We start from the raw sequence: 55,307 nt of genomic DNA on the forward strand, positions 1-55,307 counted from the left end.
AGGCCGTCGGTCCCTTCGCCCACTCCGCCACCGCGATGCATATCTCATCCACCCGACTACTACTTAGGAGACACGGCCCCCGCCGTGCAACCCGATCATCGTGTCAGTGACCTCCCCCGCGGGCGTGCGGTGAAACACCTGTTCCGCAAGACCGTGTGCGCCTCTGACACCATGGCTTGTGTGAGCTTCCCCCATCACGCCCCAGTCTCGCAGACGCGAGGGGGCTGAGCCCTTCCCCCACACGAGGAGAACACGTTCACACGAGGAGAACACGTTCCCCGCTCGCCGCGGTCAGGATTTCCGGCCCGGCCCACCGACCCTCGAATCGCAGATCAGGACCAAAGTGGCGTATTCATATCAAGCCCCCGTTTCCCAGACGCTCTTCGACCGCGCGTCCCTCGTGACGCCCGGTGGCGTGAACTCTCCCGTGCGGGCCTTCCGGGCCGTGGGCGGTACGCCCCGCTTCATGGTGTCCGGTACCGGTCCGTACCTCACCGATGCCGATGGCCGTGAGTACGTCGACCTCGTGTGCTCGTGGGGGCCGATGATTCTCGGCCATTCCCACCCCGAGGTGATCGCCGCGGTGCGGGAGGCCGTCGCGCGCGGCACCTCGTTCGGGACGCCCGGTGAGGGCGAGGTCGCGCTCGCCGAGGAGATCGTGGCCCGGGTCGACCCCGTGGAGCAGGTGCGGCTGGTGTCCTCCGGCACCGAGGCGACCATGTCCGCGATCCGTCTCGCCCGCGGCTTCACCGGGCGCGCCAAGGTGGTGAAGTTCGCGGGCTGCTACCACGGCCACGTCGACGCGCTGCTCGCCGCCGCCGGTTCCGGGGTCGCGACCTTCGGGCTTCCGGACACCCCGGGGGTCACCGGCGCGCAGGCGGGCGACACGATCGTGCTGCCGTACAACGACCTGGAGGCCGTGCGGGCCGCGTTCGCCGCGCACCCCGGCGAGATCGCCTGCGTGATCACCGAGGCGTCGCCGGGCAACATGGGCGTCGTGCCGCCGGTGGACGGTTTCAACGCCGGGCTCAAGGAGATCTGCGCCGCCGACGGCGCCCTCTACATCTCCGACGAGGTCATGACCGGGTTCCGTACCTCGAAGGCGGGCTGGTTCGGGGTCGACGGGGTGCGCCCCGACCTGATGACCTTCGGCAAGGTGATGGGCGGCGGCTTCCCGGCCGCGGCCTTCGGCGGCCGGGCGGACGTGATGGCGTACCTCGCCCCCGCCGGCCCCGTCTACCAGGCGGGCACCCTCTCCGGGAACCCGATCGCCACCGCCGCCGGGCTCGCCCAGCTGCGGCTGCTCGACGACGCGGCGTACGCGAAGGTGGACGCGGTCTCCGCGGAGATCCGCGGTCTGGTCGGCGACGCGCTGACCAAGGAGGGCGTGGCGCACACCGTGCAGTCCGCGAGCAACATGTTCTCCGTCTTCTTCACCGACCAGCCGGTGCGGAACTACGAGGACGCGAAGCGGCAGGAGGCTTTCCGCTTCACCGCCTTCTTCCACTCGCTGCTGTCGCAGGGCGTCTACCTGCCGCCGTCCGCCTTCGAGTCCTGGTTCGTCTCGACCGCCCACGACACGCGGGCCGTCGAGCGCATCGCCGCCGCCCTGCCCGCCGCCGCCCGCGCGGCATCGGAGGCCACGGCATGAGCGAGAACGCGAGCCGCGAGGGCGGCAAGGACATCACCGTCGTCCACCTGATGCGGCACGGCGAGGTGCACAACCCGGAGGGCGTGCTCTACGGGCGCCGCCCCGGCTACCACCTCTCCGAGCTGGGCCGGGAGATGGCCGACCGGGTCGCCGGGCAGCTGAAGGGCCGCGACATCACCCACGTCGTCGCCTCCCCGCTGGAGCGCGCCCAGGAGACGGCCGCGCCGATCGCCGCGTCGCACGGTCTGGAGATCGCCACCGACGAGCGGCTCATCGAGGCCGCCAACGTCTTCGAGGGCAAGACCTTCGGTGTCGGCGACGGGGCGCTGCGCAAGCCGGACAACTGGAAGCACCTGACGAACCCGTTCCGGCCGTCCTGGGGCGAGCCGTACATCGAGCAGGTCGTACGGATGATGCGCGCCCTGGACGCCGCCCGGGACGCGGCGCGCGGCCACGAGGCGGTGTGCGTCAGTCACCAGCTGCCGATCTGGATCGTGCGGAGCTTCGTGGAGCGGCGGCGGCTGTGGCACGACCCGCGCAAGCGTCAGTGCACGCTCGCGTCGCTGACCAGCTTCACCTACCAGGGCGACAAGATCGTGTCGGTCGGGTACAGCGAGCCGGCCCGGGACCTGGTGCCGCCGCATCTGCGGGCCGGTGCGAAGCCGGTGAAGGGGAGGCCGAAGGCGTTCGGCGCCTGAGAGCCGGCGTCCGGGCGCGGGCTCGGGACGGCGTGGACGGGGCGGGTTCCGGACCGGTGGGTCCGGTGCCCGCCCCGTCCCGTTCGACGATGCCCGCGCCGCGCCCCGGTGGTGCCCTGCCGCCTCCCGTACGTGCCCTGTCGCACGCGGTCGCTCCTCCGCCCTGCGACGCATCAGATCCGACGCCACGCCACGTGCTGATCCGTCACGGATGAAGGGACAGCTCTTGGGTTGTATGTTCGATCACCTTCGTGCTCTGGTGCCGCAAAGAACTTTGTGCTAGATCGCGGAACCCTCGTGTTGTTTCTGTCATCTAAGCCTTCGCCAGTTTGTATGGACTTGAGGCAAAACGACCGCAGACGGGGAATATATGCGCGAGATCAGCCGAAGGGGTTTGCTCGGAGCCGGACTTGGGGCCGCGGCCGCCATCGGTCTGGCGGGATGCGGTTCCTCCGGGACGGAACAGACCGGGGCCACGGAGGGGAAGGGCACCGACGGGCAGGGTCGGGGGACCGGTCCCGCGAAGAAGGACGTCCGGCTGATCGGGGACGGTTCCACCGCGGACACCGGCAAGCAGCCGCACCAGCCCCCGGCGCCGGTCCCGCTCGAACCCGGACAGACGCCGCCGCAGTTCGTGATCTTTTCCTGGGACGGGGCGGGCGAGGTCGGCAACGGTCTCTTCCCGCGTTTTCTGGAACTCGCCAAGAACCATGACGCGGCGATGACCTTCTTCCTCTCCGGTCTCTATCTGCTGCCCGAGTCGAAGAAGTCCAAGTACCGGCCGCCCAACAACCCGGTCGGCGCCTCCGACATCGGTTATCTCACCGATGACCACATCAAGGAGACGATGAAGTACGTCCGTCAGGCGTGGTTCGACGGACACGAGATCGGCACCCATTTCAACGGGCACTTCTGTGCCGGTTCCGGATCGGTCGCGAACTGGACCCCCGCCCAGTGGCAGAGCGAAATCGATCAGGCGATCTCCTTCGTCACCGAATGGCGCACCAATACCGGCTGGACCGATCTCGATCCGCTGCCCTTCGACTACCGGAAGGAACTGGTCGGCGCTCGCACCCCCTGCCTGCTCGGCCAGGACAACCTGCTGCCCACGGCCAAGAAGCTCGGATGGCGCTACGACGCCAGTTCCCCCGGCGGGACGCAGGTGTGGCCGCAGAAGCGGCAGGGCATCTGGGACCTGCCGCTCCAGGCCATGCCCTTCCCCGGGCACAGCTTCGAGGTCCTCTCGATGGACTACAACATCCTCGCCAACCAGTCGCAGAATTCGACCAAGGGAATGCCGTCCCGTTATCCCGGCTGGCGCAAGCAGGCAACCCGGTCGTATCTCTCCGGATTCGACCGTGCGTACACGACGAATCGCGCTCCGTTCTACATCGGAAACCACTTCGAGGAGTGGAACGGCGGCATCTACATGGACGCGGTCGAGGAAACGCTCAGGAAGATCGCCGACAAGCCGGATGTGCGGCTGGTCTCCTTCAAGCAGTTCGTCGACTGGCTCGACGTACAGACCCCGGCCGTGCTCGACAAGCTCCGCACACTGGGTGTCGGACAGGCGCCCGAAGGCGGCTGGAACGCCTTCTTTAAACAAGCCTGACAAGGGGCGTTACGGGCACCGAGGGGGGTGCCCGAGATCGCCGGAACCGCCATGCGAAACTTTTCACATGAGCTATGGCCGGGCATCTCGACGCCGCTTCACCCTGCTCGCCGCCCCCGCGGCGGCCGTCGCACTCGCGCTCACGCTGACCGCGTGCGGCGGGAACGACGAAAAGGTCGGTGGTGGGGGCAGCACGAACTTCGTCACGGGCAGCGGCGGGATCTCCACCGTCGACAAGGGGGACCGCAAGCCCGCCCCGAAGCTCGACGGGGAGACCCTCGACGGCAAGCAGCTCGACGTCGCCGACTTCAAGGGCAAGGTCGTCGTGCTGAACGTATGGGGCTCCTGGTGCGGTCCCTGCCGGCTGGAGGCCCAGTACTTCTCCCGGGTGGCGAAGGAGACGAAGGACAAGGGCGTCGAGTTCGTCGGGATCAACACGCGGGACGCGCAGAAGGGTCCCGCGGTGAGCTTCGAGAAGGACTACGGCGTCCCGTACCCGAGCTTCTTCGACCCGACCGGCAAGCTGATGCTCCGCTTCCCCAAGGGCACGCTGAACCCGCAGGCCATCCCCTCGACCGTGGTCCTGGACCGGGACGGGAGGATCGCCGCCCGTTCCCTGGTCGCGCTCGACGCCGAGAAGCTGCACGAGATGATCGACCCTCTGATCGCGGAGAAGTGACTCCGTGCTCACCCTCGCGGCGCTTCCGGCGCAGAACGAGACCGTGATGAGCGGGGCGCTGATCGTCGCCCTGCCCATCGCGGTGCTCGGCGGGCTCGTCTCGTTCTTCTCGCCGTGCGTCCTGCCCCTGGTCCCCGGCTACCTCTCGTACGTCACCGGCGTCAGCGGCACCGACCTGGCTCAGGCCAGGCGGGGCCGCATGGTCGCGGGCGCCTCGCTGTTCGTGCTCGGCTTCACCGCCGTGTTCGTCTCCGGCGGCGCGCTCTTCGGCTTCTTCGGCCAGACCCTCCAGGAGCACAGCGGGGTCCTCTCCAAGATCCTCGGCGTGCTGATGATCCTGATGGGGATCTTCTTCATGGGACTGATGCCCTGGATGACCCAGCGCGAGTTCCGTATCCACAGACGGCCGGTGAGCGGACTGGCCGGGGCGCCCCTGCTGGGCGCCCTCTTCGGGATCGGCTGGACGCCCTGTCTCGGGCCCACGCTCAGCTCGGTGAGCATCCTCGCGATGGACCAGGGCACCGCCGGACGCGGGGCGCTCCTGACCGTCGCGTACTGCCTGGGGCTGGGCGTGCCCTTCGTGCTCGCCGCGGTCGCCTTCCGCAAGGCGCTCGGTGCGTTCGGCTGGGTCAAGCGCCACTACGCATGGGTCATGCGGATCGGCGGCGCGATGATGATCGTGACCGGTCTGCTCCTGCTGACCGGTCTGTGGGCCGACCTGATGCAGGTGATGCAGGGCTGGTCCGACGGCTTCACGGTGGGGATCTGAGGTTCCATGAGCAAGACCGAGACCAACGCGAGCAACGAGCACGAGGAGAAGGGGCGCGACGAGAACGCCCCCGAACTCGGCGCGGCCGGCTCCCAGCTCTCCACCGCGCCCCGGGAGGAGAGCGCGGCCGCTCTGCCGGCCATGGGCGTCATCGGCTGGGTCCGCTGGTTCTGGCGCCAGCTCACCTCCATGCGGGTCGCGCTGATCCTGCTCTTCCTGCTGTCGCTCGGCGCCGTCCCCGGCTCGCTGATCCCGCAGAACAGCGTGGACGAACTGAAGGTGCAGGCCTTCAAGGAGGCCCACACCACCCTCACGCCGATCTACGAGAAGCTCCAGTTCTTCGACGTCTACAGCTCGGTGTGGTTCTCCGCGATCTACATCCTGCTGTTCATCTCGCTCATCGGCTGCATCGTGCCGCGCACCGGCCAGTTCATCGGCCAGCTGCGCAGCCGTCCGCCGGGCGCCCCCAAGCGCCTGACCCGGCTGCCCGCGTACACCACCTGGCGCACCGAGGCCGAGCCCGAGCAGGTGCGCGAGGCCGCGCTCGCCACGCTGCGCGGGCGCCGCTACCGGGCCCACACCGTGGGGGACGCGGTCGCCGCCGAGAAGGGGTACCTGCGCGAGGCCGGGAACCTGCTCTTCCACGTCTCCCTGATCGTGATGCTGGTGGCGTTCGGCTACGGCCAGCTCTTCAAGTCCGAGGGCGCCAAGCTGATCGTCGAGGGCGACGGCTTCTCCAACACGCTGACCCAGTACGACGACTTCAAGTCCGGCTCGCTGTTCGACTACGACGGGCTCGCCCCGTTCAGCTTCAAGCTCGACGACTTCGTCGGCACGTACGAGCGCAGCGGCCCGCAGAAGGGTACGGCGCGGACCTTCGAGGCCCGTGTGACGTACGAGAAGGGCGCCTACGGCAAGCCGCAGAAGAAGGTCATCAGGGTCAACGAGCCGCTCGTCGTCGACGGCACCAAGGTCTATCTGAACGCGCACGGCTACGCGCCGGTCGTCTCCGTCAAGGACGCCTCCGGCAAGGAGGTCTACCGCAACGCCGTGCCGCTGCTGCCGATCGACAACAACATCACCTCGACCGGCGCGATCAAGGTGCTGGACGGCTACCGGGACAAGAGCGGCAAGAAGACCCAGCTGGGCTTCCAGGCGTTCTTCGTGCCGACCTTCGCGGGTGACGGCAAGGGCACGATGTTCTCCCAGTTCCCGGCCGCGGACATGCCCGTGCTCGCGCTCAACGCCTACCACGGCTACCTCGGACCCGACTCCGGACTGGCGCAGAACGTGTACCAGCTGGACAAGAAGAAGATGAAGCCGTTCAAGGACGGCGAGAACGGCGACCTCAAGCAGCGCCTCGCGGTCGGCGACACGATGAAGCTGCCCGACGGCGCGGCCTCGATCACCTTCGTGGGCGTCGAGGAGTGGGCCAGCTTCCAGATCTCCGAGCAGCCCGCCAGCGGCTGGGCCCTCGGCGGTTCGGCCGCCGCGATCGCCGGTCTCGCCGCCTCGCTGTTCATCCAGCGGCGACGGGTCTGGGTGCGGGCCGTGCGCGGCGCCGACGGCGTCACCGTCGTCGAGATGGGCGGCCTCGGCCGCAGCGAGTCCGCCAGGCTCCCCGAGGAACTGGCCGATCTCGCCCTCACGCTCCACGACCGGGCGCCCACCGCGCCCGATCCGGCGCCCACCGGCTCCGACGGCGACGCGCCCGACCCGGACACGGACGAGGGGCGGCCCGGCGGGCCGGACCCCGACTCCGTCGAAGAATCCTCCGAAGAACCTGCCGAAGGGGCTGAGAAGTGAATCTCGCCGCCGCAACCAACGAGAGCCTGGCGAACACCAGCAATGTGCTGATCTATTCGTCGATGGCCGTCTACACCCTGGCCTTCTTCGCGCACATCGCGGAATGGGTGTTCGGCAGCCGCAGCAAGGTCGGCCGCACCGCCGCCGCCCTGACCGGGACGGAGGCCGGGGCCGGGGGCGCCGGTGCCGCGACCGGGGCGCGGGTCGCCCAGCAGGGCGGCGGCACCGCCGTGCTCGACCGCCCGAAGATCGTCACGCGCGCCGCCGCGGGCTCCCGGGACGTCCCGGACGGCCCCGGCGCGGCCGGCGGCACGTTCAAGGGCGACCTGTACGGGCGCATCGCGATCTCCCTGACCATCGTCGCCTTCCTCGTCCAGGCGGGCGGCGTCGTCGCCCGCGCGCTGTCCGTGCAGCGCGCCCCCTGGGGCAACATGTACGAGTTCTCCATCACCTTCTCCACGGTGGCGGTCGGCACGTACCTGGTCCTCCTCGCTCTGAAGAAGAACGTCCGCTGGATGGGGCTGCTCCTGGTCACCACCGTCCTGCTGGACCTCGGTGTGGCGACCACGTGGCTCTACACGGCCAGCGACCAGCTGGTGCCCGCGCTGCACTCGTACTGGCTGTGGATCCACGTCTCCACCGCCATCCTCTGCGGTGCCGTCTTCTACATCGGCGCGGTCGCCACCCTGCTCTACCTCTTCCGCGACAGCTACGAGGCCAAGCTGGCAGCCGGCGGGAAGCCGGGGGCCTTCGCCCGGTCCGTGCTCTCCCGGCTGCCGGCCGCCGGTTCGCTCGACAAGTTCTCGTACCGCATCAACGCCGCGGTGTTCCCGCTGTGGACGTTCACGATCATCGCGGGCGCCATCTGGGCCGGTGACGCGTGGGGCCGCTACTGGGGCTGGGACCCCAAGGAGGTCTGGTCCTTCATCACCTGGGTCGCGTACGCCAGCTACCTGCACGCCCGCGCCACGGCCGGGTGGAAGGGCCGCAAGGCCGCCTACCTGGCGCTCCTCGCCTTCGGCTGCTGGCTGTTCAACTACTACGGCGTGAACATCTTCGTCAACGGCAAGCACTCCTACGCGGGCGTCTGACGACCGCACCCGCGCGGGCGTCCGAGGACCGGCCCCCGTCGTTCCCCCGCACGGGGACGACGGGGGCCGGTCCTCGTTCGTGCACGGGTGCGGATCGCGCACCCTCGGGCCACGCTGGAACCATGACCGATGCGACCCCCGTCATCGAGCACGGCACCAGCGAGACCCACGGCGACCTGCACGTCCTGCGTTTCCTGCTGCGGCTGCCCCACCCCGTCCCCGAGGTGTGGACGGCCGTCGCCAGCGCCGGGGGGCTGCCCGGCTGGCTGGCCGCCGCCGACACGTTCGAACCACGCATCGGCGGGGCGATCACGCTGCGCTGGCTGAACACCGGCCCCGACGGGAACGCCACCGTCGCCTCGGGCACCGTCACCGCCTGGGACGTCGAGCGGGTCGCCGAATACACCCTCGAAGGACCGCACGGCCGCATCCGCTTCCACCTGGAACCGCCGCGCGGCGACCATGTGCTGCTGCGCTTCACCAACGAGATCCGGGGCGACGACGCGCTGCGCCTGGACTGCCTCGCCGGCTGGCACGACCACTTCCGCTACCTCGTGGACGCGCTGGACGGCTGCCCCGCCGACTGGTCGAGATGGACACCGGCGCGCTGGGCGGGACTGCGCGAGGAGTACGCGGCCGGGGCGTGAGGCGGGCGTGGGCGGCGGGGCCGCGTCGTGCGGGCCCGCCGCGGCGTACGCCCGTACGGGCTCACGGCCCCGAGGACGGAGGCAGGCAGCTCGGGCCCGGAGGCGTCCGCTCCGGCCAGGCGATCGCCACGAACCGCTGACGGGCGTCCTCCGGCGCCAGCTCCACCACCGGCACCGCCTTGTTGTACGGGTTCCCGTGGTTGTCCAGGCAGATCCAGCCGCTGGCCCCCGGCACCCGCAACGACCCCTTCACCCGCGGCCACTGCTCGCCCACGTCCGCGGGCCGGGGCAGCAGCTTGCCCTCCGGGGTCGCCTGCCGGATGCCGCGCACCGCCAGCGACAGCGCGTCGTAGGCGATGATGACCTGCCCGTCCGTCAGGTCCTGGTGCCTGGTCGGCCCGATCGGACCCACGGGCCTGCGCGCCACCGCGGCCAGCAGGTCCAGGAAGTTCCGGTAGTCCGCCGGGGAGCCGCCCGTCAGCGACTTCCCCTCTCCCTTTTGCTCCGTGGTCGTCCAGGTGTCCGGATGCGCCAGGGACGCGTAGCGCACCGTCACTCCGCGGCGCAGCGCGCCCCGGTCGAGCTTCTTGTCGCTGCCGAGGTACGAGCCCTCGTCGCCGGTCAGGATCGTGAACGGGCGCCTCTGGCAGCCCCGGGACCCGAGCGCGTTGATGAACTGCCGCAGCTGGGTGTGGCGCCCGGCGAAGAACACCGTGTCCGCGTCCGTGTCGCAGATCAGGTGCGTGATCTGCTGGAACGTGTTGGCCGTGGTGCCCTCGTCGTTCGGGTCGCTGCGCGAGGTGAACAGCTGCGGCTCGTAACGGGTGCCCTTCACCAGCGAGGTGAAGGCCGCCCGCAGCGTGTCCGTGTAGTGGTCCCCGGTCCGGGTGTCCTGCACCAGCAGCGCCTTGTCGGCCTTCACCTGCCCGAAGTGCGCCAGCGCCCGCGCCTCGTCGCGGTTGGTCGGCGAGACCCGCGCCAGGCCCGGGAACGGGTCGCCGTCCGGACCGTTGGCGATGTCGTCCGCGGTGATCGTGGTGCCGACGACCGCGATGTGCGCGGCGGTCAGCTCCTTGACCGCGTTCCTGACCTGGGTGCTGCTGGTCGCCACCCCCGACACCGCGCGCAGGTGGTCCGGCGCCCCGGTCATCGCCTTCAGCCGCTCCACCGTCGGCCGCCACAGCAGGTTGTTGTTCCCGGTGTTGGCGAGCACCAGCCGGATCCCGGGCACCTGGCCGTTCGACAGGTGGTTGGCCCGGTACTGCGCGGCGAAGGCGCCCTGCAGCTCGCGCTGCATCTTCGTCTGCATCGCCTCGTCCTTCGACGTGAGCGGCAGCAGCAGGGCGACCGTCGCGTACCGGCCGGGCTTCAGCGTGGCGTTCTCCCGGGCGATGGCCCTGGCGACCTCGGTGAGCTTCGGCCGCCCGAAGTCGTAGCCGTCACCGGAGACCCCCACGCACTCGTCACTGCCCGGCGGGCGCTCGACGCCCGGCACGCAGGCGCGGTTCTCGGGGGCGGTGAGCCGGCCGATGCCGTACCAGCCCGATGTGAAGACCAGGGCGCCCGCCACCACCGAGGTGACGACCTTCTGCCGCGCCGTGTACCAGAGGCGGTACCGCAGTGGATTACGCATCCGAGCCACCCTCCCCGCGTCGCGTGCCGCTCGTGCCCGTGCCCGTCGTGCCGCCCGCCCCGCCCGTCGCCCCCGGCGGCATGGACAACGGCCGCCAGGCCCTGATGTCCCGGGGCCAGTGCGTCGCCGCGTCCCACAGCACGCTGTTGCCCGACGGATGGATGCCGGACAGCTGCCGCAGTTCGTGCGCCATCTTCTCGACCACCTCGTCGTCCGGCAGGACCAGCGGATCGGACAGCAGCCACACCGCGTGCAGCAGCCTGCGCAGCCGCAACTGGAGCTCCACGGCCCGTTCGCCCAGCCCCCCGAGCCCCGTCTCGCCGTCCGGCAGCGCGTCGGTCGCCTCCCGGCCGAGGGCCACCGCCCGCCGCGGGTCGGGCCCCGGACGGCCGGGCGCCCGCGGGTACGGCGCCGAGGCGATGAACCGCAGCGAGTCGAGCCAGTCCGTCACCTCCGCGTCGGCGAACCGCTCCCGCAGATGCGTCACGCAGTCCCTGGTCCTGCCCAGCACCAGCTCCTGGTGCAGCCGGTGCCGGACGCTCGGCAGCCGGCCCCCGGGCGCGTAGGCCGTACGCAGCGTCTCGTGCACCGCGCGCCACACCGCGTAGTACGGATGGTCGTCGTCCTGGAAGCGCAGCCGGTGCAGCAGCAGCGCCCGCAGCAGCGGATCGGCGACGAAGAACTCGGGACCGACCGGCCAGCCCTGCGACCGCAGCGCGTCACGCACCCGCAACGCCACGTCGCCCTCCAGCGACCGGTCGCGCAGCCGGGCCGTGGCCAGCAGCCGCGCCGACTCCTCGCCGTGCGCGGCGGCCAGCACGCACAGCATGTCGAGCTGCTGTCCGGGCACCAGCCGGGCCAGCAGTTCGTCCGCCACCCGCACCGGGGGCCGGTCCTCGCGCAGTTCCACGGTGTGGTCCAGCAGCGCCCCCGGCACCAGGTCCGCCCCCGCGGCCCGGTCCGGCCGTCCCGTCCCCGCCCCCGCCAGTGCCTCGCCCGTCGCCTGCGCCAGCAGTGCCACGCCCAGCGGGCGCCCGCCCGTCAGCCGGTGCACCCCGCGCGCCAGCCCGGCCGGGGCGCGGCCCGCCGGATCCTGCCGGTCGAACGCCGTCTGCACGTCCGCCGGGGCCAGCGCCGTCAGCTCCACGGCCAGGATCCCCGAGGTCACCTCCGAACCGCGCGCCCAGTGCGAACCGTGCGCCACCTCGGGCAGCCGCCTGCGCGTCGCATGGCTCAGCCCCTCGTGGTCGTGGGTCCGGGAGGTGGCGAACACGGCGATCCGGTCCCGCACCCCGGCGGCCCGCCGCCGCAGCAGCGGCTCGACCAGCCGGCGGCCCAGTTCCGTGTGCGCGTTGTCCAGCAGCAGCACCGGACGCCCCCGCCTGGCCCCGCGTGCCAGGCCCTCGTACGCCCGGACCAGATCCGTGACCAGCGCCAGCACCAGATGGTCCTCGGCCCGGCGGCGCAGATCACCGCCGCGTTCGAAGTCGACCGCCAGCTGCCGCAGCCCGATCCGGCCGTTGCCGCCCGCGTGCGGATAGCTCCCGTACCAGTCCGCGGTGCGCCGCTGGAACCGGCCGAACGACTCCTCCAGCACCGTCTCGACCGTGGCCTCCGCGACCAGTCCGGCCAGCGGGGCCACCGCGTCGAAGGCGCCGGCGGCCAGCTTCGTCAGCACCTTGGTCACCCAGCCCGTCGCCGCGTCGCCCCGGGTGTCGACGGTCGCCAGCACCGGGCCCAGCGCCTGGAGGTCCCGCTGCGCCCGTGTCTCGTCCTCCCGCGTCCAGGAGATCGAGGCGACCGCCACCAGACCCAGGCTCAGCCGGGGGAAGGGCACCGGCCGCGCGGCCCGCACCCGCGCCGTCAACTGGGCGGCGAGCTCCGGCAGCGCACCGGTGACCGGGGTCCAGCCCGGCCCCGGGTCCGCGGGCGGCACGACCGCCTCGCAGTCGACCAGGGCGACCGGGGTGACCTCCCGGTACAGCCTGCGCAACTGCTTCAGCACGGCCGTCTTGCCCATGCCGCGCCCGCCGGTGAGCACGGTGACCGGTGGATCGTCGCGGTGCTCGTAGGCGACCCGGGCGGAGCCGTACGGGGCGAGACCGGTCAGGCGCGCGGCGAGTCCGTCGGCGCCGAGGACCGCCTCACGTCCGTACAGCTCTCTGTCCACAGCACCCCCAGCGCCGTCGCCCACTCCGATCTGTCACACCGTCAACAACAGGGTATCGGGAGGGCGTTGGGGCGAGGAGAGGATTTTCGAAGGATCGGCGATTGCGGTGTACGAAGTGAGCGGCACGTGAAGGAGCCGGGCGCGCGAAGCAGCCGGGCATGGGCCCTGGGGCCCTGGCGGACGGAACGGCGACGGCCACCGCGTGCCGGGTGGCACACGGTGGCCGTCATGGTCGCTCGGGCCGCGGACGGCGGTCCCTGCGCGGTCAGGACGCGGGCGGCGTCGAACCCTCGGGCCCGGTCTCGTTCTCGCGGCGCTTCAGCTCCTCCTCGCGGCGGCGCAGATCCGCCTCCCAGTCCTTGAGGAGCGACTCGTCCTTCTTGTTCTCCTCGCGCAGCGTCTTCAGGAACTCCGGATTGTCGTCCGGGGCCACCCACTGCGTGCGGTGGTTGCGGTGCCATTCGGACGGCGTGCGGCCCCCGGCGGGCGCCGCACGCATCTTGCCCGCGGCCAGCCACACGATCGGGCCCACGATCCAGAACAGCAGGATGATGAAGACCCAGGCGATCTTCGGCAGATGCTTGGCCTCGTCCTCGGGGGTGTTCAGGCAGTCGATGAACGCGTAGATCGTCAGAGCCAGAGGCAGGAGATACATCAAGGCCCGGAACATGGTGGAAGGTCCCCCTGAGGAGAGTTGGCGGGGCTTGTCCGCCCCGGTGTGGGCCCAGGGTAACCGGTGCCGCCGACAGCCCGGCGTGGAGCCGAGCGGGCTGGGCCGGCCGTCGGCCGTTCCGCCGCCGAAGCCGGAGGCGGCGGACGCGCAGCCCGGCCCGGCGACGCCACTGCGGCCGAAGTCGCGCTGCGCCTGCCGAAGCCTGTCGCACTGCTGACATCGGACGTCGACGACATGCTCGAACTCTGCGGTGCCCGCGTTCGTGTCATCGGCCTTTGACGTGTCGGCATTCCGCTCGCGGGGGCGACCGGGCCGTCCCGGCACGGTGCCCGCCGGGCCGTCACGTGCCCGGCGCCGGACCGCTGGTGCAGCCCGCCGGGACCGGGCCACCCCCCGTGGTCGGCGGCGGTGATGACAAACTGGACGGCATGGCTTATGACGATCTTCGTTCCCTGCTCCGGGCGCTGGAGCGCGAGGGCGACCTCAAGCGCATCAAGGCCGAGGTCGACCCCTACCTGGAGGTCGGCGAGATCGTCGACCGGGTGAACAAGGCGGGCGGTCCGGCCCTGCTCTTCGAGAACGTCAAGGGGTCCTCGATGCCCCTGGCCATGAACGTCTTCGGGACCGACCGGCGGCTGCTCAAGGCGCTCGGGCTGAAGTCGTACGCGGACATCGGCGACAAGATCGGCGGGCTGCTCAAGCCGGAGCTGCCGCACGGCTTCGTCGGGGTGCGCGAGGCGTTCGGGAAGCTCGGCTCGATGGCGCACGTGCCGCCGAAGAAGGTGAAGGCGCAGAGCGCCCCGGTCCAGGAAGTGGTGCTGACCGGCGACGACGTGGACCTGGACCGGCTGCCCGCGCTCTTCACCTGGCCCGGGGACGGCGGCTCGTTCTTCAACCTGGGGCTCACCCACACCAAGGACCCGGAGAGCGGCGTCCGGAACCTGGGCCTCTACCGGCTCCAGCGGCACGACCGGCGCACCATCGGGATGCACTGGCAGATCCACAAGGACAGCCGCAACCACTACCAGGTCGCCGCCCGGCGCGGGGAGCGGCTGCCGGTCGCGATCGCGTTCGGGGCGCCGCCCGCGGTGACGTACGCCTCCACCGCCCCGCTGCCGGGGGACATCGACGAGTACCTCTTCGCCGGGTTCCTCCAGGGCAAGCGGATCGAGATGGTCGACTGCAAGACCGTGCCGCTCCAGGTCCCGGCACAGGCGGAGGTCGTCCTGGAGGGCTGGCTGGAGCCCGGGAAGATGCTGCCCGAGGGGCCGTTCGGCGACCACACCGGCTTCTACACCCCGCAGGAACCGTTCCCCGCGCTGACCATCGACTGCGTGACCATGCGGCGGCGCCCGCTGCTCCAGTCGATCGTGGTGGGCCGGCCGCCGACCGAGGACGGGCCGCTGGGGCGGGCCACCGAGCGGTTCTTCCTGCCGCTCCTCAAGATCATCGTGCCGGACATCGTGGACTACCACCTGCCGGAGGCGGGCGGGTTCCACAACTGCGCGATCGTCTCGATCGACAAGAAGTACCCGAAGCACGCCCAGAAGGTGATGAGTGCCATCTGGGGGGCGCACATGATGTCGCTGACCAAGCTGATCGTGGTCGTGGACTCCGACTGCGACGTCCATGATCTGCACGAGGTGGCGTGGCGGGCGCTGGGCAACACGGACTACGCGCGCGACCTGACCGTCACCGAGGGGCCGGTCGACCACCTCGACCACGCCTCCTACCAGCAGTTCTGGGGTGGCAAGGCGGGCATCGACGCGACCCGGAAGTGGCCCGAGGAGGGATACACCCGGGACGGGGGCTGGCCGGAGATGGTCGAGTCGGACCCCGGGACGGCGGCGAAGGTCGACCGCCGGTGGAAGGAATACGGACTGTGAGCGCCGCCGACGCAGCACTGGGCTCGGAGCCCGTACGGCCGAACAACGGCAAGGTCAAGGCGTTCCTGCGGCTCGTGATGATCGAGCACTCGGTCTTCGCGCTGCCCTTCGCGTACATCGCCGCACTGACCGCGATGTTCCGGGCCGACAAGACGGTCCACTGGGTGGAGCTGCTGCTCGTCACGGTCGCGATGGTGGGGCTGCGGACGTTCGCCATGGCCTGCAACCGGATCATCGACCGGGAGATCGACGCCCGCAATCCGCGCACCGCGAACCGGGAACTGGTCACCGGCGCGGTGTCCGTGCGCTCGGCGTGGACGGGGGCGCTCGTCGCCCTCGTGGTCTTCCTGGGCGCCGCCGCCCTGCTGAACCCGCTCTGCCTGGCGCTGGCGCCGGTCGCCGTCGTGCCGATGGTGGTGTACCCGTACGGCAAGCGGTTCACCACCTACCCGCACGCCATCCTCGGCATCGCGCAGGCCATGGGGCCGGTCGGCGCCTGGCTGGCGGTGACCGGAAGCTGGTCGTGGGAGGCGGTGGTCCTCGGTCTCGCGGTCGGGATCTGGATCGGCGGCTTCGACCTGATCTTCGCCTGCCAGGACGTGCAGGCGGACCGGGCGCACGGGGTGCGGTCGGTGCCGGCCCGGTTCGGGATCCCGGCGGCGCTGTGGGGGGCGCGGGTCTCCCACGCGGTGACGACGGTGCTGCTGGTCTGGTTCGGCCTGGCGACCGGGGCGGGGGTGCTGTACTGGATCGGCATGGCGGTCGTCGCCGTCGCCTTCGTGTACGAGCACCGGGTGGTGCGTCCGCACGACCTGTCCCGGCTGAACCGGGCGTTCTTCTCCGTCAACGGCTTCATCGGGATAGCGCTGTTCGTGTGCGCCCTGCTGGACCTGGTGGTGCGCGGCCTGACGGTGTAGGCGGGGCGCCGAGCGGGTCGGGACGCGGTCGGGTACGGAGCGGAGCGCCGGGCCGTCCCCCCGGTCGGTGCGCCGAGGACCGGCACGTCCGTGCTTCCCGCCGCCGCGGCTCGAAGGGGCCGCGGCGCGCGTCACGGGCCTCCTCGCGCCACTGGCCGGGCGCGCGGGCACGCCCCCGGTCAGGGCCTCGGGCAGGGTCCCCGGTCAGGGCAGGAACGGGGTGGCCGTCGGATCGTCCCCACGGCCGGTACCGGCGGTGCGGCCGACGCGGCGGCGGAAGACGAACGCCGCCACTACGCCCGCCGCCAGCCCGAACAGGTGGCCCTGCCAGCTGACCGAGGTGTTGGTGGGGGATATCCCCAGCAGGATCGACGAGCCCCATGTCGCGCCGATCAGCAGGCCGATCCCGATGTCGAGCGGTCTGCGGTCGACGAAGCCGCGGACCAGCAGATAGCCGAAGAGGCCGAAGACGAGCCCGGAGGCGCCCGCCGTGTTGGAGTGGGCGGGGGAGACCAGCCAGACGCCGAGGCCGTCCACCACGATGATCAGCGCGGCGACGGCCGCGAAACGGCGGATGCCGCCCAGTGCGGCCAGGAAGCCGAAGACCAGCAGCGGCACGCTGTTGGACGCGACGTGGCCGAAGCCGAAGTGGATGAAGGCCGCGGGCACGATGTCCAGCAGCTCGGCGGGGTGGCGTGGCTCGATCCCGTACGTGTCCAGGGCGTGGCCCGTCGACACGTCGACGGCTTCGAGCACCCAGAGGAATGCCACCCACCCCAGCATCAGCTTGGCCGCGGCCTTCGCCCGGTCGGCCCGGCCCCACGCCGGCGCCCGGCCCGGGCCGGCACTGCGATTCGGCCATGCGGTCATCGTGGTCCCCTGTGTCCGGTGTCGTCGCCGATTCGGTCCGTCCTTCAACCGTCTTCCGTCAGTCAGAACGCCCGACGCCCCTTGCTCGGTTCCGGCGTCGTGCGGCCGGATAGGCTCGGGGGCGTGGAATCCGGGATTTCAGTGAGTCAGCAGCAGCGACAGCCTTGGATCGTGGGGGTTTCCGGCGCTTCGGGCACTCCTTTCGCCGCCGCCGTGCTGCGCGGTCTGCTGGCCGCGGGCGAGAACGTGGATCTGGTGGTGAGCCGGGCGTCGCGGCTGACGCTGCTGGACGAGACCGGGGTCGCGTTCCGCGACGCGCACTGGCGCGAGGATCTGCGGACCTGGCTGGCGCGCGGGGCGGACGGGAAGCCGCACACCTTCGACGTGGGCGGGGCGGAGATCGAGCGGGTACGGCACTGGGCGGCCGGTGACCTCGGCGCGGGGCCGTCCTCGGGGTCGTACCCGGCGAAGGGGATGCTCATCGTGCCGGCCTCGACGGCGTGCGTGGCCGGGGTGGCGCTCGGGCTGTCGAAGGATCTGCTCCAGCGTGCCGCGAGCGTGACGCTCAAGGAGCGGCGCAAGCTGGTCGTCGCCGTGCGGGAGACCCCGTTGAACGGGCAGACGCTGAAGCACCTGGTGAGCCTGGACGAGGCGGGCGCCGTCGTGCTGCCCGCCTCTCCGGGCTTCTACGCGGGTGCGACGCACATCCAGGATCTGGTGGACTTCGTCGCGGGGCGGGTACTGGACGCGGCGGGGGTGCCGCACGACCTGTACCGCCGGTGGGAGGGAGAACTCGGTGGTGGCTCCCGCGGCATGTAGGACCGGCCCGCGGAGTCCGGCGAGTGTGAGTGCGAGTACGGGGCCGTGGGGCCCGTGGTCAGCGCTTCTTCGGGGCGCGCGCGGTACGGGCGCGGTCGATGCGACGCGCGGCGGCGGGTTGGTGGGCACGCGAGCGGTTGGCCAGGTCCTGCAGCTCGCGCATACGGGCGTAGGCCATCTCGATCGAGTACACGGTGTTCTCACTCCTGAAGATTCGAAAGCGTTTTTTGGATGTACGAGAAGTTTTGCAGGCAATGAAGCCTGCATGCCTTAGATTCTACACGTAAACTCGCGATACTGCTGAACAATGGAAGGTTTCAGTCACATGGACGCGGTGGACAGGCAGCTCATCCAGGCACTGAGGGAGAACGGCAGGGCCTCGTACGCCGAGCTGGGGCGGCTGGTGGGGCTCTCCGGGCCCAGCGTCACCGACCGCATCAACCGGCTGGAATCCGCCGGGGTCATCACCGGGTACCGCGCCACCGTCGACGCCGCGGCCCTGGGGCTCGGCGTCACGGCCCTGATCGGTATCTCGCTCTCCGACGCGGCCGATCACGAGGACGTGGCGCGCCGGCTGAAGGACCTCGCGGAGATCGAGGACGCGTGGTTCATCGCGGGCGACGACTCGTACATGCTCAAGGTGCGGGTCGGTGACGTGGACGGGCTGGAGCGGACCATCCGCCGGCTCAGCGGCACGAAGGGTGTCTCGCGCACCCGTACCACGATCGTGCTCTCCACCAAGTGGGAGAACCGGGTCGGGGAACTCCCCGAAGAGGTGTAGTGCCGGGAGCGGCGATCCTCGCCCGGAAGGAGCGTCGTCCGGTGCCGTGCGATCGCGAGGCGGCCGGAAGGTCTCGTAGCGGCGCCGCGTGGGCTTTCGGCCGACGCCGCGCGTGCGGGTGCCGGGCGGTGCGACGGGGCGAGCGTCGCCGTGAGCGGCACTAGGCGTAACGTGGTGGAACCCCCGGGTGCCCGGGGGTTTCGCCCGGTACCACCGGGAACGGCACAGCACGTCGACAACTGGGAGGCAGCCGCATGGACGTCGGGCTCAAGCGCGAACTGGAGGAGAAGGTCCGCGCGGGGGAGCGGCTGACCCGTGAGGACGGCATCGCCCTCTACGAGTCGGACGACCTGGCCTGGCTCGGCGGCCTCGCCCACGAGGTGCGCACCCGCAAGAACGGTGACGTGGTCCACTTCAACGTCAACCGGCACCTGAACATGACCAATGTGTGCACGGCCTCGTGCGCCTACTGCTCGTTCCAGCGCAAGCCGGGCGAGAAGGACGCGTACACCATGCGCATCGAGGAGGCGGTCCGGCTCGCGAAGGCGATGGAGGGCGAGAACCTCACCGAGCTGCACATCGTCAACGGACTGCACCCCACCCTGCCGTGGCGCTACTACCCGCGCTCGCTCGGCGCGCTGAAGGAGGCCCTGCCGCAGGTCTCCCTCAAGGCGTTCACCGCCACCGAGATCCACCACTTCGAGACCATCTCCAAGCTCTCCGCCTCCGAGATCCTCGACGAGCTGATCGAGGCCGGTCTGGAGTCGCTGACCGGCGGCGGCGCGGAGATCTTCGACTGGGAGGTCCGGCAGCACATCGTGGACCACGACACCCACTGGGAGGACTGGTCGCGCATCCACCGCCTGGCGCACGAGAAGGGGCTCAAGACCCCGGCGACCATGCTCTACGGGCACATCGAGGAGCCCCGGCACCGCGTCGACCACGTGCTGCGGCTGCGTGAGCTCCAGGACGAGACCGGCGGCTTCCAGGTCTTCATCCCGCTGCGCTACCAGCACGACTTCGTGGACATGAAGGACGGCAAGATCCGCAACAAGCTCCAGGCGCGCACGACGATGGCGACCGGTGCCGAGGCGCTGAAGACCTTCGCGGTCTCGCGGCTCCTGTTCGACAACGTCCCGCACGTCAAGGTCTTCTGGGTGATGCACGGCGTGCAGACCGCCCAGCTCGCGCTCCAGCACGGCGCGGACGACATGGACGGCTCGGTCGTCGAGTACAAGATCACGCACGACGCGGACAACTACGGCACCCCGAACAAGCTCAGCCGCGAGGACCTGCTCGACCTGATCCGCGACGCGGGCTTCCGGCCCGTCGAGCGCAACACCCGCTACGAGATCATCCGCGAGTACCCGGGCCCGGACGCCGAGCGGCGCGAGTCGCCGCAGCCGATGCGCGTCTGACGGCTCCCGGTGCCCCTCCCGGCGCACCGGGTTCCGATGAGCGGTGCGAGAGCCCCGGCCGACCGGCCGGGGCTCTCCCGCGTACCGGGCGGGGCCGTCGCGCGCCGACGCGGTTTGAGGCGGGCGCGAAGTAATGACTAGTCTTTGCTTATGGCACTTACCTTCGCGTTGGATCCCCAGGTCGACGGCACCCTGCGGGACGGCATCACTGAACTGTGGACCGACGTCTCCAACGCGGGCGGTGCGGTGGGCTTCGTGCCTCCCGTCTCCGCCGACGACATCCGGCCGGAGCTGGCCAAGCACCTCGCCGCGGCGGCCGAGGGGCGCACCCGGCTGCTGGTCGGCCGCGACGAGGACGGTGCCGTGGCCGCCACGGCCTTCCTGTCGCTCAACACCCACCGCCTGATGGAGCACTGGCTCTGGCTCTACACGGTGATGGTCCACCCGCGTCACCAGGGCAAGGGGTACGGGCGCGACCTGATGGGCGCCGCGGCCGAGGCCGCCCGCGGGACGGCGGGGATCGAGGCGATACGGCTCACCTGCCGCGGCGGCACCGGCGTCGACCGGTTCTACGCCTCGTGCGGATACAAGGAGGTCGGACGGGTGCCGGACGCGATCAGGGTCGCCGACGGGGACGACCGCGACGAGATCTTCATGCTGCTGCCGCTGGGCTGAAGGACGCGGGCCGCGCCGCCCCGCGCGGTCTCGGAACGGGGCCCGCGCCCTTTTGACGCGGCCCTCCGAAGTGCTCGATTCCGGGGCATGCTTCACTGGTCGGGCAGGATTGCAGGACCGTCGTACGTCGAGAAAGGGGCCAACTGTGTCCGCTGCCAGGCCGAGCGCGACCATTCGGTACACCGCGATGCGCCTCAGCATCTTCGTCGGCTGCTTCGTCGTCGCAGCCATGGCCGTCCACTTCGGCCTGGTTCCCTCAGGGGCGCGCGACTCCAACTTCTTCTGGGTGATCCTCCTCGCGCTGATCCTGTCCGCGCCGCTCAGCTACGTGCTGCTGCGCAAGCAGCGTGACGAGATGTCCGCCCAGATCGTGTCCGGGGTCGAACGGGCCAAGCAGCGTCTCGATGAGAACCGCACCCGCGAGGACCACGTCGCCCCGTGAGAGCCGCGGTGAGGACCGCGGGACCGTGACGAGTGCCGCGTGGGCGACGTCGGCCCGCGAGAGCCGTGACGAGGCGCCCGGAACGGCGTGAGTCCGTCCGCGCGGGCCGCGTAAGGTTCCTCACACCTTTTACCGGACCCCGGTGCCGGAGCAACTGCTCCGGCACCGGGGTTCCGTCGTTCCCGCCTGCGTGCGCCGGGTGTTCGCGTGCGCGGGGCGGTTGTTCGTGTGCGCGGGCGGACCCCTGTCCCGTTGCCCGCACCCAAAGAAGACCTTTGAGGTCCTCAAAGTTCAAGTGTTAACGTGATGGGCATGAAGACAGCGGTGCGCCCTCACGAAGCCGCGAGCGTCCCGCTCGTGGCGCGCCTGCATGTCGATCTCTGCCGCTGCATGTCCGCGGTCTGTCGGCCGCGCATGAACGCGGTCTGCCGCCGCAGCCTCTGAACAGCGTTCGAACCGGCACCATGCAGCGGCGCCGCCCCGACGCGGGCGCCGCACCCCCCGTCCCCGTACCACGTCCTCCCGCACGGCGTCCTCGTGCGCCCCGATGCGTCACATCTGGAGTGTGTCCGTGTCCGCGACCCCCGCGTCCACCGCCGCCACCGACAGCCCGTCAGGCTCCCGCATACCCAAGGTCCCGTTCTGGGCCCAGATAGTCGCCGGTCTCGTCCTCGGCGTCGTCCTCGGGTGGATCGCCCGCAGCTACGACATCGGCTGGCTCCACACCACGCTCGACAAGGTCGGCCACATCTTCGTCCAGCTGCTGAAGCTGGCCGTCGCACCGCTCGTCTTCTTCGCGATCCTGGTGTCGATCACCAACCTGCGCAAGGTCAACAACGCCGCCCGGCTGGCCACCCGCACCCTGCTCTGGTTCATGATCACCTCGCTGATCGCGGTCGCCATCGGTCTCGCGATCGGCCTGGTGACCAACCCGGGTGCCGGGACCGGTCTCACGCCGAAGGACGGCAAGCTGCCGCAGCACGCCGGATCCTGGCTCGACTTCCTCACCGGCATCATCCCGAACGACGTGATCAGCCCGTTCACCGAACTGAACGTGCTCCAGATCGTGTTCATGGCCGCCGTCGCCGGTATCGCCGCGCTCAAGCTCGGTGAGAAGGCCCAGCCGATCCTCACGCTCAGCGAGTCCGTCCTGGAACTCCTCCAGAAGGCGCTGTGGTGGGTCATCCGGCTCGCCCCGATCGGCACCGTCGGCCTCATCGGCTACGCGATCGCTGACTACGGCTGGGACCTGATCGGCAAGTACGCGACGTTCACCGCCGATGTCTACATCGGCTGCGCCCTGGTGCTGTTCGGGGTGTACCCGCTGCTGCTCGCCACGGTCGCCAAGCTCAGCCCGGTCCAGTTCTTCAAGGGCGCCTGGCCGGCGATCCAGCTGGCCTTCGTCTCCCGCTCCTCGGTCGGCACCATGCCGGTCACCCAGAAGGTCACCGAGCGCCTCGGCGTCCCGAAGGAGTACGCGTCCTTCTCGGTCCCGTTCGGCGCGACCACCAAGATGGACGGCTGCGCCGCGATCTACCCCGCGCTCGCGGCGATCTTCATCGCGCAGATCTTCGACGTGCAGCTGAACGTCGGTGACTACGTCCTGATCGCGTTCGTCTCGGTGATCGGTTCGGCGGCCACCGCCGGTCTCACCGGCGCGACGGTCATGCTGACCCTGACGCTGTCGACGTTGGGCCTCCCGCTGGAGGGCGTCGGTCTGCTCATGGCGATCGACCCGATCCTGGACATGATGCGGACGGCCACGAACGTGGCCGGTCAGGCGCTGGTCCCGGTGATCGTCTCGGCGCGCGAGAAGATCCTCGACCACGAGGCGTACGCCACGGCCTCGTCCTCCCCGGTCGACGGCTCCGACGGCTCCGGCGACTCCGAGGTGCGTGACGCCGAGCCGCGGCGCGTGCCGGTCACCGCATAGCCGACGGCAGCCCGCCGCGCGTGGGCCCCTCCTGCGGGCCGTGGGCCCCTCCTCCGGTCGGGGGAGGGGCCCACGGCCCGTTCCGGGGCGGTGCGGCGGTCCGGGGACGGGTGCGGCGGTCAGGGCCGCTGGAAGACGACCTCCGGGTTGGCGGGCGTGGGGCCGCCCAGCAGCGGCTGGTGCCGGCCCTTCAGGTGCAGGTCGAGGAAGGCCGCGACGTAGTCACGGGTGATCCGGACCGAGCGGTCCCCGGAGAGCGGGGCGTCGGGATCCGCGGGCAGGCCGAACTGTTCGGCGAGGGCCGGGAGGTCCGTGAAGGTGAAGTGCCCGGAGCCCTTGACGCTCAGCCAGCGCTTCCAGCCGTCCAGCCGCGGCCAGCCCTCGTCCCAGGACGTGTCGCCGCCCCCGGGGCGGTGGATGTCGTCGGTGCCGAGCATCATGAACGGCTTCCCGCCGATGCCCTCGGCGGGGATCCGCTCCTGGAACCCGCCGTCCATGTTGACCCCGGCGTCGAAGCGCCCGTCGGAGAGCAGGGCGGAGGCCGCCGCGCTCCCGCCGATGGAGTGGCCGGCGACGGCGACCCGCGAGGCGTCGATCATGCGGGCGTGGCGCCAGGCGGGACGGTTGCCGGTCAGCCGGTCGAGCACGAAGGAGAAGTCGGCGGCCCGCCCGGTGGAGACGGCGGTCAGAAGTTCCTGCTTGGCCTCGTCGGTCGGCGCGGCTTCGAGCCGGTCGCAGGCCGCGCAGGTGAGCGTCCGGCCGTCGGGGAGGGAGACGCCGGTCGACTCGTAGGCGTGGTCGATGGTCGCCACGACGTAGCCCCGGCCGGCCAGGTCCGTGGCGAGCGAGGTCAGGGTGGCCCGCGGGGTGCCGAAGCCGGGGGAGAGCAGCACCAGCGGGAACCGGCCCCGCGCGGCCGGTGCGTCGGTGCGGGCGTGGGTGCGGAGGCGGGCGAGGCTGGAGGCCGGGATGACGTCCTCCAGGCCGCGTGCCACCAGCATCAGCCGGGCCTCCGCGTTGGTCATGTACGGCGCGGGGCCGCTGCCACCGGGGCGGGCGGGATGGTGCATCGTCACCATCAGTTCCCTGGGGCCGGCCTCCGGCACCCACGGGTCGGTGCGGGAGCGGTCGGTGAGGTGCAGCACCTCGGTCCCGACGGCGTACGGGCCCGTGGGGCGAGGCAGTTGGGGCGCACGGGCGGCCGCGGTGGCGGACGGGGCGTCCGGTGCGGCGGGGGTCGCGACGGCGGTGGCGGGCGCGGCGAGCAGCGCGGTCACGGCGAGGGCCACGGCAAGGGTCCGCCGCCGGAATGAGGTCGTCAACATGCGTCCACACGCTAGGCGGACCGGTGCCGCGAGCGGATCGCCCCAGGGCCTGATTCCGTGTGGCACCAGGGCGTGATCCCGGCTGCGACCTGGGGATGACGGTCCGGCCCGGAAAGGGCGGCCCACCCTGGGGGTGACGCTCCGACCTCGGGATGACGGCCATTTCGGCCACGCGGCCGAAGGGCGCCGTCGCGTACGGCGGGGCCCGCCCTGCGCCGTACCCTTGCCGGTGGGAGTGGCGCAGCGGGGCGGGAGGAAGTCGACGTGGGTGCGGTGAAGGGCAGGCGGATGCCGCGCGCCGTGCGGGAGCGGCAGATGCTGGACGCCGCCGTGCGGACCTTCGGGCAACTCGGATACCGCGCCGCCTCGATGGACGAGATCGCCGAACTGGCCGGGGTCTCCAAGCCGTTGGTCTACCTGTACCTCAACTCCAAGGAGGAGCTGTTCACCGCCTGCATACGACGTGAGGCGAAGGCGCTCGTCGACGCGGTGCGGGCGGGAGTGGAGCCGGGACTGCCGACCGACCGGCAGCTGTGGGCGGGGCTGTGCGCGTTCTTCACGCACACGGCGGGGCATCCGGACGGCTGGGCGGTGCTCCACCGCCAGTCGCGGACGCACGGGGAGCCGTTCGCCGCGGAGGTGACGGCGATGCGGGACGAGATCGTCGCGTTCGTGACGGGGCTGATCGCGGTGGCGGCCCGCGAGACGCATCGCGATCCCGAACTCCCCGACCGGGACGTGGCGGGGCTGGCGCGGGCGCTCGTGGGCGCCGCGGAGTCGCTCGCCGACTGGGCGAACGAGACCCCGGACGTCTCGGCGAAGGAGGCCGCGGCCACCCTGATGAACTTCGCCTGGGCCGGGCTGGAGAATCTCATGGGAGGCCGTCCGTGGCAGGCGCCGGAGCAGGAGGCGGACCGGGCGGACCGGGCGGGCCGTCAGTCGTCCCGGTGAGGTGGACACGGCCCGCGCCGCGCAGCTGGAAGCCGGTGGCGTCGGCCGCGTAGGTGACCGTGGCGGGCAGCGGCACGGGGGCCCTGAAGTCGGCCCGCACCCGTCGGATCGTGCCGGACGCCGGTGCCTCGGCCAGGCAGCGGGCCACGGTCCACATGCCGTGGGCGATGGGCCGGGGAAAGCCGAGGAGCCGGGCCGTCAGCGGGTACAGGTGGATGGGGTTCCGGTCGCCCGACACGGCGCCGTAGCGGCGTCCGAGATCGGCGGGGAGCCGCCACTCGGCGACGACGGAAGGGCCGGGGGTGCCAGGGGCATCGGCGATACCGGTGACGTCGGGGACGGCCGCGGTGGGACCGCTGGATGTGGTCCGTACGCCTGCTGTGCCTGCCGTGTCCGGCGTGCCCGCCATGTCCGCCGCATTTGGTGTGTCCGTCGCGTTCCTCGCGGGGCGTGTGCTCGTGTCGTGGCTGGTGTTCGCAGCGTGGCGGGTGTTCGTGGAGTGGCGCGAGAGGTAACCGCTGCGGGACTCCCAGATCAGCTCGCCCGCGCGGCGCGCCTCGGTGACCATCGTGACCTCCGTGCCGCGCCGGTGTGGGGACAGACCGTCGGCGTACACCGTGAGTTCGAGCGGATCGGCCGGGCGAGGTGCCCGGTGGCAGGTGATCTCGATCCAGGTGTGCACGAGCCCCACGACCGGCAGCGGGAACCGCCGGGCGGTCATCAGCCGCAGGGCCAGGGGGAAGCCGAGCACATGCGGGTAGGTGAGGGGCAGTTCGCCCGTGTCGGGGAACCCGCAGATCCGGCGGTACGCGGCGAGCGGGCCGGGGGCGACGGGCGCGGCCGGGCGGACGGCCCGGTCGGCGGGCAGTGCCGCGCCGGGTCTGCCGCCGCCCCTCTTGAACGGGGAGGTGAGAGCCGCCCGCAGAAGAGTCATGACACTCCTTGCCCCGTCGTGGATTTACTCCAAAGTAAGATTACTCATGAGTCAGGAACCGGTCGATACCGCGAGGCCGAACTCCGTGGGCCGCCGCTGCGGGTCCCAGGGCCCACTTTGGGCCCTGGACTGGGCCCGGTGGGTCTACTGCGGAACCAGGACTTCCGGCACGCTTGCCTCGTTCCACCGGATCGACGCCACCCCCCCACGTCCGGATCCCGACTCGGAGGAAGTCCGCGCATGCGCACGCGCTCGACACGTATCGCCCTGCTGGGCCTGATGGCCCTGATCGCGGGCCTGTTCACCGCGACACCCGCGGCGGCGGCCCCCAACTTCAAGGCACCGTTCCCCTGTGGTCAGACCTGGACCTACGGCCACCACTCGGCGGAGGTCAGGCAGGCCCTCGACTTCATACGCAGCGACGGCGGCGCCACGGCCGGCACCCCCGTCCTCGCCTCGTCCGGCGGGACCGCCTACCGCTACTCCCAGCCCGGCGGGGCCGGCAACTACATCGCCATCGACCACGGCGGCGGCTGGAAGACCTACTACTTCCACCTCGCCTCGTACTCCGTCGCCGACGGCGCCTCCGTGTCGCAGGGGCAGCAGATCGGCATCACCGGTTCCACCGGCAACAGCAGCGGCGCCCACATCCACTACGAGCAGCTCTACAACGGCGTCGGGCAGACCATCGCGATCAACGGCCGTTCCCTGGCACCGTATCCGGGCTCGTACAACAGCAAGTACCTGACCAGCGACAACGGCTGTGGGGGCGGGGGCACCGGCAAGTACTGGGTGGACACCTTCGCCAACGCCACGGGCTACGCGGCCCCCAACACGGCCGACGCGCAGGGCGTCCTCAACGCGGGTACGAACTACGTCTACTGCAAGGCGTGGGGAGCCCAGGTCGGTTCGGGCTCCAGCTACAACCACTGGTGGCTGAAGACCGACCTGGACACGGTGTACGCGGGCAAGAACGGGCGCGGTGCGTACGTCTCGGCGTACTACCTGTCTCGCTGGGGCAATGACGAGGCCCGCGACAACAACGGCGCGGTGATTCCGGACTGCTGAGGTCCGTACACGCATCCGCCCGTCCGACGCGAGGCGTCCCGGGCGGATGCGGGCCCAGGGGTGTCCCGGGCATCCGGGACGCCCCGACGTACGGGGGTCGCGAGGCCCGGTCGTCCCGAACCCGCGTTCGTCCCCGAACCCCCGGCGTAGGGTCGGAACATGGGCGAAGAGGTGGGCGACCGCGGTACCGGCTGGGCGGCGACGCGCGCGTGGGCCGAGAAGAGTCTCGCGCCGGGTGAACGCATCGAAGCCGTCGAGCAGTTGCGCGGCGGCTGGACCTCGTGGATGCGCCGACTGGACGTCTCCGGGCCGCAGGGTGCGCGGGTGCTCGTGCTGCGGTCCTTCGTCAAGCCCTTCTACGTACGGCACGCCCCGGGGCTGCTCACCCGCGAGGCGGACATCCTGCGGCTGCTGGCGGACGGCACCGGTGTCCCGGCCGCGCGGTTGGTGGCCGTCGACGCCCGGGGCGAGCACTGCGACCATCCCTCTCTGCTGATGACCCTGCTGCCCGGACGGGTACGGGTCGACGACGCCGGGGCGCCGGAGCGCATCGGGCCGCTGGCACGGCAGTTGGCCGACATCCACGCGGTACGGGTGACGGATGCGAACCGGCCGCGTACGTACCAGGCGTGGACCGCGCCGGACCGGGTACAGGTGCCCGCCGCGACCGCGCGCGCGGGACTATGGCGGCGGGCGGTCGACGTCATCCGCCGTGAGCCGCCGCCGTACGAGCCCCGGTTCCTGCACCGCGACTTCCACCCCGGCAACGTGCTCTTCGCCGAATCCGGGGCGGGCGTCCGGGTCAGCGGGGTCGTCGACTGGGTCGAGACCTCGTGGGGCCCCGCCGACCTGGACGTGGCCCACTGCTCGACGGCCCTCGCCCTGCTGCACGGCGTACCGATCGGCATGGGCTTCGCCGGTCAATACACGTGTGCGGGTGGGCGGTTGGCGGACGACGACGCGGACCACCTCTACTGGCGGCTGCTGGACGCGCTCGCCTACGCGCCGGACGCGGAGAAGCTCGCGGTCCCGTGGCGGGAACTCGGACGGACCGACCTCACCCCCGATGTGCTCGCGGCCCGCCTGGAAGACTATGTCGACTGCCTGTTCGACCGCTTCGGCTGATCCGTACGGCCCGCGTGCCGGCCCACCGGCCGTCGCGCCGGGTCGGGCACCCCTGGCCGAGGCCCCGGACGACACCTCGGAGCGGCACGGAATGTACGTGACGCCGCTCTCAACGAGGCTAATCCTCAAGGCAGTCGGTTGACCTCGGGATCGCCTTCAGGCTGACCCCGGGAGAGGGGAAGTCCCTCGTCACCGGGCTCGTCAACAGGAGCCCGACGCGTACCCGCGAGTGTCGTACGCAGGGTAAAAAACGGCGTGTCCGTCGGTAAAGGGTCGGTCATGTCTGTATAGGTATACGCGTCTTCGCGAGAGGACGGACCGAGTCCGTGCGGACCGGGTGCCGCCGTCGCCTGCCCGACGCAGGGGCGCGGCGTCCCCGTATCTGCCGCACCGGCCGGTCGCCGAACCATCCACATCCGTGAGCCCCGATCCGGCCTTCCGTGTCCCGGCGGCTCCCGGTCCGCCACATCACGCCGCCGAAGTCCCGTCACTCCGGTCCGGCGACGCCCGGAATCCGGGCCCACCGGACGGGAACATCGCACCTCGGACCGGCGCGCGGCCACGCGGCGGCTCCCCGACCCATGAACCAACGAAGCGTCATCAAGGAGAAGTTGTGCGTTACGGAAGTGCGCTGAAGCAAGAGGTCCGTTCCCCTGGGACGACCCCGCTCATCGGCATCTACGACATGTACTCGGCGTCCGTCGTGGCCCGGCACTACGACGGTTTCTTCGTGTCCGGATTCGGCTTCGCCGCGTCCCACTACGGGCTTCCCGACATCGGCTTCATCGCCTGGCCGGACATGGTGGCCTTCGTGGAGCGGCTGCGGCTGGCCTTTCCCTCCCACCATCTGCTGGTCGACATCGACGACGGCTACGTGGACCCGGAGGTCGCCTGCCACGTGGTGCAGCGGCTGGAGAGGATCGGAGCCTCCGGCGTCATCCTGGAGGACCAGAAGCGCCCCCGCCGGTGCGGTCACGCGGACGGCAAGCAGGTGCTGCCGCTGGAGGAGTACCTGGAGAAGCTCGATCTCGTGCTGAAGAGCCGCCGGGACCTGGTGGTCGTGGCCCGTACGGACGCCACGGAAGAGGACGAGATCCTGCGCAGGGCCGAGGCGCTGGCCAGGACGGACGCCGACGTCGTCCTGGTCGACGGGGTCCGCAGCATCGAGTGGATCAAGCGCATCCGCAAGGTGATCGGTGACAAGCCGCTGCTGTTCAACCAGATCGCGGGCGGCAAGTCGCCCCGGCTCTCGCTCTCCGAACTGACCGAGCTGGAGTGCCAGGTGGCCATCTACAGCACTCCCTGCCTGTTCGCCGCGCATTCCGCCATCGACACCGCGCTGGCGGACCTCAAGCAGGCCGACGGGCGGCTTCCCGAGTTCGATCCGGTCGAGGGGATCGGGGTGCGGCGGTCGACGGAACTGCTGGAGCGGAACATCAGCAGGCATCACCCCGTCCGCGAGCCCGCGTTCGCCTGACGCGCGGTACGCAGCGGATGACACGGGCGGTGGCCCGGGCCCGGACGGCCCGGACCACCGTCGCCCGGACCGTACGCCGGGAGCCCGAGGCGCACGTCGTGCGCCCCGCGGCCCCGGCGTGTCCGAACCCCGAGGACCACGAAGAAAGAGGAACCGGATCATGGCAGTCGACTCATCCAAGGCACGCGCGGTCCTGGTGACCGCCCTCGGCGTGCTCTGTCAGGGCCAGTTGGCCGCCGGGCACGCCTGGGCCGACGCCCCGGACGGCGGCATGGAGACGCACCACGGACCCTCCTTGATCACCATCGACAACTCCAACGCCGATTCCTGGCTCGAAGTCGACCGCACGGCCAATGTTCTGGCCCCCCTGAGCAAGGGCACGGCGGGCAGCGACCACGACGGCGGCGGGGGCGCGATCGACCAGAACGTGTCCGCCTCGCAGGGCGTGGGCGTCCAGGCCGCACCGGACGAGCAGGAGGAAGAGGACGAGGAGGAGGAAGAGGCACCGGGCCAGGACGCCGCCCCGTCCGGGGGCACGGCACCCGAGAGCGCGGCGACCGGAGGGGACGACGACGAGGGCGACGCGGACACCGAACGCGATGCCCGTGCGGCGGACGCGGCCGTACCGCCGACGCCGTGAGCCCGGGACGATGACCCCGGGGCCGCGACGCGCGGCACCGTGAAGCCGTCGGCGGACGCTACTGCCTCGACCTGCCCCGCCCCGCCTCGCCTCGTCCGTCCGCCTTGTCTGCCCCGTCCGTCCGGGGGCTGACGGGCGAATGGGGGCTCAGAAGCGCAGGGCCGCCACCAGCCGGCGGGCGGTCCGGGCGTCGATGGAGCCCAGTTCCAGTACGGGAGCGGTGCCGGTCGCCTCGTGCCGTACGCGTATGTCGAGCGACCCTCCGCCCGTCGCCGAGGCGAAGGCGTTCCTGAGCCGTTCGCCGACGAGAGCCGCTTTGAGGGAAGCGGAGCGAGGTGTGCGGGCGTCGGGCGGCACGGGGGCGCCGAGCAGGCGCGCGAAGCGTTCGGCATCGGGCAGCGAGATGCCGCCGAGCACGATGCGGCCGTGCCGGAACCGCAGCCCCGGCAGGTCGAGGCGGTAGGCGTCGACGATGTCGCGCAACGCTCGTGCGGCCTTGAGCGTGCGTTTCGTGCTCGCGCGGATCAACCGCGCCAGTCGGTTCGCTTCGGCGGGGGAGAGCGGCCCGAGGTGGACGAAGTCCGGTTGCGGATCGGGGTGTTGGTCAACCGAGACGTCAAGCAGGCCCGCGTCCCGTAGGGCGGAGTCCAGTTCGGCCGCGGCGTGCCCCGCGTCCGGCAGGGCGGCGGGCGCGTCGGTGGGTGCCCCGGTGGGCGCGTTGGTCGGTAAGCGGGAGTCCATCCGGTGCTCCAGATGCGTTGGGGCCGTGGAGGCGGGGCCGTGGGGGCTTCGAGGGGCGCTCACCCGACGGCCGTCCGTCGCGCGCTGCGGAGCTCCGCCCACACGTCCTTCCCGTACGGGGCCGGCTCCGACCCCCACGCGGCGGCGAGCCCGCTCACGAGCGCGAGCCCGCGCCCGCTCTCCGCGACCCAGTCGGGCACACGGGGCGCGGGGGGCGTCGGGCTGGAGTCGCGCACGGTGATGCGTACGCCGTAGGGCTGGCGTTGGAGCGTGAGAGTGCAGCGCGGCGACGGCGTGTGCCGGTCGACGTTGGTCAGCAGTTCGTGGGCGCAGAGAGTGGCGGTGTCCGTCAACTCGCGGAAGTCCCAAGCGTCCACGAGACATCTGACGATGCGGCGCATCTCCGCCAGGGAGCGCGGATGAACGAACAACTCGTGCCGGTAGTGCGGGGGTTCGGTCTCTGCCATGACAGTCATGGCTCCTCCTGAGTGAGGGCATGCCGATTGATCAGTGCACAGCGATGAACCGAGTGCTCTCGGTCATGCGACGGATAGTGCCGTGGGAACCATCACCTAGGCAACTATTCCTCAAGAGGTTCAGTCGTAAGTGGCTAAGCTGCCGATGGCAGTTGTGCTCCGGTGAAGAGCGCGACCATCATGTGGCCATGGCTCAGAGCGACATGCCCACCATGCGAAGCCGCCGACTCGGTGGCGAACTGCGCCGGCTGCGACTGGAAGCCGGCCTCAAGGTGCAGGACGCGTCGGAAGCGTTGGAGTGCGGGCAGCCCAAGATAAGTCAGATCGAGAACGGCAAGCGGGGCATTCGCCCGCTCGATCTGACCACCTTGCTCAACCTGTACGGGGTCGAGGACGAGCGGCACCGGACGAATCTGAGGCGCCTGGCGAAAGAGATCCACAAGGTCGACTGGTGGAGTGGTCATGGCCCGCTCCTTCACGACGAGCTCAAGGACTATCTGACGCTGGAGGCGGACTCGCGAGCAGTTCGTACTTTCGAGCCGGTGATCGTGCCGGGTCTTCTGCAGACCGAGGCGTACATGCGGCACCTCTTCGTGGCCGCGTCCCCCGCCGACCAGATCGAGACGCTGGTGCAGACGCGCATGAAGCGCAAGGAACTCCTCGACAACACCTTGGGGTTCCGGCTCCGGGCAGTGATCGACGCGCCCGCGCTCCACCGGATCGGTGGCGGGCCCGAGGTCGTTCAGGGGCAGTTGCGGCATCTGCTGAACGCGGGGTCCCGGTCGAACATCACCCTTCAGGTCCTGCCGTTGAATTCCGTGCTGCCCATGGAGCAGTACGTGCCGTTCACCGCGCTCAGTCTGGCGCCGGAACCTCCGGTCGAGGTGGTGTGGTTGGAGCACATCACCGGTGGTACGTTGCTTGAGCAGCGTGCGGATGTTCAGGCGTATGCGAAAGCTTGGGACGAGTTGACCGCGGCTGCGCTGTCCCCAACCGAGTCCCGGCGGTACATTCGCGACCTCATCGAGGAAAGTGGATCATGACCGAAGAAATGGCTCCCCGGGCCGAGGCAGCCGAGTTGGAGGCCGCCGTCTGGCGCACGAGCACGTACAGCGGCTCGAACAACAACTGCGTCGAGCACGCCGTTCTGCTCTCCGGCCGTCAGGCCGTGCGTGACAGCAAGGACCGGGGCCGGGGCGCCCACACCTTCGGCCCGGTCCCCTGGCAGGCGTTCGTCACCGCCGTGCGGAACGGGACCGTCTGACCGGCACCGCCCGGGACGATGACCGACCGGGCGCCCGGCGCGGCGCCCGGTGTGCCTTGTGGCCTCGCCCGTCGTCCCCTGCGCGTACCCTGCCGACCTCGCCAGCACGGTGAACGACGGATGGCGGACGGCGAGGGGAACGTGGGATGAGTGAGCACGCGGCGGGGGCGAGCCCTGCTGATGGCCGGTTCGTTCTGCACCGGTTCAACGGGGACGAGGTGTACCGCATCGCGTCCGCCGACATCCGGGTCTCCGCGGCGGAGCGGAGCGAGGGCCCGGTCACGCTCTGGTTCGAGGTCCTGGCGGATTCCGACGGTGCCCGGCGGTGCGAGGACACGGCCGACCTGGGGATGGCGCCGACGGCGGAGGTCGGCATCGAACTGCCCGGCGTCGACGCGGACGCCTTGGTGGGGCGGGAGTTGGTGCTGCCGGGGGTGCGGAGCGACGACGAGGACTCGTGCATGTCGCTGCTGTACTACTGCGAGCACCATCCGTTGCGCGACAACCGGATCACTGTCGTCTCCCGCGACGGAGACCGGTTCCGGCTGCGGTGGACGGCGGTGACGGAGGACGTGAACCACTACGACGGGAGCAAGCCCCCGACCCGGGTCGAGATCGAGGGCGCGTTCCTGTTCAAGAGGGCCCGAGGTTGATCCGGTCGTGCCCGCCCTCCCCGGCCCCGCCCGTGCCGGCGGGGCCGAGGGCGTACGTCAGAAGACGCAGGCGTGCGGGGATCCGCCTGCGGACAGGTGCTTGTCCCAGACCCAGCCCGCCCCGCGGACGTAGGACCAGGTGTTTCCGTAGTCGTTGACGATGTAGCAGTTCACCGTCAGCGAGCCGCCCGCCGCATACGTCTTCAGCAGGGTGCACTTCTCGTACGGGGCCGTGCGCAGCGGTGCCGGGTCGAGCACGGTGTGCGTCGTGCTGTAGGGGTTGTGGTTGGACGGCGGCGCGGCCTGGGAGCAGCTAGCGGCGGGCAGGGTCGCCGTCGCTGTCGCGCCCGGGGCGCTGATGGCGAGCGCCGCCGCGGCCACGGCCGTGATCACCGCAGCCCTGCGGTACTTGCTCGGCTTCCGGTCGGACATGTCGGTTCCTCCTGAAGGTGTGATCGTTCCGGTGCGGACGTCCGGAGCGGGAGCCGGTCGGCCGGTGCGGTGGTCGTACTGCCGGGAACGTGTCGGCGTTCGCCGGGTACGGCGAGGGGTTCCGGCGTCCTGGACATGTCCGGGGCGGGGTGCGCGGTCACGGCCGCCCACCGGCCCTGTCGGCTGCGCGGCCCTTGTGTGATGGGGCGGCAGGCATGACGATGGCCCCCGCACGACGATGTGACGATGTGTCAGATTCCTGCGGTCCACGGAAGGAGGCCGTTCGGTGCCGATCACCACCACCGGGCCGCTGTCGTACGGAATGCAGCTCCCGATCCAGTCGCAGAGCGCGATCTTCGCGGAGGGGTGGGAGGCGGCGGCGACCCCCGCCGACCTCGTCGAGATCGCCCGCACCGCCGACCGCACCGGCTTCGCCTATCTGGCGAGCTGTGACCACGTGGCGATCCCGCGACGGCTCGCCGATGCCATGGGGACCGTCTGGTACGACCCGGTCGCCACCCTCGCCTTTCTCGCCGGGATCACCGAGCGGGTGCTGCTGATGAGCCATGTGGCCGTCGTCGGCCTGCGGCATCCGTTGGTCACCGCCAAGCAGTACGCCACCCTCGACCATCTCTGCGGCGGCCGGCTGGTCCTCGGGGTCGGGGCGGGGCACGTGCCGGAGGAGTTCCGGGCGCTGGGCGCGGACTTCGAGGGTCGGGGCGGGCTGCTCGACGAGACCGTCGACGCGCTCAGGGCGGCGCTCGGGCCGGAGGAGTACCCGGAGTTCGCGGGGGAGCGCTACGCCTTCTCCGGGCTGGGCCAGCTGCCGCGTCCGGCACAGGGGCGGGTGCCCGTCTGGGTGGGCGGCTCCTCGCCCGCCGCCGTGCGCCGGGCCGCGGTGCGGGGCGACGGCTGGCTGCCGCAGGGCGACCCCCGGGACCGGCTGCCCGCGCAGATCGCCCGGCTGAAGGAGCTGCGCGAGGCCGCGGCGATCGAGGAGCCGATCGTCGTCGGGGCGATCACCGAGCCGCTGTACGTCGGCGACCCGGGGTGGTCCGTCGGGCGGCGCACCCTCACCGGGAGCCCGCAGGCCCTCGCCGAGTCGCTGCGCGCGTACGCGGCCATGGGCGTCCACCAGATCCAGGTCCGGTTCCGCAGCCGGAGCCGCGACGAACTGACCGACCAGATGGCGGCGTTCGCCGCCGAGGTCGCACCCCACCTCGACCGGTAGCGCGACAGGCAGGAGGAATCGGACATGGGCAAGCTGGACGGGCGGACCGTACTGATCAGCGGCGCGGCACGCGGGCAGGGTGAACAGGAGGCTCGGCTGTTCGTGGCGGAGGGCGCGCGGGTGGTGATCGGCGACGTGCTCGACGAACAGGGCGAGGTGCTGGCCGGGGAGCTGCGCGAGAAGCACGGGAAGGACGCCGCGCGCTTCGTCCACCTGGACGTGGGCGTGGAGGACGAGTGGCGGGCCGCCGTCGCCGCCGCGAAGGACGTGTACGGGAGGATCGACGGGCTGGTCAACAACGCGGGCATCCTCAGGTTCAACGAACTGGTGAGCACACCGCTGGAGGAGTTCCAGCAGGTCGTCCAGGTCAACCAGATCGGCGCGTTCCTCGGGATCAAGCACGTCGTGCCCGAGATCGAGGCCGCGGGCGGCGGGACCGTCGTCAACACCGCGTCGTACACGGGACTCACCGGCATGGCGTTCGTGGGCGCCTACGCCGCCACCAAGCACGCGGTCCTCGGGCTGACCCGGGTGGCGGCGATGGAGCTGGCCGCCAAGAACATACGGGTCAACGCCGTCTGCCCCGGTGCCGTGGACACCGCCATGACCAATCCGGCGGCCCTGGACCCGGACGCCGACCCGGAGGAGACCGCGGCGGCGGTGGCCGAGCTGTACCGGAAGCTGGTACCGATGGGGCGGATCGGCAGGCCGCAGGAGGTGGCGGCGCTGGCGCTCTTCCTGACCTCGGACGACTCCTCGTACATCACCGGGCAGCCGTTCGTCATCGACGGCGGGTGGCTGGCGGGCGTCAGCCCCTTCTGAGCGGGCCCCCACGAAGGTATCTGACGGTGCGTCAGGTATTGACGGGTGCGGGTGGCGGTGGAACAGTCGGACGCATCACGATCTGACGGTGCGTCAGAACAGTCAGGGCGACTGAGGACGGTGAACCCCCTTGGAATTCGGGCTCTTTGTACAGGGGTACGTGCCCGCCGCGCGGGCCAGGACCGACCCCGAGGCAGAGCACAAGGCGCTGATCGAGGAGACCGAGTACGTCATCCAGGCGGACAAGTCCGGCTTCAAGTACGCCTGGGCCTCCGAGCACCACTTCCTGGAGGAGTACTCGCACCTCTCGGCCAACGACGTGTACCTGGGCTACCTCGCGCACGCCACCGACCGCATCCACCTCGGCTCCGGCATCTTCAACCCGCTCGCCCCCGTCAACCACCCGGTCAAGGTGGCGGAGAAGGTCGCCATGCTCGACCACCTGTCCGAGGGGCGCTTCGAGTTCGGCTCCGGACGCGGGGCGGGCAGCCACGAGATCCTGGGCTTCATGCCGGGCGTCACCGACATGAACCACACCAAGGAACTCTGGGAGGAGACCATCGCGGAGTTCCCCAAGATGTGGCTCCAGGACGAGTACGCCGGCTTCCAGGGCAAGCACTGGTCGCTGCCGCCGCGCAAGATCCTGCCCAAGCCGTACGGGACCTCGCACCCGGCGATGTGGTACGCGGCCGGGTCGCCGTCCTCGTACGCCATGGCGGGCAAGAAGGGGCTCGGCGTGCTGGGCTTCAGCGTGCAGAAGGTCTCCGACATGGAGTGGGTGGTCGAGTCCTACAAGACGGCCGTCAAGGAGGCCGAGCCCGTCGGGGACTTCGTCAACGACAACGTCATGGTCACCTCCACGGCCATCTGCGCCGAGACGCACGCCGAGGCCGTCGAGATCGCGGTGGGCGGCGGGCTCAACTACCTCCAGTCGCTGCTGTTCCGCTACCACGACACCTTCCCCCGGCCCGAGGGCATTCCGGAGTGGCCCGAGCTGCTGCCGGAGTACACCGAGGAGATCATCGAGCTGCTGATCGCCGAGGAGCTGATGATCTGCGGCGACCCGGACGAGGTGCTGCGCCAGTGCAAGCGGTGGGAGCAGGCGGGCGCGGACCAGTTGAGTTTCGGGCTGCCGATCGGGATCGGTCGCGAGGACACGCTGAACTCGATCCGGCTGATCGGTGAGCACGTGATCCCGAAGATCGACACGGACCCGGTGCACCGGACCTCACGGTTCCGGGCCGCGGCGGGGAAGTAGACCCCGGGCGAGGCACGGCAGGGGCGCGGGCCGGAGGCGGGGCGCGGGTGCGCCCGGCGGGTCCGCGCCCCTGCCCGCCCCGGCCCGTGACCGGGCTCCCGCCCCGGCCCCCGGTGCTCGATCGCCGGAGGGGCCGACGAGAACGGCGGCGTCTTCCCGGACCGCCGCTGCGTGGAGCCGGGGTGCGTACCGCGGCCGTGCGCACCCCGGCCGCACACCCGGCCGCACGCTCCGCCGCGCCCCGGGCGTCGCGCCGCCCGTCCACGCATCCGTACCTGCGTTGGAACCTCCGTACCCGCGGTTGGAAACACGGAAGGGAACCCCGTCATGCTCGACCACCTCATCCGCGGAGCGACCGTCGTGGACGGCACCGGCGGCCCCTCGTACCGCGCCGACGTCGGCATCCGCGACGGCCGCATCGCCGTCGTCGCCGAACCGGACACCCTCACCGAGGAGGCCGTCACCAGCGAGGACGCCACCGGACTCGTCCTCGCCCCCGGTTTCGTCGACCCGCACACCCACTACGACGCCCAGCTGTTCTGGGACCCGTACGCCACCCCGTCCATGAACCACGGCGTCACCACCGTCGTCGGCGGCAACTGCGGGTTCACCCTCGCCCCGCTCCACCCCGGGCGCCCGGAGGACGCCGACTACACCCGCCGCATGATGGCGCGGGTGGAGGGCATGGCCCTGGCGGCACTGGAGGAGGGCGTCGACTGGTCCTGGTCCAGCTTCCGCGAGTACCTCGACGCACTCGAAGGACGGATCGCCGTCAACGCCGGGTTCATGGTCGGCCACTGCGCCCTGCGCAGGCACGTCATGGGCGCCGACGCGATCGGCGGACAGCCCACGCCCGAACAGCTCGACGCCATGCTCGCGCTGTTCCACGACGCCATGGACGCCGGGGCCTGGGGGCTGTCCACCACCCGGTCCTCCACCCACTCCGACGGCGACGGGAAGCCGGTCGCCTCCCGGCACGCCCTCCCCGAGGAACTCCTCTCCCTCGCCCGCGCGGTCGGCGAACACGAGGGCACCCAGCTGGAAGCGATCGTGGCGGGCTGCCTCGACCAGTTCTCCGACGAGGAGATCGACCTCCTCGTCGACCTGACGGCCGCCGCCGGGCGCCCGCTGAACTGGAACGTCCTCACCATCGACGCCGCCGTCCCCGAACGAGTGCCCCGCCAGCTCGTCCCCAGCGAACGCGCCCGCCGGGCCGGGGGCCGGATCGTCGCGCTCACCATGCCGATCCTCACGCCCATGAACATGTCGCTCGGCACGTTCTGCGCACTCAACCTCATACCCGGCTGGGGCGAGATCCTCGCCCTGCCCGTCCCCGAACGCGTCGGGCGGCTCCGCGACCCCGCCACCCGCGCCGAGATGCTGCGCCGCGCCGACAGCAAGGAGGCCGGGGTCTTCCGCCGCCTCGCCGACTTCGGCCGGTACGTCATCGGGGACACCTACAGCGCCGCCAACGAAGGGCTGACCGGCCGGGTCGTCGGCGACATCGCCGCCGAACGCGGTCAGGACCCCTTCCACTGCCTGGTCGAGATCTGCGCCGAAGACGACCTGCGCACCGTGCTGTGGCCGATGCCCACGGACAACGACCCCGCCTCCTGGGAGCTGCGCCGGCAGACCTGGGAGCACGAGGACGTCCTGCTCGGCGGCTCCGACGCGGGCGCCCACCTCGACCGCATGTGCGGCGCCCCGTACACCACCCGGTTCCTCGGGGACTGCCTGCGCCGACGCGGGCTCGTGCCCCTGGAACAGGCGGTCAGGATGCTCACGGACGACCCGGCCCGGCTGTTCGGGCTGCGCGAGCGGGGGCGGATCGAGGAGGGCTTCCACGCCGACCTCGTCCTCTTCGACCCCGAACGCGTCGACGCCGGACCCGCCACCCTCGTCCACGACCTGCCCGGCGACAGCCCCCGCCTCGACTCCAGGGCCATCGGCATCGTGTCGGTCCGCGTCAACGGGGTCGAGACCCTGCGCGACGACAAGGTGACCGGCGCGGTCCCCGGTACGGTGCTCCGCTCCGGCCGCGACACCCGGACGGTGAGCACCGCATGAGCGACGGAAACAGGACGGAGCGGCGCCTCTTCATCGGCGGCCGGTGGACCGAACCGGACCACGGGCACTACGAGATCGTGAACCCGGCCACCGAGGAGGTCGTCGGCCTCGCCCCCGAGGCGAGCCGCGAGCAGGTGCACGCGGCCGCCGCCGCCGCGCGCGAGGCGCTGGACGGCTGGTCGCGCACCCGCCCCGAGGAGCGGGCCGCGATCCTGGACCGGGCCGCCGACCTGATGCTGCGCGACCTCCCCGCCCACGCCGCGCTCGCCCAGGCGGAGAGCGGCGCCACGACGGGAACCGCCCGGGGCATGCAGGTCGCCGTCGGCGCCGCCCGCTTCCGCCGGTACGCCAGGGGCGCCCTGGAACCGGCCGAGGAGCCGGTCGTGCCGCAGATCAACGAGGCCGGGCCGATGGGCCGGGCGGGCGTCTTCGGAGCGCTCGCGGTGCGTCAGCCGGTGGGCGTCGTCACCTGTATCACCTCGTACAACAACCCCTGGGCCAACCCGGCCGGGAAGATCGCCCCCGCGCTGGCCATGGGCAACACGGTCGTCGTGAAGCCCGCGCCGCAGGACCCGCTCTCCGTCTACCGGATGACCGAGGCACTGGAGGCGGCGGGCGTCCCGGCGGGCGTCGTCAACGTCGTCACCGGTTCCGGCCCCGAGGCGGGCGAGGCCGCCGTCGACGCGCCGGACGTCGACATGGTCAGCTTCACCGGTTCCACCGCCGTCGGCCGGCGCATCGGCGAGGTCTGCGGGCGCGCCATGAAGCGGCAGCTGATGGAACTGGGCGGGAAGGGGGCCGCCGTCGTGCTGGACGACGCCGACCTCGACTCCGCCGCGGCGGGCATCGGCACCACCTTCTCCTTCTACAGCGGCCAGATCTGCACCGCGCCGACCCGGGTGCTCGTCCAGCGCGGCGTCCACGACGCCCTGCTCGGCAGGCTCGCCGCGTACGCGGACCGGCTGACGGTGGGCGATCCCACGGACCGGGGCACGGTCGTCGGCCCGGTCGTCTCCGCCGCCCACCGCGACCGCGTCGAGTCGTACGTCGAACTCGGCCGCAAGGAGGGCGCGCGCATCGTCACCGGGGGTGAGCGGCCCTCCGGCCGCGGATTCGAGCGGGGCTTCTACGTCGCCCCCACCCTCCTCGCCGACTGCACCAACGACATGCGCGTCGTCCGCGAGGAGATCTTCGGTCCGGTCGTCGTGGTCGTTCCCTTCGACGACGAGGAGGAGGGCATCGCGCTGGCCAACGACAGCGACTACGGACTGATCGACTACGTCTGGTCCTCGGACGTGGCCCGGGCCTTCCGGATCGCCCGCCGGCTGCGCGCCGGAGGGGTCGGAGTGAACACCGTCGGACGGAACATGGAGGCCCCGTTCGGAGGGTTCAAGAAGAGCGGGGTGGGCCGCGACGTCGGCTCGTACGCACTGCACGCGTACAGCGAACTCCAGGCGATCGTCTGGCCCGGCTGAGGCCCCGTACCGCCATGGGTGTCCGCTGAGCGGACACCCATGGGAAATTTTTGAATGCACACAAAACGGGCAGTACTGCGATTCCCGTACGGTGTCGTCAGTCGAGTCGACCTTCGTATCAGAAGGCGTTGCGGGTCATTCGCCTTCGATTGAGGCCAACTTCGCCTGTCTGTAACGAAAAATTCAAGGATGAGACGGCGGAGTCTCATAATTCGGATGTGGAAATCGCAGGGCTTAACGTCCCTTCCATGACACAGCTGGACGTGCGGCCGCGGGCCGGAGACACGGTACGGGAAGCCGCCCCGGCGGACGGCGGTGCGCGCGGCGACGGAGTACGCGGCAAGGGCCTGGGCGGGAACTCCGTCGGCCTGATGGGAAGCGCCGTCATCGGCGTCTCCACCGTCGCACCCGTCTACTGCCTCACCTCCACCCTCGGTTCCACCGCGGGCGAGGTCGGGGTGCAGATGCCCGCCGTCTTCCTGGCCGGTTTCCTGCCGATGCTGCTCGTCGCCTTCGCGTACCGCGAGCTGAACAAGGCCGTGCCCGACTGCGGCACCTCCTTCACCTGGACGGTGAAGGCGTTCGGACCGCGCGTCGGCTGGATGTGCGGCTGGGGCCTGGTCATCGCGACGATCATCGTCCTGTCGAACCTGGCGGGCGTCGCGACCTCGTTCTTCTGGCTTCTCGCGGGTGAGATCACGGGCAACCCCTCGATCGCCGCCCTGGACGACAACAAGCCCGTCCACATCCTCACCTGTCTCATCCTGATCGCGGTCGCCACGGCGGTCAGCTACCGGGGCATGACCGCCACCAAGGGCCTCCAGTACGCCCTGGTCGGTCTCCAGCTCGTCGTCCTCGCGGTGTTCGTGGTGATGGCGGTGCAGAAGGCACGCAGTGGGGAGTTCGCCACCTCGCTGGAGTTCTCCTGGTCCTGGCTGAACCCGTTCGCGGTGGAGTCGTTCGCGACATTCACGGCGGGTCTGTCGCTGTCGATCTTCATGTTCTGGGGGTGGGACGCCTGTCTGACCGCCAACGAGGAGACCGTCGGCAGCGAGAAGACTCCCGGGCGCGCCGCCCTCATCGCGATGGTGGTCCTCGTCGGCTCCTACCTGGCGACGGGTATCGCCGCCCAGATGGCCGTCGGTTCCGGCAGCTCCGGCCTGGGCCTGGCCAACCCGGAGACCTCCGACAACGTCTTCGCCGCGCTCGCCGGGCCGGTGATGGGCACCGGCCTCGGGATCCTGCTGTTCGTCGCCGTCCTGGCCTCCGCCGCCGCGAGCCTCCAGACCACCTTCATCCCGGTGGCCCGTACGGTCCTGGCGATGTCCACGTACGAGGCCCTGCCCGCCTCCTACGCCCGCGTCCACCCGCGCTTCCGCACCCCGGGCAGGGCCACGATCACGGCGGGCGTGGCGACCGGCGTCTTCTACGCGGTCATGACCCTGGTCAGCGAGCACGTCCTGGTCGACACGATCTACGCGCTCGGCCTCATGATCTGCTTCTACTACGCGCTGACGGCCTTCGCCTGCGCCTGGTACTTCCGCGCCGAACTGACCCGTTCGTTCCGCGACCTGGCCTTCAAGGGGCTGTTCCCGGTCGTCGGCGGCATCCTGCTCAGCGCGGTCTTCGTCAAGACCCTGTGCGACATGTGGAACCCGGCGTACGGCTCCGGCTCGTCCGTCTTCGGAGTCGGTTCGGTGTTCGTGATCGGTGTCGGACTGCTGCTGCTCGGCCTGGTGCTGATGATCGCGATGCAGCGCCACAGCCCGGCCTTCTTCCGCGGCGAGGTGCTGACCAAGGAGACCCCGGCGCTGGTCGTGGCGGACTGAGGTCCCTGGGCGCGAGCGTTTCCCGGGCCGTCGTTGTCCGGCCGGTGCTGCTCGGACCGATGTCCTCGGCCGACCTTTCGACCTTTCCGGGTCGGCGTCACCCGGCCCGGCGCTGCTCGGGTCGGCGTCCCCGGCCGACCTTTCCCGGACGACCATTCCGGGCCGGCGTCCCCGGCCGTTCCCGGGGCCCGTCTCACGCGGCGTGCTCGATGACGTCCTCCACGACGTGCTTGTCCAGAGCGGCCCGCACCAGGGCCGCCGCGAGCACCGCGGTCCCGTCCTCGGGCCCGGTCCCGGTGGCGTCCCGCGACGCCTGCCCGCCCCGGCGGTCCCGCCCGGCCCGCCCGCCGTGCTCCGCCTCCTCGGCCAGCCGCGCGAGCTCCGCCGGTGAGGTGGGGAGCCCGAGCTTCTCCGCGCCCTGGAGGGCCTTCCCGTCCACGAAGGGCGCCGTCTCCGGCCATACGGCCTGCACCTCGCGCAGGAAGATGTCCGCCCCGGACGGGCCGATGCCCGGGGTCCGGCGCAGCCCTGCCCGCAGCACGTCCAGATTCCCGTCGGCCTCCGCGCGCAGCCGCCGCAGATCGCCCCCGTAGTCGTCGAGCAGGCGCTCCGCGCCCTCGCCGAGCTGGGTGGCGGTCCGCTCGTCGTAGCGCCGGTAGCCGCCCTCGCCCAGCGCGTCGACCCGCTCCTGCCAGGTCGCGTTCCGCATCCGGTCCGGGGAGCGCAGGCCGTGGGCGAACAGCGCGCGGGCCGCCGCCACCGCCACCGACGCCCGGATGCGGGCGCTGAGCAGATCGCTGAGCACCAGGAGCTGGTACAGCGGCTGCGGGGTGTTCCGCAGCCGGATGCCGGCCTCGGCCGCGTAGGTGGTCCCGTGGCGGTCGAGCAGGGCTTCCACGGTCTCGCGGGCGGTCGGGGTGTCGCGCGCGGTCACGGGGCCCCGCCTCCTTCCTCGGCGGCGACCTGCGCCAGGGTGCGGCCGGTACGGGCGGAGCGTGCCAGGTACGGGTCGGGGGCGTCCGGTCCGTCGTGCGTGGCCTGCCCGTCCCTGGCCTTGATCAGCAGCCACACCTCCTCGCCCGGAACGTCGTGCCCGCTGCCGCCCTTGAAACGGGTCAGGGCGAACTCGCCGTGCAGCTTGGTGCCGTCCAGCCAGAAGGTGGCGTGCCCGTCCTCCAGCGCCTGCTCGAACGGCACGGGGGTGCCCCATCGGTCGTGGCTGAGCGGGTGGTAGATGCCCTGGTCCCAGACGATCACCGTGCCGCCGCCGTACCGGCCCTTCGTGATGACGCCCTCGAAGGTGCGGTACTCCAGCGGATGGTCCTGCGTGGCGACGGCCAGCCGCCGCTCGCGCGGATTCTCCGAGGGGCCGCGGGGCACCGCCCACGACTTCAGCACCCCGCCGACCTCCAGCCGGAAGTCGAAGTGCATGCGCCGCGCCTGGTGGATCTGCACGACGAAACAGGGCGCGGACGCCGCCGACGCCCCGGAGCGCCGTGCATCGTCCTCGGAGCGCCGTGCGTCGTCCCCGGAGCGTCCGTCGGGGGGTCGGAGCCGTTCGTCTCCCGCGCCGGTCGTGTTCATCCCGACACCTCCTCCGGAAGCCCCCGGTGCCCCTTCTTCCACTGTGACCCTCCTGGCGGCGAGGCGCACCGGATGCGGGAAGCGGGGTGCACCGGGCGTGGGAAGCGGCGCGCAGCCGGACGCGGGAAGCGGCGCACCGTGCACGGGAGGGCGAGGCACACCGGATAAGGAAAACTTAGGGTAGGCACACCTAAATTCCCCTACGGTGTCCCTCATGGACCGCTGGGATCTGGTGGGTGTCGCCCTCACCTCCGCGCTCGTTCTGGTCGCACTGTTCACCGTGGTCGTCGTCGGGGCGCTCCTCGTGGCCCGTGACGCCCTGCTCGCGGACTATCCACCGGCGATCCGGGCCAGGTACGGGAGCCGGAGCGAGCGCGGAAGGCGCGTCGCCGCCGCGGCCGGGCTGCTGAACGCGCTGGTGTTCGTCGCGGTGCCCGTGGGCGGCGTGCTCGCGCTGCATGGTCGGGCGGACGGTCCGCTGGGCTTCTGGCCGCCCTTCGCCCTCGGCGCGTTCTGCTTCCTCGCCCTCGTGCTCTTCGACCTGCTGGTCCTGGACTGGTGGCTGTTCTGTCTGGTGCAGCCGCGCTTCATGGTGCTGCCCGGCACCGAAGACATGCCCCAGTACCGCGACTTCGCCTTCCACGTACGCGTCCTCGTCCCCCGGCCGGTGCCGTGGCCGCTGCTCGCGGTTCCCGGCTACGGGGCGGGCGTGGGGGCGGTCACCTGCCTCGTCGAGGCCGTGAGGGGCTGAAAGGCCGTCATGAGCCGACGGGGGCGCTCGGTTTCGCGCGTCGTACGGCATACGTTGGGGCCGTCACCGGACCGACCACGACGGAGGTGTCCTTTCCCATGCGGATCGCCACGACGATCTTCCTCACCGATGAGACGATCACACCGCTGAGGCTAGCCCGTGAGCTCGAACAGCGCGGGTTCTCCGGGCTCTACCTGCCCGAGCACACCCACATCCCGGTGAGCAGGGAGACCCCCGCCCCCATGGGCGGCGACCTCCCGCCCGAGTACGGCCGCACCCTGGACCCCTTCGTCGCCCTCGCCCAGGCCGCGGCCGTCACCGAGCACCTCGACCTCGGCACCGGCATCACGCTCGTCGCCCAGCACGACCCGATCGACCTGGCGAAGCGGATCGCCACCCTCGACCACCTCTCCGGCGGCCGGTTCACGCTGGGCGTCGGCTACGGCTGGAACGTCGAGGAGGCCGCCGACCACGGGGTGCACTGGCCGGCCCGCCGCGCGCTCACCCACGACCGCCTGGCCCTGATGCACGCCCTGTGGGAGGACGAACCGACCGCTTACGAGGGCGAGTTCGGCTCGGTCCGGGCGAGTCACGCGTACCCCAAGCCGGTGCAGCGTCCGCGCGGCCCCGTGAACGGTCCCCGCACGCTGTTCGGCGGCGCGGCGGGCCCGAAGCTGTTCGACCACATCGCTCGGCACGCCGACGGCTGGCTCCCGATCGGCGGAGGCGGCCTGACGGAGTCGCTGCCGAGGCTGCGCACCGCCTGGGAGGCGGCCGGCCGCGACCCGAAGCAGCTCCACGTGGTCCCGTACGCGGTGGTCCCGAACCGGGGGAAGCTGGCGCACTACGCGGACCTCGGCATCGAGGAGGTCGTGCTGCAACTGCCGCCCGCGGGGGAGGCGGAGGTGCTCCGGGCGCTGGACGCGTACGCGGAGTACCTGTAGCGGTCCGTACGGCGCTCCCGGCCGCCGCCATGACGCGGCGTGGCCAGGAGTCCGCCGGTGAACCGCTGCCGTCCGGACGGCGCCGGGCGGCGGCGGTCCCGGTACTCAGCGACGGGCCATTGCTTCCAGGGTCGTGTAGCCACCCATCGTGAAGCGAAGGCTGGTGACGTAGGCCACCGGGGCGTCGTCGAGCCGCCGACTGTCGTGCAGTGGCAGCATCCGGTAGATCTGCCCCTTCCCGGGGGAGCCCGCGGGCGGTATCTGCCGGACGTCATCGATGGTGAGGATGATGGGCTCCTTGTTGACCAGCTTCATGCCCAGCTTCGGCATGTCGAAGATCGCACCCACTGCCATGCGGCAGGCCTTGGCCGCCGGCCCCTCGCCCGCATAGGGGTCGAAAGGCGTGCGGATCTGACCGGCCGAGAGACAGTCGGGATTGAGCGTGACGGTGATCCGTCCGAGTTCGTCGCACTCGCCGACCATCTTCATCTCGATGAGGTTCGTGTAGACCTCGGCCCTGGACCACTCGTCCGACGTGGGCTCCGACCGGACGACGCGGACGTAGCCGTCGAAGTCGACGGTGTATTCGCCGACCCCCGGGACGGCGAAGGTGTCCACCGAGCTGATGCCGAGATTGTCGATTCCCGGGACCGGAGGAGTCCAGGGGGACACCGCCGTGCCCTCGTAGAGGTTGGGTACGCCTTCTGTGGTGACCGGGCGGCCGTAGACGGTCGTGGGCCCGGACGACGAAGCAGTCATCGTATTGCCTTTCGTCTGAGTGCGAGGGAAGGCATATCCCGTCACGGGATCTGCTGGGAGGTCCAGTCGCAGCACGTGAGTCCGGGCTGGTCCGGGACGCCGTCCTGGTCGGAGTCGATCTCGCCGTCCACGGTCGAGTACACGTCGCGGGAGTTGAGGTCGATCACGCCGTCGCCGTCCCAGTCGTTCAGCTTTCCCTTGAAGGTGCCGAGGATGAAGGCGTTGGTCATGGGGCCGACCTCGGGGTCGTGCAGGGTCGACAGGACGCCGTTCCCGGGGACCAGGATCTCTTCGACCGAACGGCCCGCGACCCGCGAGAGGTTGACATGGCCCCAGCCCTGGAAGCGGCCGCGCACGTAGCGGATGGCCGCCTCGCCGTGCACCTGGAACTTGGGTTCGAGGTGCCAGGTGCCGTAGCGGGCGAAGCCGATGTCGGCCTCGCGGACGCCCGCCGACGGATCGTCGGCGCGACCGGACTTGAAGAACGGCCGGGGCACGAGCGATTCGAAGAAGAAGTTCCCCCGGTCGCGGCGGCTGCGGTCCGTGAAGCCCCGGAACAGGTAGTTGTCCACGTGCGGCGAGCCGTCGGCGTGCAGCCCCTCGATCGTCTTGGCGATGACGAGCTGACGTTCCCGCGTGGCCACGTTCGGGCACGCGTGCGCCTGGCCGTAAATGCGGGCCAGCCCCTGCGGCGCCAGCGAGATCTTGCCCCAGTGCTGGTTCGAGGAGTCCAGCCGCACGTACAGATCGCAGTGGATCAGCAGGAAGATGGTCTCGTCGAACGTCCGGCCCGGGGTGTAGTGGCCCTCGCGGTCGTCGAAGGCCGGGTCTCCCGTCTGAAGTTCGCTGATGAACAGCTTCGACCACTCGGCTATCTCGGGGTCCGGGTCGTCGAGGAACTGCCGGAGCGTCGTGATGGCCTCGGGGCCGCCGAGCTTCTCGATGGCCCACAGCGCGTCCCACCGCACCTGGCGGTCGGTGTCCTGCCGTATCGCCTGGGCAAGGAACTCGATGGAGTCCTCGTGGTCGCGGTCCGCGTACTCGAACAGGGCCTGTTCGCGCATGGCGGGGTCGGGGTGCTGGAGCGCCGCCGTGCGGAGATCCTCGTTGCTGCGGTTGTCCAGCCGGATCGCCACCCGGTCCAGGGCGTAGCCGAAGTCGCTCGCCCAGGCGGCCGGGTCGCCGGCGACGAACCTCGGGTCCACGTTGCTGAGAGTCGTGCGATACGCGAAGTTCAGTGCCTCGCGCTGCTCGGTGGCGAGGTCCTCCAGCCGCACCGAGTCATCCCAGCCGTCCGCCCGGCCCTCCGTCAGATCCGCCGGCGACTTCCGGCACAAATCGATAGCCATACCAGTCCTTCCCTACCATGTAGTCGGCTGGTCGTTATCCATAACTTAAGTGAGAGGGGCCGCGGCTCACTTCTCAGAGATTGGCACGCCCGCCGGAGGCGGCGCCTCGGCCCCGTACGCGAACCGGCGCAGCGGGAAGTCGGGGTCGGTTGTGGGGGTGAGCAGGACGGCGGCGGCCTGCTCGGGGCCCCGGGGCCAGGCCAGCAGCCGGCGCAGGGCGGCCATGCCGGAGCGCAGCGGCACCGGGGGCATGCCCTGAGACGCCGCGCCAGCCACCACGCCCATGCGGTGCGCCTGCCCGGCGCCGCTCCACAGCGACCACTCGGCCACGACGACGGCGCACCCGGGCAGCCGTGCCGCGACGGTCAGGGCCTGCCGGCGCAGGAGTTCGTTGGCGAGCGCGTAGCCGCCCATCATGCGGTGCGCCCGGTGCGCGGTGATCGATCCGAAGCCGACCAGCACCCGCAGGGACTCCCGGGGGACGGCGGCGAGGACATGGCCCAGTCCCGTGGTCTTCGGGGCGCGCAGTGCGGCCAGGTCGTCGGCCGTGGAGGTGCCGACGGGGCCGCCCGCGACCAGCCCGGAACAGTGCACGAGGGTGGCGGGTGCGCATCCGGCGAGCACACGGGCGACATCGGCGCGCCGGGTGACGTCGGCGGTCACAACGCGCAGGCGGGGAACACGGGCTCGAAGGCGTCGGAGTATCTCGGCGTCACCGTAGGGCAGTTGGTCTTCCGTGCGTACGTCGAGCAGGGTGATGTCCGTGACGCCGCCGACCGCGAGCACGGTGGCGGCGCGCAGCCCCAGGCCGCCGAGCCCGCCCGTGACCAGCCCCGGTCCCGCCGGTACCGCACCCGTCGGCAGCGTTGCGGGCCGCCACTGGTGGAAGCGGGCCAGGCCGTCCGCGCCCAGGTGCAGCTCGCGGCGCCTGCCCGGCGGATCGGGCCACGCGAACGCGGGGTCCAGGACCGCGTGGGCGGCACGGCGCAGCGCCGATGCCGGGACGGGACCGGTGAGTTCCACGGCGGCGACCGGAGAGCCCGGTTCCTCCAGGGCCGCGGCGCGCAGCAGGCTCGCCCCGCCGGCTCCCCGGTGCACGAGGAGGAGCGGCCACCCGCGCGACCTGCGCAGGGCGAGCCCGTCCAGCAGGGCCACGTCCGCCCGGCGGCCGTGGGTCTCGCCCAGGACGACGGCGACAGCCGGCGCGGCGGTCGCCGGGGCCGTGCCGCGGAGGTCCGCCGCCGCGCTCAGGCGCTCGCCGAGCAGTGTCCACGAGCGGGGCTCCGCGGTTCGCAGGGGCACCGGTGCGCCCGGCGCGTACCGGTGTGCGGCGATGTCGTGCACGGTTGGGCCTCCCAGTGGGCGAAGTGGCACGGGGCCGCGTCAGTAGCGGTTGAGAGCGACCAGGAGCGTGGGGATCGCCTCGCCCTGGAAGTCGACGTCCACGTCGAAGTCGTTGATCAACCCTTCGAGGACCAGCAGGGACATCAGCGGGAAGACGAACGCCGGGGCCGCCGCGACGCCGTGCCTGCGCTGCACGTCGAACAGGCGGGTCGCGAAGGGCGCCAGCCGGAACTGACCGGCGGTCCTGCCCGAGGTCTCCGTCACCAGGGCACGTATCTCCGCGCGGAAGCCGTCGGTGTCGCACCCCGGCGGTATGTGTTCCGCGCTTTCGAGCACCGTCTCGGCGGCCTCGGCGGCACGGCCGAGCGAGAGGTGCATGAAGAAGCGCGCGAACAGCAGCCGTACCTCGGGTTCGAGGGGGACGACGAATCCGGCGTCGAGGAGGACGACGGACCCGTCCGTTCCCAGGTACAGGTTGCCCGGATGCATGTCGCAGTGGACGAGTCCGTCGATGAAGAGCATCCGGTACACGCACTGGAGAACGTTCCTGACGATCTGTCGGCGTTCCTCGTTGGTGAAGTCGCCGGGAGCGAAACGTCCGAGAGGCTCGATGAACTCCATCACCAGCGCGCCCGGGCCCGAGGCGCCGGGCACCGGGGCGGGAATGCGCAGGAACCGGAAATCGGCGAGGTTCGCCCGGAGAGCGGCCAGTGCCGCGCACTCCTGGGCGAGGTCGAGCTGGCGCAGGAGGGCGTCGCCGAGCTGCCGCACGATGCGACGGGCGGGCACCTCGCGCAGCGGGGGGAGGCGTTCGAGCCAACGAGCCCAGGCGTCCAGCAGGGCGAAGTCGGCCTCCATGCTGTGCCGCAGGCCGGGGCGCCGGAGCTTGACCGCCACCGGCGTGCCGTCCGTCAGGGTCGCGCGGTACACGCAGGCGATGCTGCCGCCCGCGACCGCCGACCTGTCGAAGGCGGTGAACGGCCAGTGGGCGGGGTCGGGGTATGCGTGTGCCAGGGCCCGGTCGAGCTGTGCCGCGCTCATCGCCGGGACCCGGTCGTGGAGGCGGGACAGGAGGGAGCAGAGGTGGGGAGGCAGCAGGTCGCCGCGTGTGCTGAGCAGTTGGGCGCCCTTGATGTAGGTGGGACCGAGGTCGCTCAGCAGCCGCGACCACCGGTCGGGGAGAGGCCCGCGGCCGGCTCGCGCGGCCAGCCGGTCGGCCGCTCCGGCAACGAGGTGACGGGAGGTCACTGCGGCCAGCGACACGATGCGGTGACATCTGTCCGGCAGCCCGACCCGCGCGGTCACCGGGGAGCCGGTCAGTGGGTGCAGGGCGGGCGGGGGTGGTGCGACCATCACGCCTCCTGGGTGCGCCGACGGCAGGTGTGCGTCCCGGCGGCACCGGACACCCGCGAGACGTCCGTCCGTCCGAGTGGAGTGTTGACATGCGGAGAATGATTAACAATCATATAGCTTTATTGATGGGCTGTCAGGTGCCCGGCCGGTCCGAAGCCTCACGGAGGTCGGCGTGATCCGCACCAACGAAGCTCAGGCGGACATCGGCATCGCGGCCCCTGCCGAACAGGTGTGGGACGCGCTCACGGACCCGGACAGGGTGGCGTGCTGGTTCGGTGACCTCCGTGAACCCCTGCGCCCGGGCCGCCCGAACCGCCTCGACCTCGGGGACGGGGACTTCTTCGCGCTCGACGGGCCGGAACTGCGCCGTCCGCACGTCCTTCGGTACGCGTGGCGCTTCCTCGGCGTGGAGGAGCCCTCCGTCGTCACTTGGACACTGCGTGAGCACGACGGCGTCACCACGGTGGACGTGCGGCAGCGCGGTCCGGGCCTGTGGCCGGCCGAGGCCGCGGAACTCCGTGAAGAATGGCGGGACTTCCTGGACCGGCTGGCGGGCCACCTGCGTCACGGCGGGTCCACCCGCTACACGTTCCGCGATCGCGTCGACGGGTCCGTGCGGCTGCCCCGCAGCCGGTTCCGGCCGCTGCACGAACCCGACCTGTACCGCTGGATGCCGATCGCCACGGACGGTTTCGCCCCCCGCTGGTTCTTCATCGTGGACGGCGAGGGGCCGCGCCGGTTCGGCATCGCCCGTTGGGAGACCGTGCCCGGGCACCGTGTCGCCTGTGAGATCGCCGTACACCCCGCCGGAGCGCCGACCCGCTGCGTCGTGGAACTGGAGACGGCGGTCGACGGTGCGCGGCTGCGGATCCGGCACGACGGCTGGAGCGGGCTCGGCGTCCCGGCGCGCCAGTCCCTGACTCTGCGCCGGCGCTTCACCGCCACCTGGCTCGCGTCGCTGGACGCCGTCCGCGACCTGTCGGCGGCCGCCCCCGTCGGAAAGGACGCACCATGACGAGTCATCCGCACACGACCCACGGCCGAGCGGCCTGCGCCGACTGCCCGGCGGACGAGGCGCGCGCCGCGCACTGCCCGTCGCCCGCCGCCGCGGACGTCGCGCGCCGGGCCGCGGTGGAACGCGCGATCGCGCGGATGACGTGCAACCTCGCCGATCCGCAGTACCTGTCCGACCACGCGCGGGCCGGGCTGTTCAGCCCGTTCCACTTCCACCGCGTCTTCCGCTCGGTCACCTCCGTGACGCCGGCCAGGTTCCTCGCCGCCCTGCGGATGGCCGCCGCCCAGCGCCTGATCATCCGGGACTCTCCTCGCATCATCGACGTGTGCACCGCTGTCGGGTATTCGAGCTTGGGCACCTTCACCACCCAGTTCACCCGGCTCGTCGGGGTGTCCCCCCGGCGCTATCTCACTCTGGTCGAGCGCCATGGCCGACAGCGGATGGGCGCGTTGACCGGCCATGCGCCCTCGGCCCCGCCCGTGCCCGCGGCGCCTGCGGGCGGCGTTCTGTCCGGTGAGGTACTGCCGGCCCCGGGCGACATCGCGGCGGCCGAGGGGCTGTTGTGCACGGGCATGTTCCGGCACGGCGTCCCGCAGGAGGCGCCGGTGAGCTGTACCTGGGGGACGCGGCCGGGGCGCGTCGAGCTGCCGCTGCCCTCGCCCCCGGTCCGGAGCGAGGTGCGGCAGATCCTGTCGGTCTGGTTCCCCGCGTGGCTGAGCGTCGTGGACGCCCTGCTGGATTCGGCAGGCACCAGCCGACGCGTGGGCGCGACCGCGGTGTCGCTCGGTGCGTCCGACTGCGGCGCCTTCCGTGTATGTCTGCGCAGGACGGTTCCCAGCGATCCTCCGCTGGTCTACGCCCTGCCCCTGTTGCTCGCCGAGGTGAGCGCGGACCGGTCGGCGTCCGGTGCCGGGGGCCGGTGAGCGGGCCGAGAAGCCCGCCGGCCCCGGCTCAGACGGCGCGAGCGGGCTGGGGCTCCGCCTCCAGCGGGGTGTCGATCGCCCGGCGACGGGTCTCGACGCCCGCGACCGCGAGCACTACCACGGCGCAGGCCAGGGGCACCGCGCCCGTCGCGGCCGTGACCCGCAGTTCCGGGGTCGCCAGTGACAGCAGGGTGAGGATCAGCATGGCGACCCCGCCGAACTTGGTGAGTCCGGCGACCCGGCCCGTGGCCCGCCCCCGCAGGGCCGTGGGGTAGATCTCGGCGCAATACGCGATGGTGATGGCGCCCAGCGAGTACACGCTGACGACCGGAGCGGCCAGCAGGGCCATCAGCAGGGTGCGGTGTTCCGCGACTCCGTCGCCCAGCGCCATGAAGCAGAAGAGCGGTGCGACGGTCAGGCCGCCGAGCAGAACCGTCGTCCACTTCGAGCTCCAGAAGCCGTAGGCGAAGGCGGCCACCACGTTGATCGGCAGGCCGAACAGGGCGGCATTGCGCAGAATGCGGTCGGCGTCCAGGCCCTCGATGCCCATGCGCTGCAGATCTGTCGGAATCCACAACTGGAACCCGTACGTCACGATGCCGACGCTCAGGGCCAGCAGAAGCAGCCCGGTGAGGAGGAGGGGACCTCCCCGGACCGGTGCCTCGGAGCGTGCGGTGGTGGCGGCAGGCGTTGTCACGGACCGGGGGGACGGGACCGGGCCCGACCCGTACCGTTCCATCACGGCACGCGCCTCGTGGGCGCGGCCGGCCAGGACGAGGTAGCGCGGGGACTCCGGTATCCACCGGTTCAGCAGCAGGACGAGCAGGCCGGTGGGCATGCCGATCAGCCAGAGGACGCGCCATCCGTAGTGCGGGACCAGGCTCTCGGCCAGCTGGCTGGTGAGGGCGTAGGCGAGGGCGGCGTTACCTCCGATCAGCACGAGGAGCCAGCCGCGGTGGCGGGCGGGGACCGTCTCCGCGAGCAGCGCGAACGCCACGGGCAGCATGCCGCCCGCACCGATGCCCATGAGGAAGCACATCACCAGGTTCGCGGTGAAGGTGGGCATCGCACCGCAGACCGACGTCGTGGTGAAGAGAACGCCGGCGAAGAGGATCGCGGGACGTCGCCCCACGCGGTCGGCGAGGACTCCCCACACGACGGAGCCCAGCACCGTCCCCAGCAGCCCGGACAGCGGCAGCAGGGACACCGGCAGACCGCCGTCCGGGCGCAGGGGCGAGCTGAGGCCGTACTCCGCCGCCACGCCGGGCGCGACGAAGGACAGCGTGGTCGGCTTCATGACGTCGATGGTCACGACGAGGGTGAGCACCAGGACCAGCCCGGCGTGGGAGCGGCGCAGGGGGGCGTCGTCGAGAGCGCGGACGCGGAGGTCCACCGGACGCTCGTCGCGGCGCTGGGGCGGAAGGAGCCCCCAGAAGGCCAGCGCGCAGCCCGCCATGACCGCCGCCATGCCGGCGGTCATGGCGGCGTCCGGCCGCATATGGGCCATGTGGTAGCCCATCGACCGCGCCTCGAAGAACATGGGCAGGTGCAGCGCGGCGCCGGTCGTGCCCAGTGCCGTGCCCGCCCAGAAGACGGCGGGCCGCCGGAACGTGATGGCGCCCTCCCTGCGGCCGTCCGCGCTCACGTGGCTGCTCCTCGGAAGGGTTCCAGGGCGCGCACCAGGGACTCCGGGACGGTGACCGGGACCGTGTCCGGTCCGTCGCCGCGCATGCAGGCGACGCGCTGGGTGCCGCGGGCCGCCAGGCGTTCGCCCGTGGCGTGCAGATGGACGTAGTCGAAGGTGAACTCGACCTGGGTGCTGAGCACTTCCCGCAGACGCATGCGGACGGAGACCACGTCGAACGCCCGCAGCTCCATGAAGTACTCGCAACTGCAGTTCACGGTGAAGAGTTTCAGGCCCGTCCGCAGTTCGTCCACCACCTCCGGTGCGTGCCGGTACAGGAACATCTCGCGGCAACGCCCCTGCCATCGCACGTAGTTGGTGAAGTAGACATTGCCGACGAGATTGGTCTCCTCGAAGCCGACGACGTGCCGGTACGCGAAGTGGTCAGGCATGCGTCTCCCTTTCGTGCCGGGCGATCGCGGACACGGCGGGCACGGCTGCGTCGGGTGCGCTCCCAACAGTGGTCATGTGGGCGACGGCCGTGAAGCGTCCCGCCGCGAACTCGGCGCCCCCGTCGTCGCGAAGGGTCCGCAAGTGGGCCCGGTCGGCCTGGCCGCCACCGGCCTTCCGCACGGCTTCGGCCACACTCCATACGGCGGTTCTGGCATGGCCGGCCGGCCAGCCCGCTTCCATGACGGCGGCGGCCAGGGACTCGCCGTCGGT

At 71.3% G+C, this 55,307-nt stretch carries 54 protein-coding genes and 1 pseudogene (2 of these 55 cut by a window edge); 35 read left to right on the forward strand and 20 right to left on the reverse strand.

Annotation, left to right across the window (positions count from 1 at the left end; genetic code table 11):
* Window positions 1-41, reverse strand: partial view of a hypothetical protein gene (locus tag AB0E67_RS16280; protein ID WP_073787168.1) — the 5' end (the start) only. The gene continues 550 nt to the left of window position 1, outside the view; only the first 41 of its 591 coding nucleotides appear in the window; the start codon lies at window positions 39-41; its stop codon lies off the left edge, out of view.
* 302 nt (window positions 42-343) lie between these two features.
* On the opposite strand from AB0E67_RS16280, the gene hemL reads away from it, so the two are divergent.
* The 8 genes from hemL to AB0E67_RS16320 all read left to right on the forward strand — a co-directional run bounded on the left by hemL (window position 344) and on the right by AB0E67_RS16320 (window position 8,953).
* On the forward strand, window positions 344-1,651 hold the full coding sequence (gene hemL / locus AB0E67_RS16285) for a glutamate-1-semialdehyde 2,1-aminomutase (RefSeq protein ID WP_362026607.1): 1,308 nt from the start codon (window positions 344-346) through the stop codon (window positions 1,649-1,651).
* Window positions 1,648-2,349, forward strand: coding sequence for a histidine phosphatase family protein (locus AB0E67_RS16290; protein ID WP_362026610.1), 702 nt, complete (start codon window positions 1,648-1,650; stop codon window positions 2,347-2,349). Before hemL ends, AB0E67_RS16290 begins: the two co-directional genes overlap by 4 nt.
* A gap of 370 nt (window positions 2,350-2,719) precedes the next feature.
* On the forward strand, window positions 2,720-3,961 hold the full coding sequence (locus tag AB0E67_RS16295; RefSeq protein WP_362026613.1) for a hypothetical protein: 1,242 nt from the start codon (window positions 2,720-2,722) through the stop codon (window positions 3,959-3,961).
* Between the two features lie 67 nt (window positions 3,962-4,028).
* Window positions 4,029-4,640: a TlpA disulfide reductase family protein gene (locus tag AB0E67_RS16300; protein ID WP_362026616.1), complete on the forward strand. Its 612-nt coding sequence runs from the start codon at window positions 4,029-4,031 to the stop codon at window positions 4,638-4,640.
* A 4-nt stretch (window positions 4,641-4,644) separates the two neighbouring features.
* Entirely contained in the window at window positions 4,645-5,409 is a 765-nt protein-coding gene (locus tag AB0E67_RS16305) for a cytochrome c biogenesis protein CcdA (protein ID WP_362026619.1), read from the forward strand.
* A 6-nt stretch (window positions 5,410-5,415) separates the two neighbouring features.
* Window positions 5,416-7,215, forward strand: a complete 1,800-nt coding sequence (locus AB0E67_RS16310; RefSeq protein ID WP_362026622.1) for a cytochrome c biogenesis protein ResB — start codon at window positions 5,416-5,418, stop codon at window positions 7,213-7,215.
* Complete coding sequence (gene ccsB / locus AB0E67_RS16315; RefSeq protein ID WP_362026625.1) at window positions 7,212-8,306, forward strand: c-type cytochrome biogenesis protein CcsB; 1,095 nt, start codon at window positions 7,212-7,214, stop codon at window positions 8,304-8,306. Before AB0E67_RS16310 ends, ccsB begins: the two co-directional genes overlap by 4 nt.
* Window positions 8,307-8,428: 122 nt before the next feature.
* Window positions 8,429-8,953 carry a hypothetical protein gene (locus tag AB0E67_RS16320; RefSeq protein ID WP_362026628.1) on the forward strand — a complete coding sequence of 175 codons (525 nt, stop codon included), beginning with the start codon at window positions 8,429-8,431 and terminating at the stop codon, window positions 8,951-8,953.
* Window positions 8,954-9,014: 61 nt separating this feature from the next.
* Here the strand turns inward: AB0E67_RS16320 and AB0E67_RS16325 are convergent, their stop codons facing one another.
* The 3 genes from AB0E67_RS16325 to AB0E67_RS16335 form a co-directional block, all read right to left on the reverse strand.
* The gene (locus AB0E67_RS16325) at window positions 9,015-10,586 is read right to left on the reverse strand and encodes a hypothetical protein (RefSeq protein WP_362026631.1); all 1,572 of its coding nucleotides are present in this window, start codon (window positions 10,584-10,586) and stop codon (window positions 9,015-9,017) included.
* The gene (locus tag AB0E67_RS16330; protein ID WP_362026634.1) at window positions 10,579-12,756 is read right to left on the reverse strand and encodes a hypothetical protein; all 2,178 of its coding nucleotides are present in this window, start codon (window positions 12,754-12,756) and stop codon (window positions 10,579-10,581) included. The genes AB0E67_RS16325 and AB0E67_RS16330 overlap by 8 nt, the downstream gene beginning before the upstream one ends.
* 265 nt (window positions 12,757-13,021) lie before the next feature.
* Window positions 13,022-13,426: a PLD nuclease N-terminal domain-containing protein gene (locus AB0E67_RS16335; RefSeq protein WP_362026636.1), complete on the reverse strand. Its 405-nt coding sequence runs from the start codon at window positions 13,424-13,426 to the stop codon at window positions 13,022-13,024.
* A 165-nt stretch (window positions 13,427-13,591) separates the two neighbouring features.
* Here AB0E67_RS16335 and AB0E67_RS16340 point away from each other — a divergent pair.
* The 3 genes and pseudogenes from AB0E67_RS16340 to mqnP all read left to right on the forward strand — a co-directional run.
* Window positions 13,592-13,708, forward strand: a pseudogene (locus AB0E67_RS16340) (DNA-binding protein); the annotation flags it as partial.
* Window positions 13,709-13,857: 149 nt separating this feature from the next.
* Window positions 13,858-15,315, forward strand: coding sequence for a menaquinone biosynthesis decarboxylase (locus AB0E67_RS16345; RefSeq protein WP_362026639.1), 1,458 nt, complete (start codon window positions 13,858-13,860; stop codon window positions 15,313-15,315).
* Entirely contained in the window at window positions 15,312-16,232 is a 921-nt protein-coding gene (gene mqnP / locus AB0E67_RS16350) for a menaquinone biosynthesis prenyltransferase MqnP (protein WP_362026642.1), read from the forward strand. Before AB0E67_RS16345 ends, mqnP begins: the two co-directional genes overlap by 4 nt.
* A gap of 204 nt (window positions 16,233-16,436) precedes the next feature.
* On the opposite strand, the gene AB0E67_RS16355 is transcribed toward mqnP, so the two are convergent.
* Complete coding sequence (locus tag AB0E67_RS16355; protein WP_362026644.1) at window positions 16,437-17,102, reverse strand: rhomboid family intramembrane serine protease; 666 nt, start codon at window positions 17,100-17,102, stop codon at window positions 16,437-16,439.
* Window positions 17,103-17,243: 141 nt separating this feature from the next.
* Between AB0E67_RS16355 and AB0E67_RS16360 the strand changes: the two genes are divergently transcribed.
* Window positions 17,244-17,921 (forward strand): UbiX family flavin prenyltransferase, encoded by a 678-nt coding sequence (locus AB0E67_RS16360; protein WP_362027067.1) that lies wholly within the window; start codon window positions 17,244-17,246, stop codon window positions 17,919-17,921.
* Window positions 17,922-17,979: 58 nt separating this feature from the next.
* On the opposite strand, the gene AB0E67_RS16365 is transcribed toward AB0E67_RS16360, so the two are convergent.
* Window positions 17,980-18,114 carry a hypothetical protein gene (locus tag AB0E67_RS16365; RefSeq protein WP_274535432.1) on the reverse strand — a complete coding sequence of 45 codons (135 nt, stop codon included), beginning with the start codon at window positions 18,112-18,114 and terminating at the stop codon, window positions 17,980-17,982.
* A 132-nt stretch (window positions 18,115-18,246) separates the two neighbouring features.
* Here AB0E67_RS16365 and AB0E67_RS16370 point away from each other — a divergent pair, with 132 nt between their 5' ends.
* The 5 genes from AB0E67_RS16370 to AB0E67_RS16390 all read left to right on the forward strand — a co-directional run bounded on the left by AB0E67_RS16370 (window position 18,247) and on the right by AB0E67_RS16390 (window position 23,170).
* Complete coding sequence (locus AB0E67_RS16370) at window positions 18,247-18,702, forward strand: Lrp/AsnC family transcriptional regulator (protein ID WP_073787137.1); 456 nt, start codon at window positions 18,247-18,249, stop codon at window positions 18,700-18,702.
* A 254-nt stretch (window positions 18,703-18,956) separates the two neighbouring features.
* Window positions 18,957-20,120: an aminofutalosine synthase MqnE gene (gene mqnE, locus AB0E67_RS16375; protein ID WP_351519643.1), complete on the forward strand. Its 1,164-nt coding sequence runs from the start codon at window positions 18,957-18,959 to the stop codon at window positions 20,118-20,120.
* A gap of 150 nt (window positions 20,121-20,270) precedes the next feature.
* Window positions 20,271-20,795 carry a GNAT family N-acetyltransferase gene (locus tag AB0E67_RS16380; RefSeq protein ID WP_362026648.1) on the forward strand — a complete coding sequence of 175 codons (525 nt, stop codon included), beginning with the start codon at window positions 20,271-20,273 and terminating at the stop codon, window positions 20,793-20,795.
* Window positions 20,796-20,940: 145 nt separating this feature from the next.
* A complete protein-coding gene (locus AB0E67_RS16385) occupies window positions 20,941-21,237 on the forward strand; it encodes a DUF4229 domain-containing protein (protein WP_362026651.1) in 297 nt (98 codons plus the stop codon).
* A gap of 571 nt (window positions 21,238-21,808) precedes the next feature.
* Window positions 21,809-23,170, forward strand: coding sequence for a dicarboxylate/amino acid:cation symporter (locus AB0E67_RS16390; protein WP_362026654.1), 1,362 nt, complete (start codon window positions 21,809-21,811; stop codon window positions 23,168-23,170).
* Between the two features lie 119 nt (window positions 23,171-23,289).
* Here AB0E67_RS16390 and AB0E67_RS16395 read toward each other — a convergent pair whose 3' ends face one another.
* Window positions 23,290-24,495, reverse strand: coding sequence for an alpha/beta hydrolase (locus AB0E67_RS16395; RefSeq protein ID WP_362026657.1), 1,206 nt, complete (start codon window positions 24,493-24,495; stop codon window positions 23,290-23,292).
* A 288-nt stretch (window positions 24,496-24,783) separates the two neighbouring features.
* Between AB0E67_RS16395 and AB0E67_RS16400 the strand changes: the two genes are divergently transcribed.
* A complete protein-coding gene (locus tag AB0E67_RS16400; protein WP_362027070.1) occupies window positions 24,784-25,446 on the forward strand; it encodes a TetR/AcrR family transcriptional regulator in 663 nt (220 codons plus the stop codon).
* Here the strand turns inward: AB0E67_RS16400 and AB0E67_RS16405 are convergent.
* A complete protein-coding gene (locus AB0E67_RS16405) occupies window positions 25,367-26,380 on the reverse strand; it encodes a MaoC/PaaZ C-terminal domain-containing protein (protein ID WP_362026660.1) in 1,014 nt (337 codons plus the stop codon). The genes AB0E67_RS16400 and AB0E67_RS16405 overlap by 80 nt on opposite strands.
* Before the next feature lie 240 nt (window positions 26,381-26,620).
* Here AB0E67_RS16405 and AB0E67_RS16410 point away from each other — a divergent pair, with 240 nt between their 5' ends.
* From AB0E67_RS16410 to AB0E67_RS16425, 4 genes are all read left to right on the forward strand, one after another.
* Window positions 26,621-27,448, forward strand: coding sequence for a M23 family metallopeptidase (locus AB0E67_RS16410; protein ID WP_362026662.1), 828 nt, complete (start codon window positions 26,621-26,623; stop codon window positions 27,446-27,448).
* Between the two features lie 159 nt (window positions 27,449-27,607).
* Complete coding sequence (locus tag AB0E67_RS16415; RefSeq protein WP_362026665.1) at window positions 27,608-28,573, forward strand: phosphotransferase; 966 nt, start codon at window positions 27,608-27,610, stop codon at window positions 28,571-28,573.
* A 613-nt stretch (window positions 28,574-29,186) separates the two neighbouring features.
* A complete protein-coding gene (locus tag AB0E67_RS16420) occupies window positions 29,187-30,050 on the forward strand; it encodes an isocitrate lyase/PEP mutase family protein (RefSeq protein ID WP_362026668.1) in 864 nt (287 codons plus the stop codon).
* Between the two features lie 160 nt (window positions 30,051-30,210).
* On the forward strand, window positions 30,211-30,690 hold the full coding sequence (locus AB0E67_RS16425; protein ID WP_362026671.1) for a hypothetical protein: 480 nt from the start codon (window positions 30,211-30,213) through the stop codon (window positions 30,688-30,690).
* A gap of 147 nt (window positions 30,691-30,837) precedes the next feature.
* Here the strand turns inward: AB0E67_RS16425 and AB0E67_RS16430 are convergent, their stop codons facing one another.
* Both AB0E67_RS16430 and AB0E67_RS16435 read right to left on the reverse strand, forming a co-directional pair.
* Window positions 30,838-31,431 (reverse strand): hypothetical protein, encoded by a 594-nt coding sequence (locus tag AB0E67_RS16430; protein WP_362026673.1) that lies wholly within the window; start codon window positions 31,429-31,431, stop codon window positions 30,838-30,840.
* Window positions 31,432-31,490: 59 nt separating this feature from the next.
* Complete coding sequence (locus AB0E67_RS16435; RefSeq protein WP_360114356.1) at window positions 31,491-31,907, reverse strand: ATP-binding protein; 417 nt, start codon at window positions 31,905-31,907, stop codon at window positions 31,491-31,493.
* Window positions 31,908-32,095: 188 nt separating this feature from the next.
* On the opposite strand from AB0E67_RS16435, the gene AB0E67_RS16440 reads away from it, so the two are divergent.
* From AB0E67_RS16440 to AB0E67_RS16450, 3 genes are all read left to right on the forward strand, one after another.
* Complete coding sequence (locus tag AB0E67_RS16440) at window positions 32,096-32,950, forward strand: helix-turn-helix transcriptional regulator (RefSeq protein ID WP_362026676.1); 855 nt, start codon at window positions 32,096-32,098, stop codon at window positions 32,948-32,950.
* Entirely contained in the window at window positions 32,947-33,171 is a 225-nt protein-coding gene (locus AB0E67_RS16445) for a DUF397 domain-containing protein (protein ID WP_362026679.1), read from the forward strand. Before AB0E67_RS16440 ends, AB0E67_RS16445 begins: the two co-directional genes overlap by 4 nt.
* Before the next feature lie 146 nt (window positions 33,172-33,317).
* A complete protein-coding gene (locus tag AB0E67_RS16450) occupies window positions 33,318-33,824 on the forward strand; it encodes a hypothetical protein (protein ID WP_362026682.1) in 507 nt (168 codons plus the stop codon).
* Window positions 33,825-33,881: 57 nt separating this feature from the next.
* On the opposite strand, the gene AB0E67_RS16455 is transcribed toward AB0E67_RS16450, so the two are convergent.
* Window positions 33,882-34,256 (reverse strand): hypothetical protein, encoded by a 375-nt coding sequence (locus AB0E67_RS16455; RefSeq protein ID WP_362026684.1) that lies wholly within the window; start codon window positions 34,254-34,256, stop codon window positions 33,882-33,884.
* Window positions 34,257-34,542: 286 nt separating this feature from the next.
* Here AB0E67_RS16455 and AB0E67_RS16460 point away from each other — a divergent pair, with 286 nt between their 5' ends.
* From AB0E67_RS16460 to AB0E67_RS16485, 6 genes are all read left to right on the forward strand, one after another.
* Entirely contained in the window at window positions 34,543-35,487 is a 945-nt protein-coding gene (locus AB0E67_RS16460) for an LLM class F420-dependent oxidoreductase (RefSeq protein ID WP_362026687.1), read from the forward strand.
* A gap of 24 nt (window positions 35,488-35,511) precedes the next feature.
* The gene (locus AB0E67_RS16465; protein ID WP_362026690.1) at window positions 35,512-36,309 is read left to right on the forward strand and encodes an SDR family NAD(P)-dependent oxidoreductase; all 798 of its coding nucleotides are present in this window, start codon (window positions 35,512-35,514) and stop codon (window positions 36,307-36,309) included.
* Between the two features lie 130 nt (window positions 36,310-36,439).
* Window positions 36,440-37,567 (forward strand): LLM class flavin-dependent oxidoreductase, encoded by a 1,128-nt coding sequence (locus AB0E67_RS16470; RefSeq protein WP_362026692.1) that lies wholly within the window; start codon window positions 36,440-36,442, stop codon window positions 37,565-37,567.
* 327 nt (window positions 37,568-37,894) lie between these two features.
* Window positions 37,895-39,634 carry a D-aminoacylase gene (locus tag AB0E67_RS16475; RefSeq protein WP_362026695.1) on the forward strand — a complete coding sequence of 580 codons (1,740 nt, stop codon included), beginning with the start codon at window positions 37,895-37,897 and terminating at the stop codon, window positions 39,632-39,634.
* Window positions 39,631-41,109 carry an aldehyde dehydrogenase family protein gene (locus AB0E67_RS16480; RefSeq protein ID WP_362026698.1) on the forward strand — a complete coding sequence of 493 codons (1,479 nt, stop codon included), beginning with the start codon at window positions 39,631-39,633 and terminating at the stop codon, window positions 41,107-41,109. Before AB0E67_RS16475 ends, AB0E67_RS16480 begins: the two co-directional genes overlap by 4 nt.
* 248 nt (window positions 41,110-41,357) lie before the next feature.
* Window positions 41,358-42,938 carry an APC family permease gene (locus AB0E67_RS16485; RefSeq protein ID WP_362026701.1) on the forward strand — a complete coding sequence of 527 codons (1,581 nt, stop codon included), beginning with the start codon at window positions 41,358-41,360 and terminating at the stop codon, window positions 42,936-42,938.
* 193 nt (window positions 42,939-43,131) lie between these two features.
* Here the strand turns inward: AB0E67_RS16485 and AB0E67_RS16490 are convergent, their stop codons facing one another.
* Both AB0E67_RS16490 and AB0E67_RS16495 read right to left on the reverse strand, forming a co-directional pair.
* Window positions 43,132-43,872, reverse strand: coding sequence for an endonuclease (locus tag AB0E67_RS16490; RefSeq protein ID WP_362026704.1), 741 nt, complete (start codon window positions 43,870-43,872; stop codon window positions 43,132-43,134).
* A complete protein-coding gene (locus AB0E67_RS16495; RefSeq protein WP_362026707.1) occupies window positions 43,869-44,522 on the reverse strand; it encodes a DNA polymerase ligase N-terminal domain-containing protein in 654 nt (217 codons plus the stop codon). Before AB0E67_RS16495 ends, AB0E67_RS16490 begins: the two co-directional genes overlap by 4 nt.
* Before the next feature lie 214 nt (window positions 44,523-44,736).
* Between AB0E67_RS16495 and AB0E67_RS16500 the strand changes: the two genes are divergently transcribed.
* Window positions 44,737-45,273, forward strand: a complete 537-nt coding sequence (locus AB0E67_RS16500; RefSeq protein WP_362026710.1) for a hypothetical protein — start codon at window positions 44,737-44,739, stop codon at window positions 45,271-45,273.
* A gap of 98 nt (window positions 45,274-45,371) precedes the next feature.
* A complete protein-coding gene (locus tag AB0E67_RS16505; protein WP_362026713.1) occupies window positions 45,372-46,217 on the forward strand; it encodes an LLM class F420-dependent oxidoreductase in 846 nt (281 codons plus the stop codon).
* 105 nt (window positions 46,218-46,322) lie between these two features.
* Here the strand turns inward: AB0E67_RS16505 and AB0E67_RS16510 are convergent, their stop codons facing one another.
* The 4 genes from AB0E67_RS16510 to AB0E67_RS16525 all read right to left on the reverse strand — a co-directional run bounded on the left by AB0E67_RS16510 (window position 46,323) and on the right by AB0E67_RS16525 (window position 51,022).
* On the reverse strand, window positions 46,323-46,976 hold the full coding sequence (locus AB0E67_RS16510; protein WP_362026716.1) for a DUF6073 family protein: 654 nt from the start codon (window positions 46,974-46,976) through the stop codon (window positions 46,323-46,325).
* Window positions 46,977-47,017: 41 nt separating this feature from the next.
* Entirely contained in the window at window positions 47,018-48,325 is a 1,308-nt protein-coding gene (locus AB0E67_RS16515) for a HEAT repeat domain-containing protein (RefSeq protein WP_362026718.1), read from the reverse strand.
* Window positions 48,326-48,391: 66 nt separating this feature from the next.
* On the reverse strand, window positions 48,392-49,669 hold the full coding sequence (locus AB0E67_RS16520) for a KR domain-containing protein (protein WP_362026720.1): 1,278 nt from the start codon (window positions 49,667-49,669) through the stop codon (window positions 48,392-48,394).
* Window positions 49,670-49,708: 39 nt separating this feature from the next.
* Window positions 49,709-51,022 carry an AarF/UbiB family protein gene (locus AB0E67_RS16525; protein ID WP_362026722.1) on the reverse strand — a complete coding sequence of 438 codons (1,314 nt, stop codon included), beginning with the start codon at window positions 51,020-51,022 and terminating at the stop codon, window positions 49,709-49,711.
* 172 nt (window positions 51,023-51,194) lie between these two features.
* Between AB0E67_RS16525 and AB0E67_RS16530 the strand changes: the two genes are divergently transcribed.
* Entirely contained in the window at window positions 51,195-52,037 is an 843-nt protein-coding gene (locus AB0E67_RS16530) for an SRPBCC domain-containing protein (protein ID WP_362026725.1), read from the forward strand.
* Complete coding sequence (locus tag AB0E67_RS16535; RefSeq protein WP_362026727.1) at window positions 52,034-52,960, forward strand: AraC family transcriptional regulator; 927 nt, start codon at window positions 52,034-52,036, stop codon at window positions 52,958-52,960. The genes AB0E67_RS16530 and AB0E67_RS16535 overlap by 4 nt, the downstream gene beginning before the upstream one ends.
* A 28-nt stretch (window positions 52,961-52,988) precedes the next feature.
* Here AB0E67_RS16535 and AB0E67_RS16540 read toward each other — a convergent pair whose 3' ends face one another.
* The 3 genes in view from AB0E67_RS16540 to AB0E67_RS16550 are tightly spaced (each overlapping or abutting the next) and all read right to left on the reverse strand, a layout consistent with a single transcriptional unit that may run on beyond the window.
* On the reverse strand, window positions 52,989-54,605 hold the full coding sequence (locus tag AB0E67_RS16540; protein ID WP_362026730.1) for an MFS transporter: 1,617 nt from the start codon (window positions 54,603-54,605) through the stop codon (window positions 52,989-52,991).
* Window positions 54,602-55,036, reverse strand: a complete 435-nt coding sequence (locus AB0E67_RS16545; protein WP_362026733.1) for an acyl-CoA thioesterase — start codon at window positions 55,034-55,036, stop codon at window positions 54,602-54,604. Before AB0E67_RS16545 ends, AB0E67_RS16540 begins: the two co-directional genes overlap by 4 nt.
* A protein-coding gene (locus AB0E67_RS16550; protein ID WP_362026736.1) for an SDR family NAD(P)-dependent oxidoreductase crosses the window boundary here: on the reverse strand, window positions 55,029-55,307 show its final stretch. Its footprint extends 5,574 nt past the window's final position; 279 of the gene's 5,853 nt are visible here — the last part of the coding sequence; the start codon falls outside the window, past its right edge — the gene reads right to left on this strand; the stop codon is at window positions 55,029-55,031. The genes AB0E67_RS16545 and AB0E67_RS16550 overlap by 8 nt, the downstream gene beginning before the upstream one ends.

The organism is Streptomyces sp. NPDC032161 (assembly GCF_040636995.1).
GTDB lineage: Bacteria > Actinomycetota > Actinomycetes > Streptomycetales > Streptomycetaceae > Streptomyces.

Excerpts from the sequence above, each read along its gene's own strand:
- AB0E67_RS16290 (WP_362026610.1), top strand. The coding sequence starts at position 1,648 with ATGAGCGAGAACGCGAGCCGCGAGGGCGGCAAGGACATCACCGTCGTC.
- AB0E67_RS16295 (WP_362026613.1), top strand. The coding sequence starts at position 2,720 with ATGCGCGAGATCAGCCGAAGGGGTTTGCTCGGAGCCGGACTTGGGGCC.
- AB0E67_RS16300 (WP_362026616.1), top strand. The coding sequence starts at position 4,029 with ATGAGCTATGGCCGGGCATCTCGACGCCGCTTCACCCTGCTCGCCGCC.
- AB0E67_RS16310 (WP_362026622.1), top strand. The coding sequence starts at position 5,416 with ATGAGCAAGACCGAGACCAACGCGAGCAACGAGCACGAGGAGAAGGGG.
- AB0E67_RS16320 (WP_362026628.1), top strand. The coding sequence starts at position 8,429 with ATGACCGATGCGACCCCCGTCATCGAGCACGGCACCAGCGAGACCCAC.
- AB0E67_RS16325 (WP_362026631.1), bottom strand. The coding sequence starts at position 10,586 with ATGCGTAATCCACTGCGGTACCGCCTCTGGTACACGGCGCGGCAGAAG.
- AB0E67_RS16335 (WP_362026636.1), bottom strand. The coding sequence starts at position 13,426 with ATGTTCCGGGCCTTGATGTATCTCCTGCCTCTGGCTCTGACGATCTAC.
- AB0E67_RS16345 (WP_362026639.1), top strand. The coding sequence starts at position 13,858 with ATGGCTTATGACGATCTTCGTTCCCTGCTCCGGGCGCTGGAGCGCGAG.
- AB0E67_RS16355 (WP_362026644.1), bottom strand. The coding sequence starts at position 17,102 with ATGACCGCATGGCCGAATCGCAGTGCCGGCCCGGGCCGGGCGCCGGCG.
- AB0E67_RS16370 (WP_073787137.1), top strand. The coding sequence starts at position 18,247 with ATGGACGCGGTGGACAGGCAGCTCATCCAGGCACTGAGGGAGAACGGC.
- mqnE (WP_351519643.1), top strand. The coding sequence starts at position 18,957 with ATGGACGTCGGGCTCAAGCGCGAACTGGAGGAGAAGGTCCGCGCGGGG.
- AB0E67_RS16380 (WP_362026648.1), top strand. The coding sequence starts at position 20,271 with ATGGCACTTACCTTCGCGTTGGATCCCCAGGTCGACGGCACCCTGCGG.
- AB0E67_RS16395 (WP_362026657.1), bottom strand. The coding sequence starts at position 24,495 with ATGTTGACGACCTCATTCCGGCGGCGGACCCTTGCCGTGGCCCTCGCC.
- AB0E67_RS16400 (WP_362027070.1), top strand. The coding sequence starts at position 24,784 with ATGCCGCGCGCCGTGCGGGAGCGGCAGATGCTGGACGCCGCCGTGCGG.
- AB0E67_RS16405 (WP_362026660.1), bottom strand. The coding sequence starts at position 26,380 with ATGACTCTTCTGCGGGCGGCTCTCACCTCCCCGTTCAAGAGGGGCGGC.
- AB0E67_RS16410 (WP_362026662.1), top strand. The coding sequence starts at position 26,621 with ATGCGCACGCGCTCGACACGTATCGCCCTGCTGGGCCTGATGGCCCTG.
- AB0E67_RS16415 (WP_362026665.1), top strand. The coding sequence starts at position 27,608 with ATGGGCGAAGAGGTGGGCGACCGCGGTACCGGCTGGGCGGCGACGCGC.
- AB0E67_RS16425 (WP_362026671.1), top strand. The coding sequence starts at position 30,211 with ATGGCAGTCGACTCATCCAAGGCACGCGCGGTCCTGGTGACCGCCCTC.
- AB0E67_RS16430 (WP_362026673.1), bottom strand. The coding sequence starts at position 31,431 with ATGGACTCCCGCTTACCGACCAACGCGCCCACCGGGGCACCCACCGAC.
- AB0E67_RS16435 (WP_360114356.1), bottom strand. The coding sequence starts at position 31,907 with ATGACTGTCATGGCAGAGACCGAACCCCCGCACTACCGGCACGAGTTG.
- AB0E67_RS16440 (WP_362026676.1), top strand. The coding sequence starts at position 32,096 with ATGGCTCAGAGCGACATGCCCACCATGCGAAGCCGCCGACTCGGTGGC.
- AB0E67_RS16445 (WP_362026679.1), top strand. The coding sequence starts at position 32,947 with ATGACCGAAGAAATGGCTCCCCGGGCCGAGGCAGCCGAGTTGGAGGCC.
- AB0E67_RS16450 (WP_362026682.1), top strand. The coding sequence starts at position 33,318 with ATGAGTGAGCACGCGGCGGGGGCGAGCCCTGCTGATGGCCGGTTCGTT.
- AB0E67_RS16455 (WP_362026684.1), bottom strand. The coding sequence starts at position 34,256 with ATGTCCGACCGGAAGCCGAGCAAGTACCGCAGGGCTGCGGTGATCACG.
- AB0E67_RS16465 (WP_362026690.1), top strand. The coding sequence starts at position 35,512 with ATGGGCAAGCTGGACGGGCGGACCGTACTGATCAGCGGCGCGGCACGC.
- AB0E67_RS16475 (WP_362026695.1), top strand. The coding sequence starts at position 37,895 with ATGCTCGACCACCTCATCCGCGGAGCGACCGTCGTGGACGGCACCGGC.
- AB0E67_RS16480 (WP_362026698.1), top strand. The coding sequence starts at position 39,631 with ATGAGCGACGGAAACAGGACGGAGCGGCGCCTCTTCATCGGCGGCCGG.
- AB0E67_RS16485 (WP_362026701.1), top strand. The coding sequence starts at position 41,358 with ATGACACAGCTGGACGTGCGGCCGCGGGCCGGAGACACGGTACGGGAA.
- AB0E67_RS16495 (WP_362026707.1), bottom strand. The coding sequence starts at position 44,522 with ATGAACACGACCGGCGCGGGAGACGAACGGCTCCGACCCCCCGACGGA.
- AB0E67_RS16500 (WP_362026710.1), top strand. The coding sequence starts at position 44,737 with ATGGACCGCTGGGATCTGGTGGGTGTCGCCCTCACCTCCGCGCTCGTT.
- AB0E67_RS16505 (WP_362026713.1), top strand. The coding sequence starts at position 45,372 with ATGCGGATCGCCACGACGATCTTCCTCACCGATGAGACGATCACACCG.
- AB0E67_RS16510 (WP_362026716.1), bottom strand. The coding sequence starts at position 46,976 with ATGACTGCTTCGTCGTCCGGGCCCACGACCGTCTACGGCCGCCCGGTC.
- AB0E67_RS16515 (WP_362026718.1), bottom strand. The coding sequence starts at position 48,325 with ATGGCTATCGATTTGTGCCGGAAGTCGCCGGCGGATCTGACGGAGGGC.
- AB0E67_RS16525 (WP_362026722.1), bottom strand. The coding sequence starts at position 51,022 with ATGGTCGCACCACCCCCGCCCGCCCTGCACCCACTGACCGGCTCCCCG.
- AB0E67_RS16535 (WP_362026727.1), top strand. The coding sequence starts at position 52,034 with ATGACGAGTCATCCGCACACGACCCACGGCCGAGCGGCCTGCGCCGAC.
- AB0E67_RS16545 (WP_362026733.1), bottom strand. The coding sequence starts at position 55,036 with ATGCCTGACCACTTCGCGTACCGGCACGTCGTCGGCTTCGAGGAGACC.